General features: G+C 73.7%; 54 protein-coding genes, 2 tRNA genes, 1 pseudogene and 1 riboswitch (2 of these 58 only partly in view). Of the genes and pseudogenes, 27 read left to right on the top strand and 30 right to left on the bottom strand.

The features are described from left to right. From dnaJ to dnaK, 3 genes are all read right to left on the bottom strand, one after another. On the bottom strand, window positions 1-70 hold the beginning of the coding sequence (gene dnaJ, locus OO57_RS01555) for a molecular chaperone DnaJ (protein ID WP_033250367.1). The gene continues 1079 nt to the left of window position 1, outside the view; only the first 70 of its 1149 coding nucleotides appear in the window; it begins with the start codon at window positions 68-70; the stop codon falls past the left edge of the window. Between the two features lie 153 nt (window positions 71-223). Continuing rightward, the gene (gene grpE, locus OO57_RS01550; RefSeq protein WP_030457529.1) at window positions 224-814 is read right to left on the bottom strand and encodes a nucleotide exchange factor GrpE; all 591 of its coding nucleotides are present in this window, start codon (window positions 812-814) and stop codon (window positions 224-226) included. Further along, entirely contained in the window at window positions 811-2658 is a 1848-nt protein-coding gene (gene dnaK / locus OO57_RS01545) for a molecular chaperone DnaK (RefSeq protein ID WP_033250366.1), read from the bottom strand. Before dnaK ends, grpE begins: the two co-directional genes overlap by 4 nt. Window positions 2659-2972: 314 nt before the next feature. Here dnaK and OO57_RS01540 point away from each other — a divergent pair, with 314 nt between their 5' ends. The 6 genes and pseudogenes from OO57_RS01540 to OO57_RS01520 all read left to right on the top strand — a co-directional run bounded on the left by OO57_RS01540 (window position 2973) and on the right by OO57_RS01520 (window position 9809). Next, window positions 2973-5186, top strand: a complete 2214-nt coding sequence (locus OO57_RS01540; RefSeq protein WP_033250365.1) for a (Fe-S)-binding protein — start codon at window positions 2973-2975, stop codon at window positions 5184-5186. A 151-nt stretch (window positions 5187-5337) separates the two neighbouring features. Next, a complete protein-coding gene (locus OO57_RS44525; protein ID WP_199811187.1) occupies window positions 5338-5823 on the top strand; it encodes a hypothetical protein in 486 nt (161 codons plus the stop codon). Further along, window positions 5763-6386, top strand: coding sequence for a LamG domain-containing protein (locus tag OO57_RS01535; RefSeq protein WP_033250364.1), 624 nt, complete (start codon window positions 5763-5765; stop codon window positions 6384-6386). The genes OO57_RS44525 and OO57_RS01535 overlap by 61 nt, the downstream gene beginning before the upstream one ends. A gap of 201 nt (window positions 6387-6587) precedes the next feature. Then, window positions 6588-7661: pseudogene (locus OO57_RS01530) on the top strand (sugar phosphate nucleotidyltransferase); the annotation flags it as partial. Between the two features lie 183 nt (window positions 7662-7844). Beyond that, window positions 7845-8846, top strand: coding sequence for a Yip1 family protein (locus OO57_RS01525; protein WP_051776344.1), 1002 nt, complete (start codon window positions 7845-7847; stop codon window positions 8844-8846). A 69-nt stretch (window positions 8847-8915) separates the two neighbouring features. Beyond that, a complete protein-coding gene (locus OO57_RS01520) occupies window positions 8916-9809 on the top strand; it encodes a hypothetical protein (protein ID WP_033250363.1) in 894 nt (297 codons plus the stop codon). Window positions 9810-9923: 114 nt separating this feature from the next. Here OO57_RS01520 and dcd read toward each other — a convergent pair whose 3' ends face one another. Continuing rightward, a complete protein-coding gene (gene dcd, locus OO57_RS01515) occupies window positions 9924-10499 on the bottom strand; it encodes a dCTP deaminase (protein WP_033250362.1) in 576 nt (191 codons plus the stop codon). A gap of 71 nt (window positions 10500-10570) precedes the next feature. Further along, window positions 10571-10792, bottom strand: coding sequence for a hypothetical protein (locus OO57_RS01510; protein ID WP_033250361.1), 222 nt, complete (start codon window positions 10790-10792; stop codon window positions 10571-10573). A gap of 157 nt (window positions 10793-10949) precedes the next feature. Here OO57_RS01510 and OO57_RS01505 point away from each other — a divergent pair. After that, window positions 10950-11023, top strand: a tRNA-Gly gene (locus tag OO57_RS01505). Here OO57_RS01505 and OO57_RS40300 read toward each other — a convergent pair. Next, window positions 11012-11533: an AfsR/SARP family transcriptional regulator gene (locus OO57_RS40300; RefSeq protein ID WP_063737471.1), complete on the bottom strand. Its 522-nt coding sequence runs from the start codon at window positions 11531-11533 to the stop codon at window positions 11012-11014. The two genes, OO57_RS01505 and OO57_RS40300, sit on opposite strands and share 12 nt — an antisense overlap. A 194-nt stretch (window positions 11534-11727) precedes the next feature. Between OO57_RS40300 and OO57_RS01495 the strand changes: the two genes are divergently transcribed. Beyond that, window positions 11728-13005 (top strand): flavin-containing monooxygenase, encoded by a 1278-nt coding sequence (locus OO57_RS01495; RefSeq protein ID WP_324606759.1) that lies wholly within the window; start codon window positions 11728-11730, stop codon window positions 13003-13005. 156 nt (window positions 13006-13161) lie between these two features. Here the strand turns inward: OO57_RS01495 and OO57_RS01490 are convergent, their stop codons facing one another. The 8 genes from OO57_RS01490 to OO57_RS43460 form a co-directional block, all read right to left on the bottom strand. Further along, on the bottom strand, window positions 13162-14418 hold the full coding sequence (locus OO57_RS01490) for a tryptophan dimethylallyltransferase family protein (protein ID WP_234337180.1): 1257 nt from the start codon (window positions 14416-14418) through the stop codon (window positions 13162-13164). 93 nt (window positions 14419-14511) lie between these two features. Then, on the bottom strand, window positions 14512-15837 hold the full coding sequence (locus OO57_RS01485) for a cytochrome P450 (protein ID WP_033250359.1): 1326 nt from the start codon (window positions 15835-15837) through the stop codon (window positions 14512-14514). A gap of 15 nt (window positions 15838-15852) precedes the next feature. After that, window positions 15853-16458, bottom strand: coding sequence for a GTP-binding protein (locus OO57_RS01480; RefSeq protein ID WP_033250358.1), 606 nt, complete (start codon window positions 16456-16458; stop codon window positions 15853-15855). Then, the gene (locus OO57_RS01475; protein WP_033250357.1) at window positions 16433-16813 is read right to left on the bottom strand and encodes a DUF742 domain-containing protein; all 381 of its coding nucleotides are present in this window, start codon (window positions 16811-16813) and stop codon (window positions 16433-16435) included. Before OO57_RS01475 ends, OO57_RS01480 begins: the two co-directional genes overlap by 26 nt. After that, window positions 16810-17211: a roadblock/LC7 domain-containing protein gene (locus tag OO57_RS01470; RefSeq protein WP_033250356.1), complete on the bottom strand. Its 402-nt coding sequence runs from the start codon at window positions 17209-17211 to the stop codon at window positions 16810-16812. The genes OO57_RS01475 and OO57_RS01470 overlap by 4 nt, the downstream gene beginning before the upstream one ends. Continuing rightward, a complete protein-coding gene (locus OO57_RS01465) occupies window positions 17208-18470 on the bottom strand; it encodes an ATP-binding protein (protein ID WP_033250355.1) in 1263 nt (420 codons plus the stop codon). Before OO57_RS01465 ends, OO57_RS01470 begins: the two co-directional genes overlap by 4 nt. A 511-nt stretch (window positions 18471-18981) precedes the next feature. Further along, window positions 18982-20682 carry a proline--tRNA ligase gene (locus tag OO57_RS01460; RefSeq protein WP_033250354.1) on the bottom strand — a complete coding sequence of 567 codons (1701 nt, stop codon included), beginning with the start codon at window positions 20680-20682 and terminating at the stop codon, window positions 18982-18984. Window positions 20683-20820: 138 nt separating this feature from the next. Beyond that, window positions 20821-21453, bottom strand: coding sequence for an LppU/SCO3897 family protein (locus OO57_RS43460; protein WP_033250353.1), 633 nt, complete (start codon window positions 21451-21453; stop codon window positions 20821-20823). A gap of 344 nt (window positions 21454-21797) precedes the next feature. Here OO57_RS43460 and OO57_RS01450 point away from each other — a divergent pair, with 344 nt between their 5' ends. Genes OO57_RS01450 through OO57_RS01440 form a run of 3 tightly spaced genes read left to right on the top strand, consistent with a single transcriptional unit; the run spans window position 21798 to window position 25031 of the window. After that, window positions 21798-22901: a sugar ABC transporter substrate-binding protein gene (locus OO57_RS01450; RefSeq protein WP_033250352.1), complete on the top strand. Its 1104-nt coding sequence runs from the start codon at window positions 21798-21800 to the stop codon at window positions 22899-22901. 31 nt (window positions 22902-22932) lie between these two features. Then, window positions 22933-23715, top strand: coding sequence for an ATP-binding cassette domain-containing protein (locus tag OO57_RS01445; RefSeq protein ID WP_418909863.1), 783 nt, complete (start codon window positions 22933-22935; stop codon window positions 23713-23715). Then, a complete protein-coding gene (locus OO57_RS01440) occupies window positions 23712-25031 on the top strand; it encodes a sugar ABC transporter permease (RefSeq protein ID WP_051776342.1) in 1320 nt (439 codons plus the stop codon). The genes OO57_RS01445 and OO57_RS01440 overlap by 4 nt, the downstream gene beginning before the upstream one ends. A gap of 50 nt (window positions 25032-25081) precedes the next feature. On the opposite strand, the gene OO57_RS01435 is transcribed toward OO57_RS01440, so the two are convergent. After that, window positions 25082-25309: a hypothetical protein gene (locus OO57_RS01435; protein WP_033250350.1), complete on the bottom strand. Its 228-nt coding sequence runs from the start codon at window positions 25307-25309 to the stop codon at window positions 25082-25084. Window positions 25310-25474: 165 nt separating this feature from the next. Between OO57_RS01435 and OO57_RS01430 the strand changes: the two genes are divergently transcribed. Then, window positions 25475-26659, top strand: a complete 1185-nt coding sequence (locus tag OO57_RS01430) for an ROK family transcriptional regulator (protein ID WP_033250349.1) — start codon at window positions 25475-25477, stop codon at window positions 26657-26659. Between the two features lie 120 nt (window positions 26660-26779). Here the strand turns inward: OO57_RS01430 and OO57_RS01425 are convergent, their stop codons facing one another. The 3 genes from OO57_RS01425 to OO57_RS01415 all read right to left on the bottom strand — a co-directional run bounded on the left by OO57_RS01425 (window position 26780) and on the right by OO57_RS01415 (window position 29302). After that, the gene (locus tag OO57_RS01425) at window positions 26780-28021 is read right to left on the bottom strand and encodes an RNA polymerase sigma factor (RefSeq protein ID WP_033250348.1); all 1242 of its coding nucleotides are present in this window, start codon (window positions 28019-28021) and stop codon (window positions 26780-26782) included. Next, window positions 28018-28371 (bottom strand): YciI family protein, encoded by a 354-nt coding sequence (locus tag OO57_RS01420; protein ID WP_033250452.1) that lies wholly within the window; start codon window positions 28369-28371, stop codon window positions 28018-28020. Before OO57_RS01420 ends, OO57_RS01425 begins: the two co-directional genes overlap by 4 nt. Window positions 28372-28501: 130 nt before the next feature. Further along, window positions 28502-29302: a GNAT family N-acetyltransferase gene (locus OO57_RS01415; RefSeq protein WP_033250347.1), complete on the bottom strand. Its 801-nt coding sequence runs from the start codon at window positions 29300-29302 to the stop codon at window positions 28502-28504. Window positions 29303-29379: 77 nt separating this feature from the next. Here OO57_RS01415 and OO57_RS01410 point away from each other — a divergent pair, with 77 nt between their 5' ends. The 6 genes from OO57_RS01410 (at window position 29380) to OO57_RS01385 (ending at window position 33135) form a co-directional block, all read left to right on the top strand. Beyond that, window positions 29380-29796: a MerR family transcriptional regulator gene (locus tag OO57_RS01410; protein ID WP_033250346.1), complete on the top strand. Its 417-nt coding sequence runs from the start codon at window positions 29380-29382 to the stop codon at window positions 29794-29796. 52 nt (window positions 29797-29848) lie between these two features. After that, window positions 29849-30172: a thioredoxin gene (gene trxA / locus OO57_RS01405; RefSeq protein ID WP_033250345.1), complete on the top strand. Its 324-nt coding sequence runs from the start codon at window positions 29849-29851 to the stop codon at window positions 30170-30172. 115 nt (window positions 30173-30287) lie between these two features. Then, window positions 30288-31337 carry a membrane protein gene (locus OO57_RS01400; RefSeq protein WP_033250344.1) on the top strand — a complete coding sequence of 350 codons (1050 nt, stop codon included), beginning with the start codon at window positions 30288-30290 and terminating at the stop codon, window positions 31335-31337. A gap of 54 nt (window positions 31338-31391) precedes the next feature. Further along, window positions 31392-31814 (top strand): MarR family winged helix-turn-helix transcriptional regulator, encoded by a 423-nt coding sequence (locus OO57_RS01395; protein WP_033250343.1) that lies wholly within the window; start codon window positions 31392-31394, stop codon window positions 31812-31814. 43 nt (window positions 31815-31857) lie between these two features. Next, window positions 31858-32274, top strand: a complete 417-nt coding sequence (locus OO57_RS01390) for a PPOX class F420-dependent oxidoreductase (RefSeq protein WP_051776380.1) — start codon at window positions 31858-31860, stop codon at window positions 32272-32274. A gap of 81 nt (window positions 32275-32355) precedes the next feature. Next, on the top strand, window positions 32356-33135 hold the full coding sequence (locus tag OO57_RS01385; RefSeq protein WP_033250341.1) for a MerR family transcriptional regulator: 780 nt from the start codon (window positions 32356-32358) through the stop codon (window positions 33133-33135). A 7-nt stretch (window positions 33136-33142) separates the two neighbouring features. Here OO57_RS01385 and OO57_RS01380 read toward each other — a convergent pair whose 3' ends face one another. The 3 genes from OO57_RS01380 to OO57_RS46630 all read right to left on the bottom strand — a co-directional run bounded on the left by OO57_RS01380 (window position 33143) and on the right by OO57_RS46630 (window position 37498). Continuing rightward, window positions 33143-34159: a helix-turn-helix domain-containing protein gene (locus OO57_RS01380; RefSeq protein ID WP_033250340.1), complete on the bottom strand. Its 1017-nt coding sequence runs from the start codon at window positions 34157-34159 to the stop codon at window positions 33143-33145. A gap of 293 nt (window positions 34160-34452) precedes the next feature. After that, window positions 34453-35946 carry an aminopeptidase P family protein gene (locus OO57_RS01375; RefSeq protein ID WP_033250339.1) on the bottom strand — a complete coding sequence of 498 codons (1494 nt, stop codon included), beginning with the start codon at window positions 35944-35946 and terminating at the stop codon, window positions 34453-34455. 139 nt (window positions 35947-36085) lie between these two features. Next, the gene (locus OO57_RS46630; protein ID WP_033250338.1) at window positions 36086-37498 is read right to left on the bottom strand and encodes a PP2C family protein-serine/threonine phosphatase; all 1413 of its coding nucleotides are present in this window, start codon (window positions 37496-37498) and stop codon (window positions 36086-36088) included. Between the two features lie 433 nt (window positions 37499-37931). Between OO57_RS46630 and OO57_RS01365 the strand changes: the two genes are divergently transcribed. Beyond that, the gene (locus OO57_RS01365; RefSeq protein ID WP_051776340.1) at window positions 37932-38594 is read left to right on the top strand and encodes a bifunctional DNA primase/polymerase; all 663 of its coding nucleotides are present in this window, start codon (window positions 37932-37934) and stop codon (window positions 38592-38594) included. Window positions 38595-38808: 214 nt separating this feature from the next. Here OO57_RS01365 and OO57_RS01360 read toward each other — a convergent pair whose 3' ends face one another. The 4 genes from OO57_RS01360 to OO57_RS01345 form a co-directional block, all read right to left on the bottom strand. After that, window positions 38809-39786, bottom strand: coding sequence for a DUF5926 family protein (locus OO57_RS01360; protein ID WP_033250337.1), 978 nt, complete (start codon window positions 39784-39786; stop codon window positions 38809-38811). Between the two features lie 76 nt (window positions 39787-39862). After that, the gene (locus OO57_RS01355; protein WP_234337179.1) at window positions 39863-40309 is read right to left on the bottom strand and encodes an ATP-binding protein; all 447 of its coding nucleotides are present in this window, start codon (window positions 40307-40309) and stop codon (window positions 39863-39865) included. 413 nt (window positions 40310-40722) lie between these two features. Continuing rightward, a complete protein-coding gene (locus OO57_RS01350; RefSeq protein ID WP_418909865.1) occupies window positions 40723-41472 on the bottom strand; it encodes a glycerophosphodiester phosphodiesterase in 750 nt (249 codons plus the stop codon). A 146-nt stretch (window positions 41473-41618) separates the two neighbouring features. Continuing rightward, the gene (locus tag OO57_RS01345; protein WP_051776338.1) at window positions 41619-42989 is read right to left on the bottom strand and encodes a purine-cytosine permease family protein; all 1371 of its coding nucleotides are present in this window, start codon (window positions 42987-42989) and stop codon (window positions 41619-41621) included. Beyond that, window positions 42980-43131: riboswitch (TPP riboswitch) on the bottom strand. It overlaps the preceding gene by 10 nt. 243 nt (window positions 43132-43374) lie before the next feature. On the opposite strand from OO57_RS01345, the gene OO57_RS01340 reads away from it, so the two are divergent. Both OO57_RS01340 and OO57_RS01335 read left to right on the top strand, forming a co-directional pair. Then, entirely contained in the window at window positions 43375-45093 is a 1719-nt protein-coding gene (locus tag OO57_RS01340) for a S1C family serine protease (protein WP_033250335.1), read from the top strand. Window positions 45094-45175: 82 nt separating this feature from the next. Continuing rightward, window positions 45176-45261 (top strand) — tRNA-Ser (locus OO57_RS01335). Between the two features lie 86 nt (window positions 45262-45347). Here OO57_RS01335 and OO57_RS01330 read toward each other — a convergent pair. The 3 genes from OO57_RS01330 to OO57_RS01320 form a co-directional block, all read right to left on the bottom strand. Continuing rightward, window positions 45348-45935 carry an NUDIX hydrolase gene (locus tag OO57_RS01330; protein WP_051776336.1) on the bottom strand — a complete coding sequence of 196 codons (588 nt, stop codon included), beginning with the start codon at window positions 45933-45935 and terminating at the stop codon, window positions 45348-45350. A gap of 5 nt (window positions 45936-45940) precedes the next feature. Further along, window positions 45941-47434 (bottom strand): hypothetical protein, encoded by a 1494-nt coding sequence (locus tag OO57_RS01325; RefSeq protein WP_033250334.1) that lies wholly within the window; start codon window positions 47432-47434, stop codon window positions 45941-45943. A 77-nt stretch (window positions 47435-47511) separates the two neighbouring features. After that, complete coding sequence (locus tag OO57_RS01320; RefSeq protein WP_033250333.1) at window positions 47512-47733, bottom strand: hypothetical protein; 222 nt, start codon at window positions 47731-47733, stop codon at window positions 47512-47514. A gap of 105 nt (window positions 47734-47838) precedes the next feature. On the opposite strand from OO57_RS01320, the gene OO57_RS01315 reads away from it, so the two are divergent. Both OO57_RS01315 and OO57_RS01310 read left to right on the top strand, forming a co-directional pair. Then, the gene (locus OO57_RS01315) at window positions 47839-49203 is read left to right on the top strand and encodes an FAD-binding oxidoreductase (protein WP_033250332.1); all 1365 of its coding nucleotides are present in this window, start codon (window positions 47839-47841) and stop codon (window positions 49201-49203) included. A gap of 491 nt (window positions 49204-49694) precedes the next feature. Further along, window positions 49695-50027 (top strand): hypothetical protein, encoded by a 333-nt coding sequence (locus OO57_RS01310; RefSeq protein ID WP_033250331.1) that lies wholly within the window; start codon window positions 49695-49697, stop codon window positions 50025-50027. 227 nt (window positions 50028-50254) lie between these two features. On the opposite strand, the gene OO57_RS01305 is transcribed toward OO57_RS01310, so the two are convergent. Further along, window positions 50255-51103 carry an EamA family transporter gene (locus tag OO57_RS01305; RefSeq protein WP_158714994.1) on the bottom strand — a complete coding sequence of 283 codons (849 nt, stop codon included), beginning with the start codon at window positions 51101-51103 and terminating at the stop codon, window positions 50255-50257. Window positions 51104-51391: 288 nt separating this feature from the next. Between OO57_RS01305 and OO57_RS01300 the strand changes: the two genes are divergently transcribed. The 3 genes from OO57_RS01300 (at window position 51392) to OO57_RS01290 (ending at window position 55033) form a co-directional block, all read left to right on the top strand. After that, a complete protein-coding gene (locus tag OO57_RS01300; protein WP_051776333.1) occupies window positions 51392-52492 on the top strand; it encodes a DUF1906 domain-containing protein in 1101 nt (366 codons plus the stop codon). 245 nt (window positions 52493-52737) lie between these two features. Continuing rightward, window positions 52738-54408 (top strand): long-chain fatty acid--CoA ligase, encoded by a 1671-nt coding sequence (locus OO57_RS01295; protein ID WP_033250330.1) that lies wholly within the window; start codon window positions 52738-52740, stop codon window positions 54406-54408. A gap of 118 nt (window positions 54409-54526) precedes the next feature. Next, window positions 54527-55033 carry a DUF4396 domain-containing protein gene (locus OO57_RS01290; RefSeq protein ID WP_033250329.1) on the top strand — a complete coding sequence of 169 codons (507 nt, stop codon included), beginning with the start codon at window positions 54527-54529 and terminating at the stop codon, window positions 55031-55033. 19 nt (window positions 55034-55052) lie between these two features. Here the strand turns inward: OO57_RS01290 and OO57_RS01285 are convergent, their stop codons facing one another. Then, window positions 55053-55748, bottom strand: coding sequence for a hypothetical protein (locus tag OO57_RS01285; RefSeq protein ID WP_033250328.1), 696 nt, complete (start codon window positions 55746-55748; stop codon window positions 55053-55055). A gap of 136 nt (window positions 55749-55884) precedes the next feature. On the opposite strand from OO57_RS01285, the gene OO57_RS01280 reads away from it, so the two are divergent. Next, window positions 55885-55925, top strand: the beginning of a protein-coding gene (locus tag OO57_RS01280) for a response regulator transcription factor (protein WP_033250327.1). The gene runs 637 nt beyond the window's last position; the window shows 41 of its 678 coding nt (coding positions 1-41); its start codon is at window positions 55885-55887; the stop codon falls past the right edge of the window.

Here is a 55925-nt window from a genome sequence, read left to right as displayed (position 1 = left end):
CAGCGGTGGCGTCCTTGGGCACGCCGAGGACCTTGTAGTAGTCCTTCTCCACGTAGTCCTTAGCGCTCATGGCCTTTGACCGCCACCTCCCGTTGCGTCTGTCGCTGCTGCGCTGCCGCGCAGCGCCTGGTTGCCGCACTGCGGTGCGGTGCCGTGATACGGCGCTGCGGAGCCGGCCGCCGTACTGGACGACGTACGACTCCGCAGCGCACGGGGACTCTACTCAGCTGTCGGACGAACCGTCAGCCTTGTCGCCGTCCGGCTCGCCGGTGGTCTGGGTGCCCGGCTGGGGCTCCGCGACCGCGACCATCGCCGGGCGGATGATCCGCTCGCCGATCCGGTACCCGGGCTGGAGGATCTGCACGCAGGTGTCCTCCGTCACGTCGGACGAGTAGCTGTGCATCAGCGCCTCGTGGATCGTCGGGTCGAAGGGCTCGCCCTCCTTGCCGAACTGCTGCAGCCCGAGCTTGGCGACGACCGTCTCCAGCGACTCGGCGACCGACTTGAAGCCGCCCGTCACCTCGCCGTGCTCGCGGGCCCGGCCGATGTCGTCCAGCACCGGGACCAGCGACTCCAGGATGTTGGAGACGGCGATCTCGCGAACGGTGGAGCGGTCGCGCTCGACCCGCTTGCGGTAGTTCTGGTACTCGGCCTGGAGCCGCTGCAGGTCGGCGGTGCGCTCTCCGGCCTCGCGCTTGGCGGCGGCCAGTTCGTCGGCACCCGCACCCGCGACGGCCTCCTCGGCTGCCTTGAGCACGGCCTCCTCGGCGGCGGAGTCGTCGCCGGGCTGCTCGCCCTGCGGCTTCTCCGTCATGCCGCACCGCCCTTGGGCTTCTCGTCGTCGACGATCTCGGCGTCGACCACGTCGTCCTCCTTGGCGCCCGCGTCGCCGGCACCGGCCGCACCGGCCGCCGCGCCCGCGCCGTCGGCCTGCGCGTACAGCGCCGCGCCGAGCTTCTGGGCGGTGGTGGAGACCTTCTCGGTGGCGGTGCGGATGGCCGCGATGTCCTCGCCCTTGAGGGCTTCCTTGAGCTCGCCGATGGCGGTCTCGACCTCGGTCTTGACGTCGGCCGGGAGCTTGTCCGCGTTGTCCGCGATGAACTTCTCGGTCGAGTAGACGAGCTGCTCGCCCTGGTTGCGGGTCTCGACGGCCTCGCGGCGCTTGGTGTCCTCCTCCGCGTAGCGCTCTGCCTCCTCGCGCATGCGGTTGACCTCGTCCTTCGGCAGCGAGGAGCCGCCGGTGACGGTCATCTTCTGCTCCTTGCCGGTGCCGAGGTCCTTCGCGGCCACGTGCATGATGCCGTTGGCGTCGATGTCGAAGGTGACCTCGATCTGCGGCAGGCCGCGGGGGGCCGGCGGCAGGCCGGTCAGCTCGAACATGCCGAGCTTCTTGTTGTACGCCGCGATCTCGCGCTCGCCCTGGTAGACCTGGATCTGCACGGAGGGCTGGTTGTCCTCGGCGGTGGTGAAGATCTCGGAGCGCTTGGTCGGGATCGTGGTGTTGCGCTCGATCAGCTTGGTCATGATGCCGCCCTTGGTCTCGATGCCGAGGGACAGCGGGGTGACGTCGAGCAGCAGGACGTCCTTGACCTCGCCCTTGAGCACGCCGGCCTGCAGGGAGGCGCCGATCGCGACGACCTCGTCCGGGTTGACGCCCTTGTTGGCGTCCTTGCCGCCGGTCAGCTCCTTGACGAGCTCGGCGACGGCCGGCATGCGGGTCGAGCCGCCGACCAGGACCACGTGGTCGATCTCGGACAGCTGGATGCCGGCGTCCTTGATCACGTTGTGGAACGGGACCTTGCAGCGGTCCAGCAGGTCGGCGGTGAGCTGCTGGAACTGGGAGCGGGTGAGCTTCTCGTCCAGGTGCAGCGGGCCCTCGGCGGAGGCCGTGATGTAGGGCAGGTTGATCGAGGTCTCCGAGGAGGAGGACAGCTCGATCTTGGCCTTCTCGGCGGCCTCGCGCAGGCGCTGGACGGCCATCTTGTCCTTGGACAGGTCGACGCCGTGGCCGGACTGGAAGACCTTCACCAGGTGGTCGACGACCCGCTGGTCCCAGTCGTCGCCGCCGAGGTGGTTGTCGCCGTTGGTGGCCTTGACCTCGACCACGCCGTCGCCGATCTCCAGCAGCGACACGTCGAAGGTGCCGCCGCCGAGGTCGAAGACCAGGATGGTCTGGTCGTCCTTGTCCAGGCCGTAGGCCAGGGCGGCCGCGGTCGGCTCGTTGACGATGCGCAGGACGTTCAGGCCCGCGATCTCGCCGGCCTCCTTGGTGGCCTGGCGCTCGGAGTCGTTGAAGTACGCCGGGACGGTGATGACGGCGTCGGTGACCGTCTCGCCCAGGTAGGACTCGGCGTCCCGCTTGAGCTTCTGCAGGACGAAGGCGGAGATCTGCTGCGGCGTGAAGTCCTTGCCGTCGATGCCGATCTTCCAGTCGGTGCCCATGTGGCGCTTGACCGAGCGGATGGTGCGGTCGACGTTGGTGACCGCCTGCCGCTTGGCGACCTCGCCGACGAGCACCTCGCCGTTCTTGGCGAAGGCGACGACGGACGGCGTGGTCCGAGCGCCCTCGGCGTTGGTGATGACCGTGGGCTCACCGCCCTCAAGAACGCTGACGACGGAGTTCGTCGTGCCGAGGTCGATGCCGACCGCGCGTGCCATCGTGAATACCTCCGAGGAGAAGTTGAGCAGTACGGACTCAAGGATGCACGACTACCCCGACGACGTCAACAGCTTTGAGTCGGTGTCGCTCAACTTTACTGAGCGCTTATGTCGCGGGGGCTCCGGTGGCTGCTCCGGGCGGGTGAGTCTGTGCTTAGTGACTGCCGCCATACCTTGAACACCTTCTGACCGGGTGTTAACGCGCGGTAATCTCCGGACGCGTCGACCCTGCAAGTTACCGACCAGTACACTCTGGGGAAGACCGGGAGGACTGGGAAAGACCCGGGACCATAGCCGCTGGAGACGGAGAGCCGATGCAGCTAGCAGCGATCGTCATCTCGCTGGTCACCTTCGTGATCGGCACCGCGCTCGCCACCCGTGCGGCGCTGTACATCTACAGGGTGGTGCGCACCGGCTCCGCCGACGCCACCCGCTTCGGGCAGCCCGCGCAGCGGGTCGCCACCGTGGTCAAGGAGTTCCTCGGCCACACCCGGATGAACCGCTGGGGCGTCGTCGGCGTCGCCCACTGGTTCGTCGCCGTCGGCTTCTTCTCCCTGGTGCTCACCCTGGTGAACGCCTTCGGCCAGCTCTTCGACGCCGAGTTCGTCCTCCCGGTCATCGGCCACTGGCTGCCCTGGAACGTCTTCGTCGAGCTGATCGGCACCCTCACCACCCTGGGCATCCTCGTCCTGATGGCGATCCGCCTGCTCAGCCTGCCCTCCCGGGCCGGCCGCAAGTCCCGGTTCGCCGGCTCGATCGCCTGGCAGGCCTTCTACGTCGAGTACACGATCCTCGGCATCGGCCTGTGCATCATGATGCTCCGCGGCCTGGAGGGCGCCCTGGAGGGCGTCGACTCCTACGACCCGGCCTACCTGGTCTCGTACCCGATCGCCGCCGCCTTCCACGGCACCGCGCACGGCACCCTGGTCAACCTGGTCTACCTGTTCGCGATGCTGAAGATCTGCATCTCCTTCGCCTGGGCGGTCACCATCGGCCTCAACCCCTCGATGGGCGTCGCCTGGCACCGCTTCCTGGCCTTCTTCAACATCTACTTCAAGCGCGAGGACGACGGCGCCACCGCGCTCGGCGCCCTGCGCCCGATGACCTCGGGCGGCGCCCCGATCGACTTCGAGGACCCGGCGGACGACGCCGTGTTCGGCGTCTCCCAGGTCGAGCACTTCTCCTGGAAGGGCATCCTCGACTTCTCCACCTGCACCGAGTGCGGCCGCTGCCAGTCGCAGTGCCCCGCCTGGAACACCGGCAAGCCGCTGTCGCCCAAGCTGCTGATCATGAGCCTGCGCGAGCACGCCTTCGCCAAGGCCCCCTACCTGCTGGCCGGCGGCGGCAAGGACATGGAGGGCGAGGAGCGGGCCACCGCCGAGCAGCTCGCCGACGTCCCCGCCGCCGCCCTGGCCGAGGCCGAGCGCCCGCTGATCGGCACCGCCGAGGAGAACGGCGTCATCGACCCCGACGTGCTGTGGTCCTGCACCACCTGCGGCGCCTGCGTCGAGCAGTGCCCCGTCGACATCGAGCACATCGACCACATCGTCGACATGCGCCGCTACCAGGTCATGATCGAGAGCAGCTTCCCGACCGAGGCCGGGACGATGCTCAAGAACCTGGAGAACAAGGGCAACCCGTGGGGCCTGGCCACCAAGGCCCGCCTCGACTGGGTCAAGGAGCTCAAGAAGGAGACCGGCATCGAGGTGCCGGTGATCGGCGAGGACATCGACCCCGCCGAGGTCGAGTACCTCTACTGGGTCGGCTGCGCCGGCGCCCTGGAGGACCGGGCCAAGAAGACCACCAAGGCCTTCGCCGAACTCCTGCACACCGCGGGCGTCAGGTTCGCCATCCTCGGCAAGGAGGAGACCTGCACCGGTGACTCCCCGCGCCGCCTGGGCAACGAGTTCCTGTTCCAGATGCTCGGCGCGCAGAACGTCGAGACCCTGAACGCCGCGCTGGAGGACGCTCCCACCAAGCGGATCGTCGCCACCTGCCCGCACTGCTTCAACACCATCGCCAACGAGTACCCGCAGCTCGGCGGCCACTTCGAGGTCATCCACCACACCCAGCTGCTCCAGCACCTCATCGACGAGGGCAAGCTGCTGCCGGTCAACCCGGTCGAGGGCCTGATCACCTACCACGACCCCTGCTACCTCGGCCGCCACAACAAGGTCTACACCCCGCCGCGCGAGATCATCGGCAAGGTGCCCGGCCTGCGCAACGAGGAGATGCACCGCCACAAGGAGCGCGGCTTCTGCTGCGGCGCCGGCGGCGCCCGGATGTGGATGGAGGAGCGGATCGGCAAGCGGATCAACACCGAGCGGGTCGACGAGGCGCTCTCCCTCAACCCCGACATCGTCTCCACCGCCTGCCCGTTCTGCCTCGTCATGCTCTCCGACTCGGTCAACGGCAAGAAGAACGAGGGCGCGGCCAAGGAGCACCTCAAGGTCGTCGACGTCGCCCAGCTGCTGCTGGAGTCGGTCAAGGCCGCCCCGACCGCCGAGGCGGAGCCGGTCGACGCCTGACACCCGCAGGAGCACCACCCCGCACCACCCGCACCACCCGCACCACCCGTACCGACCGGACCCCGGGCGCCCGCAGCGGCCCCGGGGTCCGGCCGTGCCGGGGCGGACAGGGCCGTACCCGGCCCGCGGACGATGTCCTAGCATCGGCCGCATGACTGCTGACGGGGGAAGACCGGGGCCCGGCGGGCCCGCCCACCTGCCGCCGGTGAGCAGCGCCACGCCCGACTGGGCCGCGCTCGCCGAGGCCCGCGAACGCGAGGAGCGCCGCCGCCGGGCGCTGCGGGCCGGCGGCGGCGCGCTCGCCGTCGCCGTGGTCGCCGGACTGGTCGCCGGAGCCCTGCTGCTCACCCGCCCGTCCACCACCCCCCTGGCCGCGCCCACCGGCACCGCCCAGCCCGACGCCCCCGCCCCCGCCACGTCCGCCCCCGACACGCCTGGCACCACCGCGCCCGCCACCGCGCCCCCGGCCCCTCCGGCAGCCCCTCCACCGGCCCCGCCGCGTCCAGGAGCGGCAAGCCCACCGCCGGAGCGAGCGGCGGCGAGCAGCCCGCCGGGACGCCCGCCGCGCTGCCCGGCATGGTGCTGGGCGGCGGCGCCACCATCGGCCGTGCCGAGGGCCGCACCGGCCCCGCCATGACGCTCTACGGCAACGCCGTCGGCTGGGCCGACAGCCAGGCCCCGGTGGTCGACACCACCCGCTCCTTCACCGTCTCCGCGATGGTCCGCAACAACGCCCCCACCGGCGGCCGGGCCGTCGTCACCCAGGGCGGCGACAGCTACTACTCCTTCTACCTCGGCCGCGACTACTGGGGCACCCACAACCAGTGGGTCTTCAAGGTGCAGACCGCCGCCGGGGCCCAGGACAGCACCACCTACCAGGCCTTCAGCACCGCCCCCGCCACCACCGGCCGGTGGACGCTGCTCACCGGCGTCTACGACGCGTCCGCGAAGAAGATCCTGCTGTACGTCGACGGGCGGCTCCAGCAGTCCACCCCGGTCACCGGCATCTGGCAGACCACCGGCGGCCTGCAGCTCGGCCGGGTCCGCTACCAGTCCCAGTGGACGGACTTCTGGGACGGCGCGATCTCCGACGTCCAGGTCTGGGACCGGGCCCTGCCCGCCTCCGCCGTGGGCCGCCTGCAGGGCTCCGGGGGCACCACCGCGGGCACCGCGCCCGACCGCTCCTGGCTGCTGCCGTAGACCGGACGTGCCGATCCGCACACCGGACCGACCAGGGTGGTGGCACCCGGACGCTGTTCGGGCAAATAGAGTATGCGGCGGAGCCGGGGAAAGGTCCGGCTCCGTCGAAGGCCATGTCATGCTGCCTCGACCAGTTCCACCGAGCGTGCGCACCGGCCCCGTCGTGCCGGGCCGCCGGAATACGACCACGGGAGACAGCACATGACCCAGGCGATCATGCTGGTCGGCGGGAAGGGCACCCGACTCCGCCCGTTGACCACCCACACGCCGAAGCCCATGCTGCCGGTCGCCGGCGTCCCCTTCATCGCCCACCAGTTGGCCCGCGCCGCCGCGGCCGGCGTCACCCGCGTGGTGCTCGCCACCTCCTACCTCGCCGACGTCTTCGTCGACCACTTCCAGGACGGCAGCCCGTACGGCATCGAACTGGTCTACCTGACCGAGGAGGAGCCGCTCGGCACCGGCGGCGCGATCCGCAACGCCGCCTCCGGCCTGACCTGCGGCCCCGACGAGCCGGTCCTGGTCTTCAACGGCGACATCCTCTCCGGCCTCGACATCGCCGCCCTGCGCGACGGGCACAGCGCCTCCGGCGCCGACGTGACCCTCCACCTCACCCGGGTGGCCGATCCGCGCGCCTTCGGACTCGTCCCGACCGACCCGGACGGCCGGGTGCTCGCCTTCCTGGAGAAGCCCGAGACGCCCGAGCAGATCGTCACCGACCAGATCAACGCGGGCTGCTACGTCTTCACCCGTTCGGTGATCGACCGCATCCCGGCCGGCCGCGAGGTCTCGGTCGAGCGCGAGACCTTCCCCGAGCTGCTGGCCACCGGCGCGCTGCTGCGCGGCGTCGTCGACACCTCGTACTGGCTCGACCTGGGCACCCCCGGCGCGTTCGTCCGCGGCTCCGCCGACCTGGTGCTCGGCAAGGTCGACTCCCCGGCCGTCCCCGGCCCCACCGGCGAGGCCCTGCTGCTGCCCGGCTCGACCGTCGACCGGGCCGCCGTGCTGAGCTCCGGCACCGTGGTCTCCGAGGGCGCCGAGATCGCCGCCGGAGCCATCGTCGAGGGCAGCGTCGTCCTGCCCGGCGCCCGGATCAAGGCCGGCGCGTACGTCCGGGACTCCATCGTCGGCGCCTACGCCGAGATCGGTGAGCGCTGCTCGCTGGACGGCGTGGTGATCGGCGACGGCGCCGTCCTGGAGGCCGAGAACGAGCTCCCGGCCGGCCTGCGGATCGCCTGCGGCACCCGGCTCCCGGTCGGCGCCGTCCGCCTCTCCGCGGGCCCCGGCGGCTGCGAGGCCGGGCTGAGCAACGCCGCCGCGGTGCACGCGCCCGGCGCCCGCGTCAGCGGCTGACACCCACCCCGGGCGGGGCCGGACCGCAGCGTCACAGGACGGCTGCAATCCGGCCCCGCCGCCATGATCACCCGACGGGGGGTCAGCCGTTGCGGGTACCGTCGAGACGTGGCTGGCAATCGACACGACGACGGACCGGGCGCCGACCCCCGGCACGGCTGGTCGGCACCCCGGACGGGCGCCCCCCAGAACGGCGACCCGCACCAGGGCGCGCCCACCGGCGCCCCCGAGTACTTCACCGCCCCGCACCCCGCCCACCCCGGCCCGTCCGCCCCCGGCCCCGGTGACCGGCTCGGCCACACCAGGGCCTTCGCGCTCGGCGAGCAGCCGTACGGCGACCAGCCCTACGAGCCGCACCCGTACGGCGGCCAGGACGGCTACGGCGGCCAGGACGGCTACGGCGGGCACCCGGGCCACGACGACGGCTACGGCTACGGCTACGACGGCCACGAGGGCGGCTACCGGGGCGGCTACGAGGGCCACGAGGGCGGGTACGAGCAGGCGCCGCCGGTGGACAACGTCGCCGTCTACCGGGCCGGCGGCCAGGCCGCGCCGCACACCGGCGGGCCCCGGCTGCCCTGGCGGGAACTGCTGGTCGGGATCTACCGCAGCCCGAGCGCCACCTTCGACCGGATGCGCGACCACCAGGTGTGGCTGCCCGCGCTGTGCGTGTCGCTGCTGTACGGCGTGCTCGCGGTGTTCGCCATCGACTCCACCTACGACCAGGTGGTGAACTCCACCTTCGCCGTCGCGCTCTGGGCGATCGGCGGCGCCGCGCTCGGCTTCACCCTGGCCGGCGGGGTGCTCTCCGCGGTCACCTACGCCCTGGCCCGGCAGTCCGGCGGCGACGGCCCCTGGCAGTCCACGGTCGGCCTGGCCGCCCTGATCAGCTGGACCACCGACGCCCCGCGGCTGCTGCTCGCGCTCTTCCTCCCGGTCGGCAACCCCGTCGTGCAGGCGGTCGGCTGGGCGACCTGGGTCGGCTGCGCCGTGCTGCTGACCACCATGGTGCGCCGGATCCACGACCTGCCCTGGGGCAAGGCGGCCGGCGCGGCCGCGGTGCAACTGCTGGCGCTGCTGGTGCTGATCAAGCTGCCCACCCTGGGCTGAGGCTCCCCCGGACGGGGGTTTGTAGGGTGAGGTGGTTCCGCCCACCCTCACCCCGTCCGGAGCCCGCGCATGAGCCTGCCCACCACCCACGTCAGCTTCCCGGCCGGGGAGGTGACCGGCGAGTCGCCGGTCCTCGCCGTGCACGCCCTGCCGGACGGCCGCACCGCGGTGGTCACCGCGGCCACCCCGTTCCACCCCGTCGACCACACCTGGCCCGACCAGCCCGCCGACCACGGCACCCTCACCCTCGACGGCACCGCCCACCCCGTCCTCGACTGCCTCACCGGCGCGCACGGCCCCGACGGCGAGTTCGCGGTCGGCGCCGACATCCCGGTCCGGCGCGGCGACGAGGACTGGGCCTGGCTGGTCCTGCACGTGCTGCCCGCCGGAGCGCTCGGCCCCGAGGCCGTCGGACGCACCGCGCGGCTCGCCGTCGACGCCGACCGCCGCGCCGCCCTCTCCGCCAGCCACACCGGCTGCCACCTGCTCGCCCTCGCCCTCAACAGCGCGCTCGCCCCGCGCTGGCGCAAGGACCCCGGCCGCGCCGACGCCCTCGGCCACCCCGACTTCGACGGCCTCGCCATGGACAGCTCGGTGATGGACACCGCCGCCAGCACCGACACCTACCGGATCGGCAAGTCCCTGAAGAAGAAGGGCTTCACCGCCGAGGCCACCGACATCCTCCCGGCCCTCGCCGACGCCCTGCCCGCCCTCGCCGCCGAGGTCAACGCCCACCTCGCCGCCTGGGTCGCCGCCGACGCCCCCGTCCGGATCGACGCCCCCGGCCCCGAACTCACCGCCCGCCGCCGCTGGCACACCGACCTCCCCGAGGGCCCGGCCGCCATCGCCTGCGGCGGCACCCACCTGCACCACCTCGGCGAACTCGCCGCCCTGCGCACCGAACTCACCCTCTCCCCGGACGGCACCGAACTCACCGCCGTCACCACCCCCGTCCGCGCCTGACCCGTCCGTGCGTCCGTCCGTGCGTCCGTGCGTGCGGCCGTCCGGCCGTCCGTACGCACGGCGAGGGCCGACCCCGTCCATCGGGATCGGCCCTCGTGCCGGGCGTCGGTGCCCTCAGACCTGCGTGCGGTGGAAGTTCAGGTGCGAGCGGGACGCCGTCGGGCCGCGCTGCCCCTGGTAGCGCGAGCCGTACCGCTCCGAGCCGTACGGGTGCTCGGACGGCGAGGACAGCCGGAACAGGCACAGCTGCCCGATCTTCATCCCCGGGTACAGCTTGATCGGCAGCGTCGCCACGTTCGACAGCTCCAGCGTCACGTGGCCGCTGAAGCCCGGGTCGATGAAACCCGCCGTCGAGTGCGTCAGCAGCCCGAGCCGGCCCAGGCTCGACTTGCCCTCCAGCCGCGAGGCCACGTCGTCCGGCAGCGTGATCACCTCGTAGGTGGACGCCAGCACGAACTCGCCCGGGTGCAGGATGAACGCCTCGTCGCCCTCCGGCTCGACCAGCCGGGTCAGGTCCGGCTGTTCCTCGGAGGGGTCGATGTGCGGGTAGCGGTGGTTCTCGAAGACCCGGAAGAACCGGTCCAGTCGGACGTCGATGCTCGACGGCTGGACCATCGACGGTTCGAACGGGTCGATCACGACCCGCCCCTTGTCGATCTCGGCACGGATGTCGTTGTCGGAGAGCAGCACGCCCCGAGCGTACGTGCCGCGGGGCGGGCGCCCCAAAAGCGCCCGCCCCGTGGACCTGCTCCCGCGACCGGCTACGCCAGCGACTCCACCGCCACCAACCGCAGCCCGCGCGCCAGTTCGTCCGCCGACAGCTCCGACACGTCCGCCGGCACCGAACTCCGCAACCGCCCGCACCGCGGGCACCGCAACAACCGCCCGGGCCCCAACCGGCCCGCCTGCAGGTGCTGCATCGGGAACGCCGTCGTACTGAACACGTGCCCCTCGGCACAACGAACCACGGTGCGCTGCTCCATCGGTCCCCTTCCCACACTTCCGCCGACAGCGTCACATTAGGGGATCTACCGGACACCGCTCACCCAGGCTCGCCGCCACCCGAAACCCCGCCCTCACCACCCCGCGCGATGGGGTACAGTGGTCCTTGATCGGGCCGTCACTGACGGTTCGTCAGATGCGGGTGTAGTTTAATGGTAGAACATGAGCTTCCCAAGCTTAGAGCGCGAGTTCGATTCTCGTCACCCGCTCCACTGCAAAGCCCCAGGCCAACGGCCTGGGGCTTTCGCCTTGTTCGGGGCGGAGTGGGGCGGGCCGGGGTCAGGTGGTGAGGCGGTCGGGGACGCGGGGGAGGGGGCGGACCGGGCGAGGCCGCGCCAGTGCCGCAGGGCGCGGGTGAGGTCCCGGTGGGCGGTGTCGGGGTCGGGGGCGTGCTGCAGGTTGGTGGTGCGGGCCAGCAGGTCGTCGAACCGGCCGAGGTCGGTGCGGTGGCGGGGCAGGCCGAGCCGGTAGCCGGTGGGGGTGCGGAGGACGCCGTTCGGGGGGTCGTCGGGGGTGAGAAGCCGGCGCAGTCGGCTGACGTGGGTGTGGATCAGGCTCTGCTGGGAGTCGGGCGGGCCGGGGGGCCACAGGGTGTCGGTGATCTCCTGCCGGGTGGCGGCGGCGGGGTGGGTGAGGGCGAGCAGGCCGAGCAGGCGGCGCAGGGTGGGGCTCTCGACCGGGACGGTGTCGCGGCCCCGGCACAGCAGCAGCGGGCCGCGCACCACCCCGGGCAAGGCCGGCCGCGCGGGAAGCCGGGCGGGAGGCCGCGTGGGAGGCCGGGCGGAGGAGGGCCCGGTGGGCCCTGGGGTGGCGGGGGCGGGCTGCTTATGCTGGGGCGTCAAGATCGCCGGGGGAACGGTGAGTTAGGGCCTCACCACTGACTGCTGACTGCTTGGAGGCCGCGGTGTCTGTTTGCGTGATCGGTGCGGGTCTGTCGGGATTGGCGGCGGCGTACGCGCTGCGCGAGCACGGGTTGGACTTCGTCTGCCTGGAGAAGTCGCCCGGGGTGGGCGGGATCTGGCGGCGGCCGTCGGCGGGCGAGCCCGGCCCGGCGTACCGGGCGCTGCACCTGAACAGCGCCAAGCAGCTGACCTGCTTCGAGGCGTTCCCGATGGGGGAGGAGATGCCGCTGTACCCGAGCCACCGGGACATGGCGGCGTACCTGCGGGAGTTCGCCGAGTGGGCGGGCCTGCTGCCGCACATCGAGTTCCGCACCGAGGTGGTGTCGGTGCGTCAGGACGACTACGGGATATGGACGGTGGTGAGCCGGGACGCCCGCGGCGTGGAGACCGTCCGGACCTTCGACCAGGTGGTGGTGGCGGCGGGCCACCACGACGTGGCGCTGCTGCCGAACCCGCTGCCGCCGGGCGCGGAGTCGTTCACCGGGCGGGTCCTGCACTCGATGGACTACGTGGACGGTGCGGAGTTCGCCGGTCAGCGGGTGGTCGTGGTGGGACTGGGGGCGTCGGCGGTGGACATCGCGGCGGACGTGTCGCGGCACACCGCGCGCACGGTGCTCTCGGTGCGCAACGGCCAGCACGTGGTGCCCAAGCAGCTGTTCGGCATGTCGGTGGACGTGATCGCGGTGGCGCCGTGGTTCAGCTCCAAGTCGCTGACGGAGCAGCAGGAGTTCATCGAGGAGGCGCTGCGGGTGGCGCGCGGCCCGCTGGCCGAGTACGGCCTGCCGGAGCCGCCGAACCGGATCTTCCAGTCGCCGGTGACGGTCTCGGACGAGATCCTGCCGCGGATCCGGCAGGGTGCGGTCCGGCCGCGGCCGGGCATCGAGTCGCTGTCCGGGTCGACGGTCCGCTTCACGGACGGGAGCACGGAGGAGGCGGACGCGATCGTGTTCTGCACCGGGTTCGGCTGGCAGATGCCGTTCCTGGAGGCGGACCACCCGGCGAACGGGCGGGGGCCGGTGCGGCTGTACCGGCGGATGGTGGACCCGGACCGGCCGGGGCTGTTCTTCCTGGGCCTGATCCGCCCGGTCGGGTCGATCACCCGGCTGGTGGAGGCGCAGGCGCGGTGGGTGGTGCGGCTGGTCACGGGCGAGTCGAAGCTGCCGGAGCCCGCGGCGATGGCCGAGGAGGTCGACGGCTTCCTGGCGGGCATCGAGCGCCGGTACGGGCTGTCCGCCGGGGCGTCGGTGCACGTCGACGTGACGCCCTACCTGCGCCAGCTGTCGGAGGCGTAGGGCCGGGTACCGGGGCCGCAGCGGAGGGTCCGCGGGGCGCCCGTGTGACAGGGGGTCACGGGTGTCCTGCGGCTGCTGCGGCCGACGGCGACGCGGTCGGAGCGTAGGGGGCGGAGCGCCGGGCCGGAGTGCGCGAGCGGAGTGTGGGGCCGCTGCTCAGTGGGCGGGGCGCGGGCCGGTCGGCCGTCGGTTGGGCGGGCGGACGCGGTAGGCCTCGGAGGAGAGGTACGCGGTCAGCCGGGTGTCGTGGCCCTGCTGGTGGACCATGGCCAGGTAGGCGATCAGGCCGACGCCGTCCTCCAGCCGCCGCGGGGTGAGGGCGCCGAGCGCGTCGCGGAGCACGTCGGGGGCGATCCCGTAGCGGGGCAGCAGCTTCTCGGCGCGGCCGAGCACCTCGCGGTCGTCGTGGGCGTAGTCGCGGACCGGGACGTGCAGGGTGAAGCCGGTGGGGCGGTCCGCCTCCGGGTCGGTGAAGGAGTGGCAGGCGAGCACGGGGCGGCGGTCGAAGACGCCGTCGTGTCCGGCGGGCAGTCCGGCCGCGGTGTACAGGAAGGCCTCGGTCTCGGCGGGCGACGGCCCGTCGGCCATCCGGTTGAGCGTGCCGACGGTGGAGGCGCGCAGCCGGTGGTGGGCGGTGTACAGCTTCAGCCGGGGGGTGGCCCAGTCGCCGAGGTCGAGGGCGAGGAACAGCAGCCGGTCGGCGGGCGGGAGGCTCTCGTACGCCCGGTGGTGGCCGAGGCGGCGCAGGGCCTCGCGCACGGTGTCCCCGGCCCGGTCGGGGCCGGTGGCGGCGGGGTTGAGGTAGGCCTTCAGCCGGGGGGTGCCGCCGGGGGTGAGTTCCAGGGCGGCCCAGAGCGAGAAGCTGCCCTGCGGGTCGTCGGGGAGGAAGAGGTCCTGGAGCAGGTCGAGCTTCTCGGTGGAGATGTCCCAGCGCCGGGCGAGCGCGCGCAGGGCGCGCAGGCCGAGCCGGCTGCTCTCGGCGGGGGTCCCGAAGCCGCTGGCCGGTTCGAGCAGGACCCGCAGGGAGGGGGCGGTCCCGGGGGAGAAGGAGAGCGAGAACTCGACGGGGGTGTGGTCGTCGGCGAGGAAGGTCGGGACGGCGGGCGGCAGGTCGAGCGACCGGTGCACCACGGGTCCGAGCGCGTCGGTCAGGGCACGGGCGTATCCGGCGGACTCGCCCGCGTCCAGACCCACCAGCTCGCACAGCGCCAGCAGTTGACGGGCCGTGTGGCCGCCGACCGTGCGTCCGGCGGGTCTGGGTGGCAACAGCGGCGTCCCCCGGCCGAGGGGCCGGGGGACGCCGGTGCGGTAGGGGAGGCCGCCGGGAGCGGGTGGCCCGGGGAGGAGCGGGCTCAGGGTCTCGGCGGCGTCTCTGGATATGTGGTCCACGACACCCTCCTGTTCTCCGGTCATCGGCGCCATGGCATATGGCGCAAGCATTTGCGCTGATTACCCGGGTTTCGGAGGTTTCATGCAGAAATCGTGGACGCATAAATGTTGCTTAGATCACCGGGCCAACCAGTTGAGGAACTGGCTCCAGCGGCCTACCTTTTCGGCCTGTTGGGCGGCCGGAGCCGACTTGGCGGCCTCGGCGGCGGCGCGCGCCTGCTTGGCGGAGTCGTCCGGGGTGAACCGGGCGGGCAGCGAGACCAGGGCGCGGTTGAACGGGCCGGGCCGCCAGCTCAACGTCTCCTCGGGGACGGCCAGTTCGATGTCCGGCAGCTGGTTGAACAGGTTCTCCAGCGCGGTCATGGCGATCTGCCGGGCCGGGTCCTTGGACGGGCAGGCGTGCGGTCCGGCGCCCCAGGCCAGGTGGGCGCGGCTGCTGGCGCGCCGCTCGGCGGCCAGGATCGGGCTGCTGTTGGCGGCGGCGTAGCTGACCAGCATCAGGTCGCCCGCGTGCACCTTCTCCCCGGCGAACTCCCCGTCGGCGGCGGGGTAGTGCGGGCCGAGGTTGGTGATCGGCGGGTTCTCCCACAGGGTGTCGTCGATCGCCTCGTCGATCAGGCCGCCCTGGTGCGCGTAGGTGTCGTGGGTGAGCAGCCGGTGCAGGGTGTTGCCGAGCAGGTTGCCGAGGGGTTCGACGCCGGCGCCCAGCAGCAGCGCGAGCTGGTGGGTCATCTCCTCGTCGCTGAGGTTGGCGTGGTGCTGCAGCAGCCAGGAGGTGACGTCCTCGCCCGGACGGCTGCGCTTGAGCGCGATCAGCTCGCCGATCGCGCTGAACATCACCTGGGCGGCCTTCTCGGCGTTGACGCCGTCGAACATGCCGGAGATGCCGAACATCACCCGGTCGCCGATGTCGGCGGGGCAGCCGAAGAGTTCGTTGAAGACGAACAGCGGCAGCTGCTTGGCGTAGGAGCTCAGCAGGTCGGCGGAGCCGCGGTAGCCGAACTGGTCGATGAGGAAGTCGGAGACCTGCCGGGTGCTGCGGGCGAGCCGGCGCTGGTCGACGCGGGCCATGCAGTCGGTGATGGCCTGGCGCAGCCGCAGGTGCTCGGCGCCGTCCGAGAACAGGGCGTTGGGGCGGTGCAGCAGCAGCTGCAGCACCGGGCTGTCCAGCGGGACGGCGCCCTCGTTGAAGGCCCGCCAGCGGCGGGAGTCCCGGCGGTAGGACGTGGGGTCCTGCAGCAGCTGCAGGGCGGCCGAGTACTCGGTCACCAGGGTGGCGTCGACTCCGGGGGCGAGCTCGACCGGGGCGGTGGCGCCGTAGTGCCGCAGGTAGTCGTAGTACGACTGCGGGTTGGCGGCGAACTCCGGCCCGTACAGCGGCACTCGGCCGCCGTGGGCCGGGCACCCGGGCGGGGGCACCGGGGCGGGGGAGTGAGTGTCCATGGCTGCGTGTTGCTCCTAGCTGGCGCGGTCCAGCAAATAGCGGACGAGAGTGGTGAGTGCGGCGGCCGACGACTTCTCGTTGCGCGCGTCGCAGGTGACGACCGGGGTTTCGTCGAGCAGGTCGAGGGCCTCCCGCAGCGCCCGCTCGGCGCGTTCCGGGTTGCCGTCGAAGTGGTTGACGGCGATGGCGTAGTCCAGCCCGTACTGCTCGATCAGGTCGATGACGGGGAAGGAGTCGGCGAGCCGTTCGGGGTCGACCAGGATCAGTGCGCCGAGGGCGCCGCGGGCCATGTCCTCCCACATCTGGACGAAGCGGGTCTGGCCGGGCGTGCCGAACAGGTAGAGCACCACGCGTTCGCTGAGGGTGAGCCGGCCGAAGTCGAGGGCGACCGTGGTGGTGGTCTTGCCCCGGACGCCCTTGAGGTCGTCGACGGCCTCGGCGGCCTGCGTCATGGTCTCTTCGGTCGACAGCGGTTCGATCTCGGAGATCGAGCCGATGAAGGTGGTCTTGCCGACGGCGAAGTGGCCGACGACGAGGATCTTCACGGCGGTCTGGGCGGCGCCGCCCGAGACGTAGTCGTCGGTGGTCAGCCGGTCATCCGAACTTGCGGTGAAGCCCATTGAGCACCTCCTCCAGAAGGTCCTTGTCGGCGTTCCGGGCCCTCGGGACCGGCGGACGGGTCATCAGGTGGCCGCCCTCGGTGAGCGCGGCCAGGACGATGCGGACCACGCCCAGCGGGAGCCGGGTGTGGCCGGCCACCTCGGCGACCGACAGGTAGCCGGCCGAGCAGATGTCCAGCAGGCGCTGCTCCTCCGGGGTGAGCCGGGCGGGGCGGCGGCCGTCCTGCGGGGCGGCGGTGACCAGGGTGATCAGGGACAGCTGCTGCTCGTCGGGCAGCTCCCGCCCCTTGGTGATGACGTAGGCGCGGACTAAGTCCGCCGGCTCGAACTCGAGGTCCTCGCCGCCCGCCCTCACCGGCGGACCCCGATGTCCTCGCGGGGCGGCGCGGCGAGGAACTTGCCGAGCTGGCCCACGAGTTGCTGCATCCGGAAGGTGATGTCCTGCATGTCGACGTCCGGCAGCGCGGACACGCCCAGATAGGCGCCGTCACCGGCGGAGATCAGGAAAACCCAGCCGCCGTCGAACTCGACCAGGGTCTGCTGCCAGCGCTGCGTCGGGTTGTCGCAGAAGAAGCCGAGCGAGCGGGAGAGCGACTGCACGCCGCTCATCGCGGCGGCCACCCGGTCCGCGTTGTCCTTGTCGATGTCCCTGGTGCGGGCCATCAGCAGGCCGTCGGCGGAGATGAGGACCGCGTGCAGGGCACCCGGGATCTCCAGCGCGCTGTCGAGCATCCAAGACAGATCGTCGTTCACGAGAACTCATGCCCTTCACTGCTTGCACCGCGGGTGCTGGTCGTCTGGTTCGCGTCGTCCCGCTGGGTGGCGCGACCGGACCTGGTGCCGCGCTGGAAAGCCCCCAGCATCGCCGCGGTCTGCTCCCCGGAGCGGGAGGCGGTGGCGGCGGGCGCTGCGGGCGCGCCGTAGGGGGCGGATTCGGTGGGCGGGACGATCGCCATCGGCCGCTTGCGGCGGCGGATCGGCAGGCCGTCCTCGGTGGAGCCGTACGACTCGGCCGCCGGGGGAGGGACCGCGGCGGAGGGGAGCGCGGCCGGCTGCGCTGCCGGCCGGGCCAGGGGGGCGGGCGCCGGGGCCGGAACCTGGGCGGCCACCGGGGCGGGCGCGGCGGCGGGCGGCTGGGTGCGCCGTTCCGGCATGCCGGTCAGCAGTTCGTGCGGCAGCAGCAGCACGGAGCGGACGCCGCCGTACGGGGAGGCGGAGTCCACCGAGACCTCGAAGCCGAAGCGCTCGGAGAGCACGCCGATCACGGCGAGGCCGAACTGCGGCGGGTTGCCGAGGCCGCCGACGCCGTTGACCCGCTCGGTCGTCAGGAGCCGTTCGGCGCGGGCCCGTTCCTCGTCGTTCATGCCGACGCCGGCGTCGTCCACCACGATCACCACGCCCTTGGGCACGGTGCGGATGTTGATCTCGACGACGGTGTCGGGGCTGGAGTACGAGGTCGCGTTGTCGAGCAGCTCGGCCAGCGCCAGGGCGACCGGCTCCACCGCGCGGCTGGAGATGCCGAAGTCCACCTGGGAGAGGATCTCCACCCGGCGGTAGTGGCGGATGCGGCCCTGGGCGGAGCGCACCACGTCGTACACCGAGGCGACGTCGCGGTGGCGGCCGAGCCAGCCGCCGCACAGGACGGCGATGGACTGGGCGCGGCGGCCGAACTGGGAGTTGGTGTGGTCGACCTCCAGCAGGTCCTGGAGGATCACCGACTCGCCGTACTTGTCCTGCAGCCGGGAGAGGATCAACTGCTGTTCCGCAGCCAGGCCCTGGAGCGTCCGCATGGCGGACTTCAATACCGTTTTGGTTGCTTCGTCCGCTTGTTCCTGGGCGGAGGCGACCGACTGCGTATAGTGGTGTTCCAGGTCGGTGTAGTGCTCCCGGAGCCCGCTGATCTCCTGGCGGAGTGCCGCGGACGCCTTCCGCTGGCGGACCACGACGAGGACCGCGGCGGCCAGGACGAGGAAGAGAACCCAGAGCAACGGGTTCGCTGTGTATTTCGTCATAAGACTCTCTTCAGGCGACTGGCGGCCGACTGCTGAATCCCCGGCATCGCAGGGTGAACCCGCCGCTCCCCCAAGCGGGATGATCGTATCATCGGGCGAACAGGTGAACGATCGTCCACGTGGATGTGAAGATCCGTCTGCTCCGGGGTGGACAAGGGTAGTTGGAAGCCCAGGTCAATGCCCTGATCGGACGTCAGCCGCACCCCTCGCGGACCGGCCCGGCCGGCCGCACCGCCTCCGACCGGGCCGTTTACCACAGGATGCGGTTCCGGCGGCGGGGCGACACGCCAGTTCTCATGTTTTTCCGACGAAGCGTCAAGAACCGCACCGGCTGCCTGCTAAAGGGGGCCGGACGGGAAGAACGTCACGCCGCGCAACCCGCCGTTGAGGCACGGACACCCGGCGCACCCCCCGCGCTCCCGCCGGGCACCGCTTCTCCACGGAATCCGGCGCCTGTGTGCACCGCGCGCACAGGCCCCGGCCGCGGCCCCGGCCTCGACCCCGGCCCGGCTCAGCCGGCCGTCAGGGCGAGCACCTCCCGCACCACCGCGTCCAGCGCCACCTCGCGGACGGCGCCGTCCGCCCGGGCGGTCAGCTCCACCGTGCCCGCGGCCAGCGAGCGCGCGCCGACCGTCAGCCGCCGGGGCACGCCGATCAGTTCGGCGTCGGCGAACTTCACGCCCGGCCGTTCCGCCCGGTCGTCCAGCAGCACCCGCACCCCGGCCGCGCCCAGCTCCGCGTACAGCCGCTCGGCCGCCTCCGCGACCGCGCCGCCCCGGTCGGGCAGCACCGTCAGCACCAGGTCGAACGGGGCGACCTCGGCGGGCCAGCGGATGCCCCGCTCGTCGTGGTGGGCCTCCACCAGGGCGGCCAGCACCCGCTCCACGCCGATGCCGTAACTGCCCATCAGCGGCACCACCCGCTCGCCGCCGGGCCCGGAGACCGCCACGTCCAGCGCCTCGGTGTAGCGGCGGCCGAGCTGGAAGACGTGCCCGACCTCGATGGTGCGCAGCACCTCCAGGGCCGACCCGCACTCCGTGCAGGCCTCGCCCGCCGCGACCTCCCGCAGGTCGGCCCAGCGGTCGACCGCGACGTCCCGCCCGATCGACACGCCGCGCAGGTGGAAGCCGTCCCGGTTGGCGCCGCAGGTCAGGCCGGTGCGGCCGCGCAGCGCCTCGTCGGCGACCACGGGCAGGCCGTGGGCGCCGAGCGGGCCGAGGCTGCCGGGCGAGGCGCCGAGCGCCGCCGCGACCTCCTCCGCGGTGGCGGGCCGGACGGCCGCGGCGCCCAGCGCGTCCAGCAGCTTCTGCTCGACCAGGGCGTGGTCGCCGCGCAGCAGCACCAGCACGGCCCGCCCGTCGACCACCTGCACCAGGGTCTTCAGCTGCCGCTCGGGCGCGACGCCGTGCTGCCGGGCCAGCTCCTCGATGGTGCGGGCCGCGGGCGTCGCGAACTCCTCGGGCGCCCCGGCGCCGGGCGGGTCCGCGACGGCGGGCAGCGCGGACAGCGCCTTCTCGGCGTTCGCCGCGTACCCGCAGCCGGGGCAGCGCACCACCACGTCCTCGCCCGCCGCGGAGGGGCTCATGAACTCCACCGAGGCGCTGCCGCCCATCGCCCCGCTGGACGCCCGCACCCCGAACGCGGGCAGCCCGAGCCGCTCGAAGATCCGCAGGTACGCCAGCCGGTGCGCCTCGAAGGAGCGCTCCAGCCCGGCCTCGTCCAGGTCGAAGCTGTACGAGTCCTTCATGGTGAACTCGCGCACCCGCAGCAGCCCCGAGCGGGGCCGCGCCTCGTCCCGGAACTTGGTCTGGAACTGGTACCAGACCTGCGGCAGCTGCCGGTACGAGCGCAGCTCCCCGGCGAGGTGCGCGAACACCTCCTCGTGGGTCATCCCGAGGGCCTGCTCGGCGCCCCGGCGGTCGGTCAGGCGGAACATCTCCTCGCCCATCGACTCCCAGCGCCCGGTGCGCCGCCACAGCTCCGCCGGGTGCAGCGCGGGCAGCAGGAACTCCTGCGCCCCGATCCGCTCCATCTCCTCCCGCACCACCGCGAGGATCCGGGCCCGGACCCGGACCGCCAGCGGCAGCAGCGAGTAGTGGCCCGCCGCCAACTGCCGCACGTAACCGGCGCGGACCAGCAGGCGGTGGCTCGCGGCGTCGGCGTCGGCCGGGGCCTCCCGCAGGGTGGGTACGTACAGCTGCGACCAGCGCATGGGGGGACACCGTCCTCTCGGCCCGCGGAAAGGAGTTCGGAGTCTAACCTTCGGGCGGAATCCACCGCTCCGAATAAATCCGCGTCCTCGCAGGCCGGAGGCGGTGCGCGGGCCCGGCGCCGGGCGCCGGGCCCGGCCTCAGGGGGTCTTCGGGACGAAGCAGACCGTGAAGCTGCTGTGCTTGCTCGTCCTCGTGTACCAGCCGGGGTGCTCCGGCATCTCGCTGCAGGCCGACGAGTTGCCGCCCTTCACCACCTTGACCACCGTGTACGCGGCCTTGGCGTCGGTGCACGGCACCACCGTCAGGGTGGGCCGGACCGAGGTGCCGCCGGACTTGTACATGCAGTCGCCGACCTTGGCGGTCTCCACGCCGTCGTCCGGCCCGAACAGCCAGATCGCACCGATGAAGATCGCGCCCAGCACGGCCGTGACCACCGACAGGATCTGCTTGGGCCGCCAGCGCCTCCCGGCACGCGCTCCGGACCCGCCCGGCGGGGGGTACTGGCCGGGGGGCGGGTACGGGCCCTGCGGGGGCGGGGCGTACGGGCCCTGCGGCGGCGGGTAGTGGCCCTGCGGCGGGTACGGGCCCTGCGGGGGCGGGGCGTACTGGCCGGGCGGCGGGGGGTACTGGCCCTGGGGCGGCGGGTACTGCCCGGGCTGGGCGTACGGGCCGGGCTGGGCGTACGGGCCGGGCGGCGGCGGGTAGCCGCCGGCCTGCGGCGGGGGGTACTGGCCCGGCGGGGGGTACTGGCCGGGCTGGGGGGTGCTCACAAAGTGTTCCTTCACGGCGCGAAAGGCGTACGGCCGACGCAGCCTAGCCAGGCGGCCGGGAAGGAATGCGGCAACAACGGGGAAATTATTGCCCGCCCTTTACCTTCGAATCGGCTGCAATCCGGCATTTGCCCACGAATTGCCGCGCTTTGTGGAGCGGCCCGGAGTGGTTATTGCCGCCCGGGGCCGGTGCCAACCGCCCCGCCCGCGAAGGTTCCTGACGCCCGCCGCCGTCCGGGCACCGCACGGCGTGGCGCCACCCGCTCGGAGCAACACCGATCGTGGCGGACGCCGAGCGTTCTCACACTCGGTGACGGGGGCGCCATCCAGAGGAAGAGGGCATCATGCACACCGGTCTCCGTCGGATCGCCGTCGCCGCCGCCGCGGCCACGCTCGCCGTGGGCCTGGCCGCCTGCGGCAGCGCCAAGCAGTCCACCGGCTCCTCGGGCGCCTCGGGCAGCGCGAACCAGGCGGTGAAGATCGGCCTGCTGCTGCCGGAGTCCAAGACCACCCGCTACGAGCAGTTCGACCGCCCGCTGATCGAGGCGAAGATCAAGTCGCTGGTCCCGGACGCGCAGATCGACTACTACAACGCCAACCAGGACGCGACGCAGCAGCAGACCCAGGTGGACACCGCGCTGACCAAGGGCGACCAGGTGCTGATCCTGGACGCGGTCGACTCCAAGGCGATCCAGTCCTCGGTGCAGAAGGCGCACGACGCGGGCGTCAAGGTGATCGCCTACGACCGGCTCGCCCAGGGCCCGGTGGACGCGTACGTCTCCTTCGACAACCACAAGGTCGGCGAGCTCCAGGGCACGGCGCTGGTCGAGGCGGTCGGCGACAAGGCGGGCAGCGGCCAGATCATCATGATCAACGGCTCGCCGACCGACCCGAACGCGGCCGACTTCAAGGCCGGCGCGCACAGCGCGATCGACGGCAAGCTGAAGATCGGCAAGGAGTACGACACCCCGCAGTGGGACCCGAACACCGCCAACCAGGAGGCCGCCGCCGCGATCACCGCGATCGGCGCCCCGAACGTGGTGGGCGTCTACTCCGCCAACGACGGCATGGCGGCGGGCATCGCCACCGCCCTCAAGGCGGCCAACCTGAGCGTCCCGCTGACCGGACAGGACGCCCAGCTCGACGCCGTGCAGCGGATCCTGGCGGGGACGCAGACGATGTCGATCTACAAGCCGTACAAGCCGGAGGCGGACGCGGCGGGCGAGATGGCGGTGCAGTTCGCCCAGGGCAAGAGCCTGGGCGCCTCGCTGAAGCCGACCACCTCGACCAACGGCAGCGGCGCCCAGGTCGACTCGCTGCTGATCGCCCCGACCGTGCTCACCAAGGACAACATCCAGTCCACCGTGATCGCCGACGGCCTCTACACCGCCCAGCAGATCTGCACCCCCGACTACGCCGCCGCCTGCCAGGCCGCCGGCATCCAGTGACCGCCTTCGACCGGGAGAGGAGGTGGTCGCGGTGACGGGCGAGACCGTGCTGGCACTGCGGGGGATCTCGAAGCGGTTCGGTGCCGTCCAGGCGCTCACCGGCATCGAGCTGGAGGTCCGGGCCGGCGAGGTGGTCGCGCTGGTCGGCGACAACGGCGCCGGGAAGTCGACCCTGGTGAAGACCATCGCCGGGGTCAACCAGCCGGACGAGGGCGTGATCGAGTGGGAGGGCCGGCCGGTGGCCATCCACCGGCCGCAGGACGCCCAGCACCTGGGCATCGCCACCGTCTACCAGGACCTCGCGCTCTGCGACAACCTGGACGTGGTCGGCAACCTGTTCCTCGGCCGGGAGCTCAAGCAGTTCGGGCTGGTCCTGGACGAGGTCGGGATGGAGAAGCGCTCCCGGCAGCTGCTGGACAGCCTCTCCATCCGGATCCCCAGCGTGCGGATCCCGATCGCCTCGCTCTCCGGCGGCCAGCGCCAGGTGGTGGCGATCGCCCGGGCGCTGATCGGCTCGCCCAAGGTGGTCATCCTGGACGAGCCGACCGCCGCGCTCGGCGTCGAGCAGACCGCGCAGGTCCTCGACCTGGTCGAGCGGCTGCGCGACCAGCGCCTCGGGGTGATCCTGATCAGCCACAACATGGCCGACGTGATGGCGGTCGCCGACACCGTCGCGGTGCTGCGGCTGGGACGCAACAACGGGGTCTTCGACAAGGGCTCCACCAACCAGGAGCAGATCATCTCGGCCATCACCGGCGCCACGGACAACGCCGTGACCCGCCGGCAGGCCCGCGGCGAGGGAGACGGACGATGAGCGGGGACAACCCGGAGCCCGGGCACCGGCCGCTGCCCGAGGACTCCATGCCGACCGGCGGCGTCAACGCGCCCGTCCCGGTCGCCGCGGAGGCCACCCCGGCCGTCGACCCGCGGCTGATCGTCCGGCAGGAGGGCCTCAAGGGCTACCTGATCGAGTTCAAGCGGCGCCTGACCAGCGGCGAGCTCGGCTCGGCCCCCGTGGTGGTCGCGCTGGTGGTCATCTGGGCCGTGTTCGGCTCGCTGAACAGCAGCTTCCTGTCGGCGCAGAACCTGTCCAACCTGTCCCAGCAGATCGTCGGCACCGGCATGATCGCGCTGGGCGTGGTGTTCGTGCTGCTGCTCGGCGAGATCGACCTGTCGGTCGGCTCGGTCAGCGGCCTGTGCGCGGCGATCTTCGCGGTCATGAACGTCACCCACGGCGTCAACCAGTGGGTGGCGCTGCTGTCCGCGATCGTCGGCGGCGCGCTGGTCGGCCTGGTGCAGGGCCTGTTCTTCGCCAAGGTCGGCGTCCCGGCGTTCGTCGTCACGCTGGCCGGCAACCTCGGCTGGAACGGCCTGATGCTGCAGATCCTCGGCGCCAGCGGCACCGTCAACCTGTCCGGCAAGGACATCGTCTCCCGGCTGTACTCCACCATCTACGGGCAGCAGATCGCCGCCTACGGGCTGGCGGCGGCCGGGGTGGTGCTGTTCCTCGGCTCCTCGCTGCTGGACACCCGGCGGCGCAGGGCGGCCGGGGTCCCGTACCGGACGCTCACCGACGTCCTGGTGCGCACCGCGGCGCTCGCCGTGGTCGGGTTCCTGGTGGCGTACACGCTCAACCAGTACAAGGGGCTGCCGCTGGCGCTGCTGGTGTTCGTGGTCTTCGTGGTGGTGCTGGAGTTCGTGCTGCGCCGCACCCCCTACGGGCGGAAGGTGTTCGCGCTGGGCGGGAACATCGAGGGCGCCCGGCGGGCCGGCATCAACGTGGACTGGGTGCGGATCACGGTGTTCATGATCTGCTCGACGATGGCGGCGATCGGCGGCCTGTTCCTGGCCGCGCAGATCCAGTCGGCCTCGCAGACCTCCGGCGGCGGCAACCTGCTGATGAACGCGATCGCGGCGGCCGTCATCGGCGGCACCAGCCTGTTCGGCGGGCGCGGGTCGACCTGGTCGGCGCTGCTGGGTGCGCTGGTGATCGGGTCGATCCAGTCCGGGATGAACATCGAGGGGCTGAGCAACGCCATCCAGTTCATGATCACCGGCGCGGTGCTGCTGGCCGCCGTGGTGATCGACTCGCTGGCGCGGCGGACCCAGAAGTCGGCCGGACGGGCGTAGCGCCCCGCAGGAACGGCGGATCCCCCGTCGGCCCGGCGGCCGGCGGGGGATCAGTGCGTGCGGAGCAGTCCCAGGTGGACCACGGTGACCTGGGCCAGGTCCAGGTCGGCGTCGCGGCGGTGGCGGCGGGCCTCGGCGGACTCGGCCCGCTCGATCGCCTCGCGGCGGGCGTCCTCCTCGGCGGCGGCGTCCACGATGAACAGGTGGCGGCCGGAACGCACCTCGTTGGCGTGCGGTATCTCCACGCACCAGCGATGACGGCTCTGGGTGGCGTTCATCGGCCTTCCTCTCCCGGCGCGACGCTGCGGACCGGCGCATGAGGTGCTACTGCTGCTGACCTAGACCATAGGTATAGGCCAATTCGTCCGTCAAGAGGACGAGCAGAATGTCAAATAATCCGTTCAAAGGTGAAAATGAGGGGCGAGTCCGCTACCGTTCCGTGCATGACAGCGCCCGCCACCCCGGCACCCTCGGCCCGCCGCCTGCGCACCCGGGCCACCCTGCTCGCCGTCCTCGGCGAACACGGCACGCTCAGCCGCGCCGAGATCAGCCGGCTCACCGGGCTCTCCCGCTCCGCCGTCAGCAGCGCCGTCACCGACCTGCTCGACGAAGGCCTCGCCAGCGAGACCACCGCACCCACCACCACCGCGGGCCGCGGCCGCCGCGCCGCCGCCGTCACCCTGCGCCGCGCGCACGCGCTGGTCCTCGCCTTCGACTTCGGCCACACCCACGTCACCGCCGCCGTCGCCGACACCACCGGCACCGTCCTCGGCGAGGCCACCGCCCACCTCGACGTCGACAACCACCCGCGCGAAGTCCTCGAAGCCGCCGAGAGCCTCGCCCGGCAGGCCCTCGACGCCGCCGGACACCGCCTCGACGAGATCACCGCCATCGCCGCGGGCATCCCCGGCGCCCTCGACACCCGCACCAACGTGGTCCGCGCCCCCTCCACCCTCTCCCAGTGGATCGGCATGGACCCCGCCGCCGAACTCGGCCGGCTCTTCGACCGCCCCGTCACCGTCGGCAACGACGCCGAGATGGGCGCCCGCGGCGAACGCGCCCACGGCACCGGCCGCACCGTCAACGACCTCGTCTACGTCAAGGCCTCCACCGGCATCGGCGCCGGACTCCTGCTCGACGGACGCATCTACCGCGGAGCCAGCGGCATCTCCGGCGAGATCGGCCACATCCAGCTTCCCGACACCGGCACCTGGTGCCGCTGCGGCAACCGCGGCTGCCTGGAGTCCGTCGCCTCCATCGTCGAGGTCCGCCGCCGCCTGGTCCACGTCCTCGCCCCCGGCGCCCGCCCCGGCGAAGCGGTCGACCTCCCCCCGCTCGACCACCTCGCCGACGTCCCCGCCGCCGCCCGCGTCATCGGCGAAGCCGGCCGCACCATCGGCCGCGTCCTCGCCGACCTGGTCAACTGCCTCAACCCCGCCGCCATCATCATCGGCGGCGAACTCGGCCAGGCCGGCGCCCCCCTCGTCCACGGCATCCGCGAATCCGTCGACCGCTACGCCCAACCCGCCGTCGCCGAAGCCGTCGACATCCGCACCACCCGCCTCGGCCTGCGCTCCGAGCTCTACGGCGCGATCGACGCGGCGATCTCGGTGGCCACCAACCGCTGAGCCCCGCTGCCACCCGCTGCGCGGGGCTGCCACCCGCTGCGCGGGGCTGCCACCCGCTGCGCGGGGCCGGGGCGGTGTTGCGTTCGTGCCCTGGTGGGTCGGGCTGCCGGCTTGAGGGTCTCAGGGGAGTTGGCGGGCCCGTTCCGTGAGGTAGCGGCGTTCCGGGAGGGTGGGGGCCAGGGTGGCGGCGCGGTGGAGGGCGGTGGTGGCGGCGGGGGTGTCGCCGGTGCGTAGCAGGAGTTCGGCGCGGACGGCGTGGTAGCGGTGGTTGCGGGACAACTCGCTCTGGAGGGCGTCGAGTTCCTTGAGGGCGGGGGCGGGGCCGTGCACCTCGGCGAGGGCCACGGCGCGGTTGAGGGCGGGCACCGGGCCGGGGGCCACCCGTAGCAGGAGGTCGTAGAGGGCGAGGATCTGCGGCCAGTCGGTGGCCGCGACGTCGGGGGCCTCGTCGTGCAGGGCCGCGATGGCGGCCTGGAGCTGGTAGGGGCCGACCCGGCCGGCCGGGAGGGCGCGTTCGACCAGGGCGACGCCCTCGGCGATGGCCGCCGTGTCCCAGCGGCTGCGGTCCTGTTCGGGCAGCGGGACGAGGGCGCCGTCGGGGCCGGTGCGGGCGGGGCGGCGGGCGTCGGTGAGGAGCATCAGGGCGAGCAGCCCCATCACTTCGGCGTCCCGGGGGAGGAGCCGGTGCAGCAGCCGGGTCAGCCGGATCGCCTCGTCGGAGAGCCGGGGGGCCGTCAGGTCCTCGCCGCCGGTGGCGGTGTAGCCCTCGTTGAAGACCAGGTAGAGGACCTGCAGGACTTCGCGCAGCCGCCCGTCGGCCTCGGCGGGGTCGGGGAGGGCGAACGGCAGGCCGGAGGTGCGGATGGTCTGCTTGGCCCGGCTGATCCGCTGCGCCATGGTGGCTTCCGGCACCAGGAACGCCGCCGCGATCTGGGCGGTGCTGAGGCCGCCGACGGCGCGCAGGGTCAGGGCGATCCGGCTCGGGGCGGTCAGGGCGGGGTGGCAGCAGAGGAAGAGCAGGGCGAGCGAGTCGTCCCGGTCGGTGTCCGGGTCGGCGTCGGCGGGGCGGCCGAGCAGTTCGGACTGCGGGGTGGCGAGGAAGAGACGCTCCTCGCGCTCGCGCCGGGCCCGGTCGGCGCGGACCAGGTCGACCAGGCGGCGGGAGGCCACCGTCACCAGCCAGCCGCGCGGGTTGGCGGGCCGCCCGTCCCGGGGCCACTGCTCGGCGGCGGCGAGCAGCGCTTCCTGGACGGCGTCCTCGCAGGCGTCGAACGCCCCGGTGTGGCGGCGCAGCAGCGCCGCCAGGACCTGCGGCGCGAGTTCGCGCAGCAGGTCCTGGTCGGCGGGGGCGCGGAGGCTCACTTGGCCTCGTGCAGGATCGGCCACAGCTCGACCGGTTCGCGGTCGGCCCAGGGCATGTCGGCGGCGATCTCCAGGGCGCGCTCCTCGCTGTCGACGTCGAGCAGGTAGAAGCTGGCCATGTACTCCTTGGTCTCCAGGTAGGGGCCGTCGCTGACCACCGGCAGCCCGTCCTTGCGCCCCACCATCCGGCAGGCCGCGGCGTCGCCGAGCCCGTACGCCCCGATCAGCTCGCCGCTCTCCCGGTAGCGCTTGTTGAACGCGTCCTGCTGGGCGATCGCCTCGGTCCAGCCCTCGGCCGGCAGCGAGTCCCACTTCTCCTGGTTGCCGTAGGTCATCAGCAGGTACTTCACGGGGACCACGTCCTCTGTTCGTCTCGTCGTGCGGTGCGTGCTTGCGTCCAGTGGTCGGAGCGGGGGAGGCGGTCTCTACACGCGGCCCGGATTTTTTCGGAGGAATTTTCCGGCGGTGCGTCCCCGCAGGTCAGGAGGCGGGCGGGGTCCAGACGTACGGGGTGGTGGTGGTCACGGCGTGCATGCCGAGGCGGCGGAGGATGGGGGTGCTGTCGGGGGAGGCGTCGACCTGGAGGTGGCGGATGCCGTGGTCGAGGGCCCAGCGGGCGCGGTGGGCGACCAGGGCGCGGTAGATGCCGCGGCCGCGCCAGGCGGCGAGGGTGGAGCCGCCCCAGAGGCCGCCGAAGCCGGTGCCGGGGGTGCTGGTGAGCCAGGCGGCGGAGACCACCTCGGGGCGGGGGGCGTCGGTCTCGGCGACCAGGACGAGGAAGGTCCCGGTGCCGTTCGCGCGGGCGGTGAGGTCGTCGGCGAGCCAGGACCAGTCCTCGCCCCAGACCTCGCTCTGCAGCGCGGCGATCCGCCGCATATCCGCGGCGGCGGTGACCGGGCGGACGGTGACGCCCTCGGGGACGGGGGCGTGGTCGGCGAGTTCGGCGGCGAGGCCGACCAGGACGGTCTCGGGTTCCTCGCCGACGAAGCCGGCGGCGGTGAGCCGCTCGGGCAGGTCGGCGGGGAGGTCGTGGCCGCGGGTCTTCCACTCGACGGCCTCGCCGCGGGCGGCGAAGAACTCGCGCTGGCGGACGATGAGTTCGTCGAGCTCCTCGCCGCGCAGGCCGAGGTCGGGGCGGGGGGAGGTGACGAAGCCCCGGAAGCCGCCGTACTTGCGCAGCAGCGGGCCGTCGCTCTCGTGGGTCTCGCCCTCGCCACGGGCGCCGAGGCCGCGCATGTGCTCGTCGTAGGCCGCGAGCAGGGCCGTGGTCGGTTCGGTCACCGGGAGAGCGTAACGACCGGCGCAAGGGGATTTCCGGGGCTGGCGTTGACGTCGGGGTGAAGGTCTAGCGTCGTGGCATGCGGATCGGCGAACTGGCACGGCGGGCGGGCACCACCACCCGGGCGCTGCGTTACTACGAGTCTCGGGGGCTGCTGCCCGCGCGGCGCGGCGGCAACGGGTACCGGGCGTACGACGAGGAGGACCTGCGGCTGCTGCGGCAGATCCGGGTGCTGCAGGACTTCGGGTTCGAGCTGGAGGAGACCCGGCCGTTCGTGGAGTGCCTGCAGGCGGGGCACCCGGCGGGCGACTCGTGCCCGGCCTCGCTGGAGGTGTACCGGGCGAAGCTGGCCGAACTGGACGCGATGGTGGCCCGGTTGAGCGAGGTCCGGGAGGTGCTGGCGGGGCAGTTGGCGCAGGCCGAGGCGGCGCGCGACGCGCTGGCCGGGGCCGGGCCGGGCGAGCCGCGCTGCGAGCTGGTCCGCACCGGGGAGTGACCGCGGGAGTGACCGCGGGAACGACAGGGACGACGAGCGTCAGGAGGACGCGATGGGTGGCGTGCGCAGTGTGACGGACCGGGACTTCGCGAGCGAGGTGCTGGCGGCCGAGGGGCCGGTGCTGGTGGAGTTCACCGCCGAGTGGTGCCCGCCGTGCCGGCAGTTGGCGCCGGTGCTGGCGGAGCTGGCCCGGGAGCAGGAGGGGAAGCTGGCGGTGGTGGCGCTGGACGTGGACGCGAACCCGGAGACCCGGATCGCGTACGGGGTGCTGTCGATGCCGACGCTGATGGTGTTCAGGGGCGGCGAGCCGGTGCGGTCGATGGTGGGGGCGCGGGCGAAGAGCCGCCTGCTGCGGGAGCTCGACGACCTGCTGTAGCGGGCGAGCAGCGGGTGAGGTGGGTCACGGGGCGGGGCCGGGAGTGGATACGAAGCATCCGCGCGTTGTAAAGTGCAACTAAATATTAGTTGTACTTGCCAACCATGGAGATGTGATGTCCTCGCTCCCGGCCGCGTCCCGCTCCGCCCTGCGGCACGTCCTCACCCACCTGGTCACCCCGCTGCTGATGTGCCTCGGCATGGGGATCGCCTACCTCTCCGCCTTCCACGCCCCCGCCCCGCACCAGCTGCCGGTCGCCGTGGTCGGCCAGGGCCCGCAGGCCCAGGTGCTGGCGCAGACCCTCAAGGACGGGGCCGGGGACGGGCTGGACGTCACCACCGCGGCCGACACCGACGCGGCCCGCGCCCGGCTGCTCGACCGCGAGCTGGTCGCCGCCTACCTGCCGGACGCCGACGCGCCCACCCTGATGGTGGCCACCGCGAACTCGGACACCTCGGCGACCGTCGCCGAGAAGGTGTTCACCAAGGTCGCCGCCCAGCAGGGCAAGCCGCTGGCCGTCCAGGACCTGACCCCGCTGCCGGCCGGCGACCCGACCGGGCAGGGCCTGTTCTTCCTGCTGGTGGCGCTGAGCATCGGTTCCTACGGTTCGGTCGCGGTGCTCGGCGCGGCCGGTGCGGTGCTGACCGTGCGGGCGCGGGCCCTGCTCGGCCTCGGCGTGGCGCTGGTGGTCAGCCTGATCGGCGCGGCGCTGGCCGGGCCGGTGTTCCACCTGGTCGACCACGGCCTGCTCGGCGTCTGGGCGATGGGCTGGCTGTACTCGGCGGGCATCGTCGCGATCGGCACCGCCCTGCACACCTTCCTCGGCCGGTGGAACACGCTCACCATGATGGCGCTGTTCGTGATGCTCAACTTCACCAGCTCCGGCGGCATCTTCCGGCCCGAGCTGCAGAACGGCTTCTACGGCGCCCTGCACTCCTTCTGGAACGGCGCGGGCTTCCTGGAGGGCGTCCGCGACCACCTCTACTTCGGCGGCCGGGCCGGGCTCGGCGGCCACGTCGCCACCCTGTCCGGCTGGCTCGCGGCGGGCGCGGTGCTGCTCCTGCTGGCCGCCCGCGCCGAGCGGGAGCGGGCCCTCGCCCCGGCTCCCGTCCAGCCCGTCCGGCAGGCCGAGGAGGAGGAGATGGAGGAGGCGGTCGGCGTCTGAGCGCGGCTACCCCTACCGTGGTCCGCAACACCGCACGACGAAGGAGCCACCGCCATGCCCGACCGCGACGCCGCGCTGGAGACCATCCAGCGGGAGCTGACCGCGTTCGCCCGCCGGGCCCGCCACAAGGCAGCCCAGCTGCACCCCGAGCTCTCGCTGGTCACGTACAGCATGCTCGACCTGGTCAAGGAGCGCGGTTCCTGCCGGGGGGCCGACCTGGCGGCGCACTTCATGCTCGACAAGTCCACCGTCAGCCGCCAGGTCGGCGCGCTGGAGCGGCTCGGGCTGCTGGGCCGCAAGGCCGACCCGGACGACCAGCGCGGGCAGCTGCTGCACCTGACGGACGCCGGGGAGCAGCTCCTCGCGGACGCGTACGAGCAGCGGCGGCGGGCCTTCACCGACCGCTTCACCTCCTGGGGCGACGAGGACCTGGACCGGTTCGCCGCCTACCTGGTCCGCTACGGCGAGTCCGAGTAGGCGGCGCGCGGCAGCAACCGGGAGGATGGCGGCCATGCCCACGATGACCGAGCCCGAGTGGCGGGCCTTCCTCTCCCACGGCACCCGGACCGGGAAGCTCGCCACCACCCGCGCCGACGGCCGCCCGCACCTGGCGCCGGTCTGGTTCCTGCTCGACGGCGACGACCTGGTGTTCAACACCGGCCGGGACACCGTCAAGGGCCGCACCCTGCGCCGCGACGGCCGGGCCGCGCTGTGCGTGGACGACGACCGGCCGCCGTTCGCGTTCGTCCTGGTCGAGGGCGTGGCCGCGGTCAGCGAGGAGCTGGACGAGGTCCGGCACTGGGCGGGCCGGATCGCCGCCCGCTACATGGGCGAGGAGCGCGCCGGGGAGTACGCCGCCCGCAACGGCGTCCCGGGCGAGCTGCTGGTGCGGCTGCGGATCGGCAAGGTGCTCGCGCAGAGCGGCGTCGCCGACTGAGGCCCGCCCCGGATCCCGCTTGACCCTCACGTCGCGTCAGGCCCCAGGCTGGTCGTCACAGCGGCGGGAAGGAGGAACGCGGTGGACGAGGGCTACACGGTCGGACGGCTGGCGGCGCTCGCCAAGGTCACGGTGCGCACCCTGCACCACTACGACCGGATCGGACTGCTGTCGCCGAGCGGCCGCACCCCGGCCGGCTACCGGCGCTACAGCGGGGCCGAGCTGGACCGGCTGCAGCGGATCCTGTTCTACCGCGAACTCGGCTTCCCGCTGGAGGAGGTCGCGGCGATCCTGGACGACCGGACGGTCGGCCCGAGCGAGCACCTGCGCCGTCAGCGCGAGCTGATCGGCGACCGGATCCGCAAGCTCCAGGAACTCGCCGCGGCGGTCGAACGAGCGATGGAGGCGAGGACCTTGGGGATCCAGTTGACCCCGGAGGAGAAGTTCGAGGTGTTCGGCGAGGACTACCGGGAGGAGTGGGAGGACGAGGCCGGGCAGCGCTGGGGCGAGACCCCCGCCTGGGAGCAGTCCCGGCAGCGGACCGCCCGCTACACCAAGGCGGACTGGGAGCGGATCAAGGCCGAGGCCGACGGCGTCAACGACGCCCTGGTCGCGGCGTTCACCGCCGGCGCCGCCCCGGACAGCGAGCAGGCGACGGCCGTCGCCGAGCAGCACCGGCGGCACATCGGGCTGAACTTCTACGACTGCGGCCCGCAGATGCACCGCTGCCTCGGCGACATGTACCTCGCCGACCCGCGGTTCACCGAGACGTACGAGAAGCTCGCCCCGGGCCTGGCGCAGTGGCTGCGGGACGCGATCCACGCCAACGCCGACCGGCTGGAGCGGGAGGGGCGGGGCTGACGGCGGCTCAGGCGGCCCGGCCGAAGGTGCGCCGGTAGGCGGTCGGGGAGGTGCGCATGGTGCGGCCGAAGTGGTGGCGGAAGGTCGCCGCGGACTCGAATCCCACCGCCGCGGCGATCTCCTCCACGCTGCCCTCCGGCGACTCCAGCAGCGGCAGGCTGGCCGCGATGCGCTGGATCGCCACCCAGCGCATCGGGCTGACCCCGTTGCGGGCGGTGAAGTGCCGCAGGTACGAGCGGTCGGACATGCCGGCCGCCCGGGCCAGCAGCGGCACGGTCAGCGGCCGGGCCAGCTGCTCCAGCGCCCAGCGCATCGAGCGGGCCACCCCGTCCTCCGGCTCCTCCACCGGCCGCACCGCGGCCTGGATGAACTGGGCCTGCCCGCCGTCCCGGTGCGGCGGCACGACGAAGCGGCGGGCGACGGTGTTGGCGACCCTGGCGCCGTGGTCCTGCCGGACCAGGTGCAGGCACAGGTCGATGCCCGCGGCGCTGCCCGCGCTGGTCAGCACCTGCCCGTTGTCGACGTACAGCACGTCCGGGTCGACCCGGACGTCCGGGTAGCGGCGGCGCAGTTCCGCCGCGTACCGCCAGTGGGTGGTGGCGGGCAGGCCATCGAGCAGCCCGGCGGCGGCCAGCGCGAAGGCGCCGGAGCAGATCGAGACCACCCGGGCGCCGCGGGCGTGCGCGGTGCGCAGGGCGGCGGTGACGGCGGGCGGGACGTCGCCGTACGGGTCGGGCACCCCGACCACCACGACGGTGTCGGCGGCGGCGAGCTCCTCCAGGCCGTGCCGGGGCGTCAGGGAGAACCCGCCGACCGCCTCCAGCGGGTGGCCGGGGTGCTCGGCGCACACCCGGACGTCGTACCAGGGGGCGGCGAGCAGCCCGGCGAGTTCGGGCCGGGCGAGGGCGAACACCTCGACCACCACGCCGAGTTCGAACGGGGCCATGCCCGCGAAGGCGTACACCGCGACGGTGTGCACCGGCGCCGGGCGCCTTCCGATGGTGACGGGAACGGGCTCGGCCATCTGGTGCTCCTGGTGCGGCCGTCGGCGGTCTCGCGCCGAGTCTAGCGGCCGCGGCGGCCGGAAAACCCTTGGAACCCGGGGGCAACCTCCCGGGAGGATGGGGAGTCAATGACTCGGGGGGTTCGGCGCGGCCACTCCCCGTACTCCTCACACCACCACGTCCGGAGAGCGTCCCATGCCCATGTCGACACGTGTCCGTTATGAGAAGAATATCCTGGTCTGCTCGGCCCGTTCGGGCTGGGGCCGGCGCCACTGAGCGCGACCGGCCCCAGCCCGGACGGGCCGGTGCCGGGTCAGGAGGCCAGCGAGGCCATCCAGGACTCGACCTCGTCGGCCTGCCGCGGCAGGCCCGCGGAGAGGTTCTCGTTGCCGTCGGCGGTGACCAGGATGTCGTCCTCGATCCGGACGCCCACGCCGCGGTACTCCTCGGGGACGGTCAGGTCGTCGGCCTGGAAGTACAGGCCGGGCTCGACGGTCAGCACCACGCCCGGCTCCAGCAGCGCGTCCACGTACTCCTCGCGGCGGGCGTGCGCGCAGTCGTGCACGTCGAGGCCGAGCATGTGGCCGGTGCCGTGCAGCGTCCAGCGGCGCTGCAGGCCGAGCTCCAGGACCTTCTCCAGGTCGTACACCGAGGCGTCGATCAGGCCCCACTCCAGCAGGCGGGCGGCGAGCACCCGCTGCGCGGCGTCGTGGAAGTCGCGGAACCGCCCGCCCGGCCGGACCGCGGCGATGCCGGCCTCCTGGGCGTCGTACACCGCGTCGTAGACCTTGCGCTGCAGCGGGGTGAAGCGGCCGTTGACCGGCAGGGTGCGGGTCACGTCGGCGGTGTAGAGGGTGTGGGTCTCCACGCCCGCGTCCAGCAGCAGCAGTTCGCCGGGGCGGACGTCGCCGTCGTTGCGCACCCAGTGCAGGGTGGTGGCGTGCGGGCCGGCCGCGGCGATGGTGCCGTAGCCGACGTCGTTGCCCTCGACCCGGGCGCGGCGCCAGAAGGTGCCCTCGATCCAGCGCTCGGAGGTGGCCACGGCCCGGTCCAGCTCGCGCACCACGTCGGTGAAGCCGAGCACGGTGGCGTCGCAGGCGGCGCGCAGCTCGCCGATCTCCCACTCGTCCTTGACCCGGCGCAGCCCGGACAGGAACACCGTCAGCTCGTCGTCCTTCTCCGCGTCGAGCTGCTCGGCGAGGGCGGCCTCCAGCGCGGCGTCGTAGCCGCGGACGATCCGGGTCGGGACGGTGGTGGCGGCCAGCTCCTCGGCGGCCTTGCGCACGTCGCGCACCGGCAGGCCGTACAGCTGCTCGGACTCGGTCAGCGAGTGCCGGCGGCCGACCCACAGCTCGCCCTGGCCGCTCAGCCAGAACTCGCCGTTCTCCCGGTCGGAGCGCGGCAGCAGGTACAGCGCGAACGCGTGGCCGCCGTCGACCGGCTCGCCGACCAGGACGGCGTCCTCGGTCCGGTTGCCGGTCAGGTGGACGTACTCGCTGGCGGCGCGGAACGCGTACTCGGTGTCGTTGGCCCGGGTGCGCAGGTTGCCCGCGGGGACGACCAGCCGCTCGCCGGGGAACGCGGCGGACAGCTTCGCGCGGCGCGCGGCCGCGTACGGGGCCTGGACGTCCGGCTGCAGGCCGCGCAGCTCGGTGTCGGCCCAGCCGGTGCGCATGGACGCGGCGAGCTCGTCGGAGACGCCGTCGTACAGGCCGTTCTTGCGGCTCTTGACCGGCTTCTCGTCCTTCTCGCCCTCGGCGGAACCCTCGGGGTTCTCGGACACCGCCGGGCTGCGGTCCTCGGTCACTACGTCGCCTCCTCGCGCACGCTGCCGCCCGCCCGTCCCCGGGTCGCGGGGCGTGCGGGCGGATGTCGCCCCCATGGTACGTAGGGCCGTTCGAACGGAGGAAGGGCGTCCGGTATCCGGAGCTCCCGGGGGTCGCGGCCTACTCGAAGCGGACGGCCAGCAGCACCAGGTCGTCCGCGCCCGGCTCGCCGCCGCCGGCCCGCTCCAGCAGGTGCGCGCAGAGCCGGTCCGGGTCGAGCCGGACGTCCCGCGGGGCGTCGGCGGCGGCCCGGCGCAGCGCGCTCTGCCCGGCGTGCAGGTTGGCGGCGAAGCGGCGGGCCAGGCCCTCGGTGTACAGCACCAGCACGTCGCCGCGCTCCGCGGTGAGCTCCACCCCGGGGGCCTCCCAGCAGCTGAGCATGCCCAGCGGCGCGGACAGCGAGGTCTCCACGAAGTTCGCGCCGTAGCGGGTGAGCAGCACCGGCGGGCAGTTCGCCGCCCCGGCCAGCGCGATCCGGCGCTCGGCCGGGTCCACGCAGGCGTAGACGGCGGTGGCGGAGCGGGTCGGCTCGGTGGTCTTCAGCAGCAGTTCGAGGTCGCCGAGCACCGAGACCGGGTCCTCGCCCTCCAGCACCGCGTAGGCCCGCAGCGCGGCCCGCACCCGGCCCATCGCGGCGGCCGCGCCGACGCCCGCGCCGGGCCCGGCGCCCGGGCCGCCGCCGAGCACGCTGCCCACGGTCAGGCCCACGGTGTCGTCCGGCAGCGCGACCACGTCGTACCAGTCGCTGCCCGCGGCGCGCTCCAGGGCCGCGGGCACGCAGCGGACGGCGGCCTTCAGGCCGGCCCGGGCGGGCAGGTGGTCGGGCAGCAGGGAGCGGCGCAGCGCCTCGGCGGCGCGCACCGCCCGGTCCGCCTCCAGCTGGCGGGCCAGCAGCGGGGCGGCGAACTCGCAGTAGCGGCGCACCAGGTGCTCGCGGCGCTCGTCCGGGCTGCCGGGCTCGTCGTAGAACCAGGCGGCGGCGCCGAGCGGGCCGCCGGGGCCGGTGGTCAGCGGCAGCGCGTAGCAGGCACCGAGGCCGAGCTGCTCGGCGACCTCGCGGAAGCGGGGGCCGACGGCCGGGTCGGCGGCCAGGTCGGCGATCAGCAGCCGGCCCTCGGGGCCGGGGCGGCCGAGCAGCCCGGCGAACGGGCCGTGCTCGACCGGGACGGTCTCCAGCGCGCCGAGCATCGCCCGGTCCAGGCCGAGGCCGACCGGGCGGGCGGGCTGGCGGTCCGGGCCGGGCGGCAGGGTGACCACCAGGCCGCGGCGGGCGCCGAGCAGGGCCGCGCCGGAGTCCAGCAGCGCGTCGAGGGTGCCGCCCAGGCCGTCGGCCCGGGCCAGCAGCTCCAGGTGCTCCTGCAGGCTGGTGAAATCGGACAGCCATCCGGCCAAACGGTCCTGCAGGTCGGCCGCGGGCACCTCGCCGAGCTCCGGCAGCAGCACCGGGTCGACGATCGGCGCGGGCGGCAGCGCCGTGGCTGCGGGCGCCGTGGCCGCGGGCGCCGGGGACGTCAACGGGTGGACGTCGGTCATGTCGCAACTCCCCACAATCCGGAACGTGTCACGCAAGACCACCGAGACCGACCGAAACGATGTCTTTACTCACTACTCGGCAGGTTTCCCCCACTTGTACACAGGCCGATCGGGGCATGTCCAGGAGTGCGGCGGCCGAACGTGCCAGGGATCGTATGCGCGGGCCGCCGGGGCGCGACCCGGGGCGGCCCGGGCTCACTCGTACGGTGGAACCGGGGGCCGGGCGGCCGCGTCCATCCGGACGTATGGGGGATTCTCGTTCCAGCGGCGGGTAGCCGAGACGTGCACGCACCGCCCGCCACCCCGACCACGCCGACCACGCCGAAACGCGCCGGGTCACGCTGATCACGCAGTCCGCGCCGTCCGACCGGTCGGACGACCGCACCGACCGTGCCGTGCGTCCCGATGCGAACGCGGAAAGGAACGAGCCGCCATGCGCCCTCCCCGCCGAGAGCCGCTGTCCGAGCGCGTCGACCGCTGGTTGCCGGGCCGCCGGGGCCGCTCGCTGGCGCTGGCCGCCGCCCTGGCGGCCGCGGCCGGGTGCGGCTGGCCGGTGGTGCCGGGGGCGCGGGCGCTGCGCGGGGCGCCGGGGCCGTGCTCGTGCGCGGACCGCTCCTGCGCGGTGCCCGGCGGGCACCCGGACGACCCGCCGCTGGAGGCGGCCACCACCGACCCGCGGATGGTGCGCTGGTGGTGGGAGCGGCGTGCCCCGGGCGCCCCGGTGCTGGTGGCGACCGGGCGGGCGCTGGGCGCGGTGAGCCTGCCGCGCCCGGCCGGGCCGTGGCTGCTGCGGCACCTGGAGGAGATCGGCGTCCCGTGCGGTCCGGTGCTCGGCACGCCGGGCCGGTTCGTGCTGCTGACCGCGCCGTACACGCTGCCGGAGCTGGGCGGGCTGCTGGCCGAGCGGCCGTGGGTGCCGGGCGTGCTGCGCTACCACGGGCCGGGCGGGTACCTGGTGCTGCCGCCGTCCCGGACGGGGGCGGGGCCGGTGCACTGGGTGCGCCGGCCGGGGCCGGGGCGGCCCTGGCTGCCGGAGGTCGGGACGCTGCTGGGCGGGCTGATCACGGCCAGCGCGGTCGCGCTGCCGCAGCGCTGAGCCGCTTTCCGGTGATGCCCCGTCAGGCGTGCGGGGCGGCAGGCCCCGGAACGGAAAATGTCCGACCGCTGGCGACGGGGGATGCACCAGCGGTCGGACTGTTCAAACAGTAACAAAGATCCGGCTCCGCGCCAATTTGTCCACGCCGAAAGGCCCTTGGGATTTCCGGGACCCTCCGGAGGACGGCGGAAAATGTGACGCGGGTCACTCCGGCCTAGTTCAGGGTGACCTGACGGCTCACCAGGTTGGCCCGGGCCCGGCGCTCCTCCGCGGTCAGCGGCGCGGGCGCGGCCAGCACCTCGGCCAGCTTCGCGGCGAACTCCACGGCGGGCTTCTCCACCTCCGCGGCGGTCATCTCCACCGGCAGGTCCCACACCGGGACGGTCAGGCCGTGCGCCCGGAACGAGCCCACCAGCTTGGTGCCCTCGCCCAGCGAGCCGTCCCCGGCCGCCGACAGCCGGGCCAGCGCGTCCAGCAGTTGCTCCTCGGGGACGGTCATCACCCAGCGCAGGTGGTTCTTGTCCGGGGTGCCGCACCAGTACGCGGAGTCCACCCCGGCCAGCTTCTCGGTCGGGATCGCGGAGGCGTTGGCCCGCTCCAGCGAGGCCGCCACCTCGCCGGTCGCCGCCTCGGCGTCCTCCAGCCAGAACTCGAAGCCGGTGTGCACCTCGGGCTCGAACGCGGCCGCGGTGTCCAGCAGTTCCTGCAGGCGGCGGCCGCCCGGGTTGGTCCGGCGGGCCGGCACCGGGGTGCCCGGCTCGGTGCCCAGCGCCAGCTCCAGCGCGTCCGCCAGGTCACGGCTCAGGTCGCCCGAGGAGGACTGCGTCTGCAGGCCCAGCAGGATCGACCCGTCCGGGCGGCGCAGGGCCGGCCAGGCCAGCGGCAGGACCGTCGCCAGCGTCACCGACGGGACGTCACCGACGGCCTCCTCGGCCACCCCGGCGGCCAGCGCCAGCGGCACCGTGGCGGCCGGGACCAGCTCGCGCAGGGCCACCCAGTCGGCCTCGCCCGGCAGGCCCTCGAACGGGCGGTGCACCAACTCCTGCACCGCGTGCGCCGCCTGGCGGCCGTGGCACGCCTTGTAGCGGCGGCCCGAACCGCACGGGCACGCCTCGCGCGCCCCGACGACCGGGACCTCGCCCTCGACGGCGGTGGACTGGCTGGGCTGCTTCTTCGCGGCCTTCTTGGCCATGGTGCGGCTCTCCCGGGGACGTCGGACGTTGCACCGGGCAGCCTACTTCGCCCGGACGGCCCCGCCCGGGCCCCGCTCAGGCGCTGCGCCGCCGCCCGCCGCCCGCGACCTGCCCGGACGCCGGGAGCTCCGCCCACACCGTCACCTGACCGGGTGCGTGCCGCACGCCCCAGTCCCGGGCGAGCTTGCCGACGATGCTCAGGCCCCGGCCGCCGTGCGCCGTCACCGACGGGCTGGCCGGGACCGGCCGGGTCGCCGCCCCGCCGTCCGTCACCTCCAGGGTCAGCAGGCCGTCCCCGCGCATCTGCCAACTCACCAGCACCGTACCGCTCTCCACCTCCTGGCCGAGCGCGCCGCCGTCGTGCTCCAGCGGTCTCGCGTGCCGGCAGGAATTGCTGAGCAGTTCGGAGAGGATCAACACCGCGTCGTCAATCACCGCTTCCGGTATCGACCGGTCGCCGAGGTCGCTGCGCAGCCGGCGCCGCGCGGTCGAAACACTGGCCGGCCCGTGCGGAACCGCCATGGCCGATGAGGTCGACCCGGCCTGAACTGGCACAGCTCGCGCCACCATCAACGCCACCCCCGGACCTCCTTCAGCTTCTGCCGAGGGATGGATGCCCGCCGGTAATGCGTCGGAAACGGGCGTTCGACGATCCGATGGCGGCATTAACGACATCCGCACGGACCGCGGGCAAAAGGTGAGGGGTGTCTCACGTTCAGCGGCGGTGATCGGCGGGAAACGCCGCCCGGAAATACCCCGTTCGGTATTCCTGTCACGCGATTGGGCGCCGGGTGCCACCCGCGGGGGCCGCCCGAGGGCCCCCGGCCCCGGCCCTGGCTCCGGCTCCAGCCCCGGCCCTGGCTCCGGCTCCAGCCCCGGCCCTGGCTCCGGCTCCAGCCCCGGCCCTGGCTCCGGCTCCAGCCCCGGCCCCGGCCTCAGCGGCCGAGCTGGGCCAGCACCTCGGCCGGACGGTTGGTGATCAGCGCCGCCACGCCGAGCTCCAGGCAGAGCTCGACGTCCTCCGGCCGGTCCACCGTCCACACGTGCACCGGGTGCCCGGCCCGGCGCAGCGCCGTCACCAGGCCCGGGTCGCGCCGCACCAGCTCGATGCCCGGCCCGGCGACCGCCGCACCCCCCGGCAGCGCCCTGGTCCGGCCCAGCACCGGCAGCCGCCGCTCCCACAGGTACACCCGGGGCACCGCCGGGGCGGCCCGCCGGACGCGGTGCAGGGCCAGCTCGGAGAAGCTCATCACCCGCACCGCCGAATCCTCCGGCGAGGCCGGCAGCAGCCCGAACCGGTCCAGCACCCGCAGCAGTTCGGCCTCCACCCGGCCCGCGTACCGCACCGGGTGCTTGGTCTCGATCGCCAGCTCCACCCGCCGCCCGGCGTCCGCGACCAGCTCCAGCAGCCGCTCCAGGGTGAGCACCGAGCTGCGCCGCGGCTCCCCCGGGTGCTTCCACGAGCCGAAGTCCAGCGCGGAGAGCTGGGCCAGCGTCATCGCCGACACCGTGCCCCGCCCGTCCGAGGTCCGCTCCACCGTGCGGTCGTGCACGCACACCAACTGCCCGTCGGCGGTGACCCGGACGTCGCACTCCAGCCCGTCCGCGCCCTCCTCCAGCGCCCGCCGGTACGCCTCCTCGGTGTGCTCCGGCAGCGCCGCCGAGGAACCCCGGTGGGCGATCACCTTGACCGCCGAACGCTCGACGCGGCCCGTCCGGGCGGCGGCCGGACCGGCCGCGCTGTGCTGGGTGTCCACGCCGACCACCGTACGCGGCGCCCGGTGGCCGCCGTCCCCCGGCACGGCGACGGGCGGGTGAACAGCCGGTCGCCTCAGGAGCGCCCGGCCGCCCCCGGTCGCTCCAGCGCCGTCACCGCGAGGGTGGCCAGCGCCGCCACCAGGAACGAGAACAGCGAGGCCGAGGTCCACGACTGCGGGGTGAAGTGCACCGCCCGCTGGACGTCCGCCCAGAACCCGGTCCACCAGCCGCCGATCGCGGACGGGGCGAGCAGCTGGTACACCGCGAAGCCCACCGCCCACGGCAGCAGCATCACCCAGCGCGCCGGGGCGTCCTGCTCCAGGTTCCAGCCACGCCGGCCCGCGCCCAGGAAGTAGTCCGCCGCCAGCACCGCGAACAGCGGCACGAACACCGAGCCGATCAGCCCCAGGAACCCGTAGTACGAGTCGGTGAACTCCTTGATCTGCAGCGCCAGCACCGTCACCAGCACGCCGATCCCGCCGGTCAGCACCCGGCGGTCCACCCGCGGCCACAGGTTGTGGACCGACATCGCCGTCGAGTACACGTTCGCGAACGACTGGTCGGTTTCCCGCAGCACCAGCACCAGCAGGAACGCCCAGCCCGCCGCGACGCCGGTGAACGACTCGAAGATCCGGCCCTCGTCCCCGCCCGACTGCAGCAGCGCCACCACGCCCAGCACGTAGCACCACACCTGGGCCACCGAGTAGCCGGAGAACGTCGCCCAGAACGCCTTCGACGAGCTGCGCGCGTGCCGGGTGTAGTCCGCGGCCAGCGGCACGAACGACACCGACACCGCGATCACCGCGTCCGTCGCGTGCAGGAAGCCGTGCCAGTTGCCCGCGCCCGGGTCCGGGAAGCCCTGCCGGGCGAACTGCACCGTGAAGTAGACCATCGCCGCGCCCACCGCGACCGCCACGTACTTGCGCAGCACCGCGATCGCGCCCAGCGGCCAGATCGTCAGCACCGTGGTCAGCACGCCCGCCAGCAGCACGAACAGCCAGCGCCAGCCCGCGGTGCCGGACACGGTCTGCGCGCCCCAGGCCACCACCGTCAGCTCGTACACGCCCCAGCCGACGCACTGCACGATGTTCAGCACCGTCGGCACGTACGACAGCCGGGTGCCGAACAGGCCGCGCAGCACCGTCATCGCCGGGGCGCCGGTCCGGGCGCCCACCAGGGCCGCCACCGCCAGCATCGCGGTGCCGATCACAGTGCCCGCGACGATCGCCGTCACGGCGGCCGCGAAGCCCAGCTCCTGGCCGGACGCGCCGAGCACCGTCGCGGCGCTGGTGAAGCCGATCAGGCTCACCCCGAGGTTCGCCCACAGCGCGAACAGCGCCCGGAAGTCCAGGGTGCGCGGCGGGGCGGTGTCGAGGGTCAGCGGGGCCTCGGTGCGCACCTCGGCGGCGCGCTCGGACAACTGGGCAGACGGAACAGCCGTCATGGCCGATACTCCCTACGCCGGCATTACCCGGACAGGTTCCGGCGGTCAGCGCTCCCTCGGCCGGGGTGGCGTCACCGCCCTGCCCCACGGTCGAACCGGCGCACTCTCAGCCTGGCTGGTCCAAGCTCCCGCGACGTTCTTCGGTTTACAGGAGCGACAGGCTAGCCTCCGACCGGGGGAACGCCAAGACCGGGGGCGGAGCCGTCCGCATCGCGGGACCGCCGGTGGGCATGTCAGGACGGCCTAAGGCTTCTCATGATTTCTTCAGGGGGCCGCTTACGGTGTCCGAATCCGGTATAGGAAAAACTGTGCCCCGAGGTTGAGGACCGTGACCCCGGCGCCGCGGTTCGCGGCCGAAGGTTCTGTTCAGCGATGGAGGTCGTCCGTGAGCACCGAGCACGCGAGTGGTACCACCCCGCCGGAGAAGGCCACCGGGCCCACCGGCACCGAGGCGGTGACCGCCGGGTCCGGTACGCCCGCCGCCTCCGCCCCGGCCCCGGCCCCCGCCCCGGCCCCCGTGCCGTCCTACCTGGACGCGCCGCCGCCGGTGCTGCCCGCGGCCGAGCGGACCATGCAGCTCGGCAAGGTGCCCGAGGCGCCCGCCGCGGCACCGGCCCCCGCGCCCGCGCCCGCCCCCGTCCCCGCCAATCCGTACGCCCGCCCGGACGAGCCGGTCAGCCCGTACGCCCGCCCGGACGAGCCGGTCAGCCCGTACGCCCGCCCGGACGAGGCCACCACCGCGATCGCGGCCCCGGCGCCGTTCGTTCCGGCGCTGCCCGCGCCGCTCCTCCAGGACGGCCAGGCCGCGCCCGGCGACCCGAACGCCCCGCAGCAGCCGCAGCACCCGTTCGGCGCCGGCCACCCGGTCGGCGGCTGGGGCCACCCGACCGGCGGGGACGCCATCGGCGGCGCCGGCACCGGCGGCCCCGGCGAGCCGTGGGGCACCGCCCCGCAGCCCGGCGCGGGCGGACCCGGCAAGCGCAAGCGCGGCTCGCTGATCGCCCTGGTCGCGGCCGTCGCCCTGGTCGCGGGCCTGGCGGGCGGCGCGATCGGCGCCTCCGTCACCGACAACGGCAAGGGCGGCGGCAGCAGCAGCGCCAGCCACAACAGCACCACCGTCACGGTCGGCAACACCCACCAGAACCTCGACCGGGCCCCCGAGTCCGTCGCCGGGATCGCCGCGAAGGCGCTGCCGTCCACCGTCACCATCAAGGCCGAGGGCTCCAGCGAGTCCGGCACCGGCACCGGTTTCGTCTTCGACACCGAGGGCCACATCCTGACCAACAACCACGTGGTCGCCCCCGCCGCCGACGGCGGCAAGCTCACCGTCAAGTTCTCCGACGGCTCCTCCTACAGCGCCTCCGTCGTCGGCCGCGCCCAGGGCTACGACGTCGCCGTCGTCCGCCTGGACGACCCGCCCACCGACAAGCTCACCCCGCTGCCGCTCGGCGACTCCGACAAGGTCGCCATCGGCGACGCCACCATCGCCATCGGCGCCCCCTACGGCCTGGAGGGCACCGTCACCACCGGCATCGTCTCGGCCAAGGACCGCCCGGTGGCCTCCGGCGACGAGACCGGCGCGCAGGCCTCCTACATGAACGCCCTGCAGACCGACGCCTCGATCAACCCGGGCAACTCCGGCGGCCCGCTGCTCGACGCCTCCGGCTCGGTCATCGGCATCAACTCCGCGATCCAGTCCAACACCAGCGGCACCGGCCGGGCCGGCTCCATCGGCCTCGGCTTCGCCATCCCGATCAACCAGGCCAAGTGGGTCGCCCAGACCCTGATCAAGGACGGCACCCCCGTCTACGCGATCCTCGGCGTCCTGCGCAACGACAGCTACAAGGGCGACGGCGCCCAGATCTCCACCACCCCCGTCCAGGGCACCCCCGCCGTCACCCCCGGCGGCCCCGCCGACCAGGCCGGCCTCAAGCCCGGTGACGTCATCACCAAGCTCGGCGGCATCGCCATCGACAGCGGCCCCACCCTGGTCAGCGAGATCTGGACCCACAAGCCCGGCGAGAAGGTCGAGGTCGAGTACACCCGCGACGGCAAGCCCGCCAAGACCACCGTCACCCTCGGCGAACGCAAGGGCGACAACTGACCCCCACCCCTCCCGCACCCCTCCCGCCCCGGAAACGGTGTGCACCCGGGCCGCTCCGACCCGTTAGGCTGGCCTCCGCCGAGGAGGGTTGCCCGAGCGGCCTAAGGGACCAGTCTTGAAAACTGTCGTGGCTTCGCGCCACCGTGGGTTCAAATCCCACACCCTCCGCGCGAGAACGGCCCCCGACCAGCAGCGATGCGGTCGGGGGCCGTCGCCGTTCCCGGGGGCCGGGGGCCTGGGGCCTGGGGCCGGGGTTAGGGCGGGAGGAGGCCGTGGGCGCGGGCGAGGGTGAGGGTGGCGAGGGTGAGGGCGTCGTCGAGGTGGCCGGTGGTGATCCAGTGGGGGAGGTCGGGGAGGGGGAGCCAGCGGGACTCGGTGACCTCTTCGGGGGTGAGGGGGGCGCCGGGGGTGGTGGTGACGGTGGCGTGGACGACGGCGACGGGGTCGGCGAGCAGGCCGGAGTCGGGGGTCATGGTGCCGAGGAGGGTGAACTCGGCTTCGGGGACGCCGAGTTCCTCGTGGAGTTCGGCGCGGGCGGTGACCAGCGGGTCGGCGCCGTGCGAGAAGCCGCGGGGCAGGCCCCACTGGAGGCGGCCGAGGGGGTAGCGGTAGGTGCGCACCAGGCCGACGGCCCCGTCGCGGACGGGGAGGACCACCACGCCGTGGCCCTCGCCGCGGTGGTGGATCCGCAGGTAGCGGCCGTCGGTGCCGTTCGGGAAGGCGACCTCGTCGTCGTAGACGTCGACGAAGCGGTTGCGGTAGGCGAGGACCTCGCGGGTGCGCCGGATGGCGTCCCGGTCTTCGGCCCCGTTCCTGTCCGGCCCGGGGGGCGTGGCGGTCATGGCGGTCAGCCTCTCACGTCGACGACCCGCCCCAGTGCGCACGCGGTCCCCCTGGTGCGGCGGCGTCCGGCGGCGGCCTGCTTGGTCTTGCCGTAGACCAGGCTGCCGACCGCGCCGACGGCGGTCGCCGAGTAGCTGAGCAGGCCGGGCAGGTGCCACGCCTCGGTGGCGAGGGCGGGGCCCACGGCGCCCGCGGCGGTCAGGGCCATCTCGACCAGGGAGCCGCCGCGGGTGGAGACCGCGACCCCGCTGCCGACGAGGGTGGCGACGTGGGCCAGGTGGGCGTCGAGCGCGGCCCGGGCGGCCCGCTGGTCCTCGGCGGCGCGCAGCGCGTCGACGCCCCGCCAGAACGGGGACCTGGCGCGGGGTTCGGCCCGGGCCCGCAGCAGGGCGGCGACCGCGTCGGTGGCGTTGGCGCGCAGGGCGGCGAGCCGGGCGCGGGCCTGGTCGTCGGTGAGTGCGGCGGCGGCGTCGAGTTCGATCCTGAACAGCGGGGGCGTCCCCTCCGCGGCGGGTGCCGGGGGCAGCCAGGCGGTGGGGTGGGTCCGGGAGCGGTACTGGGCGAGGGCGAGTTCCTGGGCGACGGCGCGGCCGGTCAGCCGGTGCTCGTCCAGGGCGAGGTCGGTGGAGAGGGTGGCGTCGGCGACGCCGATGGAGTCGACCACGATGACGTTGTAGAGGGTGTCGACGAACTCGACGAGCAGGGCGAGCGTCTCGGGGTCGCCGATGATCTGCGCGGGGCTGCGCCCGTCGGGGTCGCCGGGCCAGGGGAGCGGCAGGCGCAGCCGGCTGCGGTTGTCGAAGGACTCCGGGCGGTCGGTGCCGAGCAGGCGGATCGCGGCGGCCAGAGCGGCGTGGACGTCCCGCTGCTGCTCCGGCAGGTTCGCGGCGGAGCGGCCCATCGGCGAGGACGGGTCGGCCGCGCCGACCACCAGTTCGCCCAGCCGGTACGTGCGGGCGGGGGGCCTGGCGTCGACGGGCGGCCAGTCGAACTCGTCGGCGATCAGCCGCAGCCCGGCGGCCCGCTCGTCGTCCAGCCACGGGGCCCGGCGCAGCCGTTCGAAGTCGGCGGCGTGTTCGTGCAGTTCGCCGGGGTCGAGGTCGTGCGCGGCGGGGTCGTTGAGCTCGGGCAGCAGGCGGCTGAGGAACGGCTGCGCGGGGTCGGCGGTCCGGGCCCGGGCGAGCATCTGGTCGACGGCCTCCCGGTAGGACCGGGCGCCGTGCAGGTGGACCCGGAACGGGTGGTGGTCGGCGGCGGCGCCGGTCCTGGCCCGCAGGACGTCGGTGGCGACGCGCAGGAACGCGTACGAGTCGAAGGCGTACGACTGCGGGACGACGACGGTGCGGCCGAGCGCCAGTGTCATCAGCACCTCGGTGAAGACCTGCAGGTGCGCCTCCTCGGCGTACTCGCCGTCCGGCTCCCCGGGCCGGGGCCGCAGGATGCGGGTGGAGTCGAGCGACTCCAGGTACTGGTACTGGGTGGTGCCGGTGTGCGCCATGCGCGTCCCCCCTGGGTGCTGGCCTTCGGGACGGGACGCTACCCGGGGCCCCAGGGGGTGACCAGCCCCCGGCGGGCTCAGAACAGGGTGGGCGGGACGTCCGGGGCGGGGAGGCCGGGGAGGGCGTCCTGCCACAGGGTGGCCTCGGCGAGGGGGAGTTGGCGCATGCTGGCGGTGCAGAGGGTGAGGGAGCGGCGGTCGCGCTTGTGGTCGTGGACGACGCCGTAGCCGGTGCGGCGGGTGGGCATGAGGGCGACCGGGCGGTCGCAGTCGGGGCACTGGATCCGGGGTGCGCGCATGGGACCAGGGTGCCGGAGCGGACCGACACCGCGGGAGGGGGCGGCGGGCGGTTGTCCGGACGGGCGAGGGGGAGGAGAGTGCGGACGAGTCGAGTGGAGGTTGCCGTGAGTGGGTTGGTCGAACGGCTGCGGGCGGGTCTGCCGGACGGGGCGGTCGCGGTCGATCCGGACGTGACGGCCGCGTACGCGCGGGACATGGCCGGGTTCTGCGCGGCGGGGGACCCGGCGGTGCTGGTCTTCCCGGAGACGGTCGAGCAGGTGCAGTTCGTGCTGCGGACGGCGACCGAACTGCGGGTGCCGGTGGTGCCGCAGGGCGCCCGGACGGGCCTGTCGGGCGGGGCGAACGCGGTGGACGGCTGCGTCCTGCTGTCGCTGACCCGGATGGACCGGATCCTGCGCATCGACCCGGTCGACCGGATCGCCGTGGTGCAGCCGGGCGTGGTCAACGCCGAACTGTCCCGCGCCGCCGAGGCCCTGGGCCTGGCCTACCCGCCGGACCCGTCGAGCTGGGAGTCCTGCACCATCGGCGGCAACATCGGCACCGGCGCGGGCGGCCTGTGCTGCGTGAAGTACGGCGTGACCAGCGAGTACGTGCTCGGACTGGACGTGGTGCTGGCCGACGGGCAGCTGCTGCGGACGGGGCGGCGCACCGCGAAGGGCGTCGCCGGGTACGACCTGACCCGGCTGCTGGTCGGCTCGGAGGGCACGCTGGGCGTGGTGGTCGAGGCGGTGCTCGCGCTGCGGCCCGCGCCGGGGCCGCAGCTGGTGCTGGCCGCGGAGTTCGACTCCGTGGACGCCGCGGGGGAGGCGGTGTGCGAGGTGGTGGCGGCCGGGCACACGCCCTCGCTGATGGAGCTGATGGACGCCACCACCGTCCGGGCGGTGAACGAGATGGCCCGGATGGGGCTGCCGGAGTCGACCAGGGCGCTGCTGCTGGTGGCCTTCGACGGCCCGGACCGGCGGGAGCGGCTGGCCGCGGTCGGGGAGCTGTGCGCCGCGGCCGGGGCGACCGCCGTGGTGCCGGCCGAGGACCGGGCGGAGTCCGAGCTGCTGCTGCAGGCCCGGCGCCTGTCGCTGCCCGCATTGGAGCGGCTGGGCACCACGATGATCGACGACGTGGCGGTGCCGCGCAGCGCGCTGGCCGCGATGCTGAACGGCGTCGCGGAGATCGCCGACCGGCACCGGCTGACCATCGGCGTGGTCTCGCACGCGGGGGACGGCAACACCCACCCGGTGGTGATCTTCGACGCCCGGGACGAGGACGAGACGGCCCGGGCCCGGCGCTCCTTCGACGAGATCATGGCGCTCGGCCTGGAGCTGGGCGGGACGGTGACCGGTGAGCACGGCATCGGCCTGCTGAAGCGCGAGTGGCTGGCCCGGGAGCTCGGCCCGGTCGGGCTGGAGCTGCAGCGCCGGATCAAGGCGGCGTTCGACCCGCTGGGCATCCTCAACCCCGGGAAGGTGCTGTAACCCCGGGAAGGTGCGGTGAGCCCGGGGAGGCGCGGTGCACCGGGGGAGGCGCGGTGCACCGGGGATATCTGCCGACCATCATATTCAGTCATCCGGATGGTATGAGGATTTCGCGGAATGGCGAAATATCGACTTCGTGAGGCCATCGCACCCGAACGGGGCGTGAACTGACCGTTCGTGCGCCCAGGGGCTCGCACGACTCGCCGGAAACCCCGTCCGCGCGCCCGCCCGGACGGGGCTCCCGCTGCCGCCGTCCGGGCGAAACGGCAGCTGGTGGGCGGTGTGTCTGTCGACGAACCGATCGGCCCGGGATTATGCGCCACTGCCACCGCGTCACGCTAACGGGGGAAAAGGCTCGGCGGTGCTGGTGCTTTGTCGATTTGTTGCGGAAGTCTGTCCCTCGGCGTCGCAGCCCCCGGAGGATCGTCTGGCCACGGACTCCGGAACACCTTTCACCTGGCAGTACCGGCAAGAACCACGGAGGAAAACGCATGGCGCGCTTCCGCACCACACGCCTGGCCGCGCTGGTCGCGTCCGTCCCACTCGCGGCGGGTCTGCTGCTGGCCGGGGCGGGTGCCGCGGCGGCCGACAACGGTGCGGCTGCCGACCACGGCTCGAACAGCGGCGTGGTCTCGAACTTCGGCAGCGGCAACATCTTCGGATCGGTCGACGGCAACTACAGCTCCACCCAGCAGACGGCGACCGGCGCCGGTGCGTCGAACCAGAACAACACGCTCGGGGTGAAGGACAACTCGGGCTTCGTCTACGCCGACCAGTCCGACAAGAACTTCAACTTCGTCTTCGCGCCGGTCTACTCGTACTGACCCTCCGACGGGACGTGCGGACGGACCGGCGGGGGCGCCGGACCGGACGGAGCACGGACCGCCGGGGCACCCGGGAGTGGAAAGGGTCACCGCCTCGGGGCACACGACGAACGACGACGATCACCACCCCTCGGGGGCGCGGTGCCGCAACGGCGGCCGCCGCGCCCCCGAGGCGTTCACGGGCGGCGAGGCGGCGAGGTGGCGAGGCGGCCGGGCCGCGGGCCGCCTCAGCGGCGTGCGGTGAGCGTCGCCCCCACGCTGGCGGCGACCACGCAGCAGATGCCCAGCACCTGCGGCAGCCCCAGCACCTGGCCGAGCACCAGCAGTCCGACCAGGGCGCTGACCGCCGGGTCGAGGCTGACGACCACGCTGAACACCCGCTGCGACATCCGGCGCAGTGCGGTCATCTCCAGCGCGTACGGCAGCACCGGGAAGAGCAGGGCGACGCCCGCGACGGCGAGCAGCAGCAGGGCGGGGGAGCCGGATCCGGCCAGGCCGTGCACCGCCTCGGCGGCACCGAACGGGGCGAGCACCACGGTGCCGATGGTGAACGAGACCGCCAGGCCCTCGAAGCCCTTGAAGGCCGCGCCGACCTTGTCGGTGAACAGGATGTACCCGGCGTAGCAGGCCGCCGCGCCGAACGCGCAGGCCAGGCCGACGGGGTCGAGGCCGCCCCCGCCCCCGTCGCCGCCCAGCAGGGTGAGCAGGGCGACGCCCGCCGCGGCCAGCGCCGCCCACAGCACGTGCCCGGCGCGGCGGGCGAAGACCAGGGCGACGGCCAGCGGGCCGAGGAACTCGATGGTGGCGGCGGTGCCCATCGGCAGCCGGTCGACGGCGCCCGCGAACAGCAGGGTCATTCCGGCGGAGGCGACGCCGAGCAGCCCGGCCATCGCCAGGTCGCGCGGGCTGCGGCCGCGCAGCCGGGGGCGGGTGACGGCGAGCAGCACCACGGCGGCGAAGGAGATCCGCAGGAAGGTCGCCCCCGCCACGCCCAGCACCCCGAACAGCGGCTTGGACGCGGCCACGCCGAGTTGCACGGCCAGCATCGACACCAGGCACAGCACCGGCGCCGGCACGCTCCCCAGGCGCCAGCGCTGCTGCCGCTGCCGCTGCCGCCGCCCACCGTGCGGCCGTGTCCGGACCGCGCCGGAATCAACCTTGGAAATGGAGGCGATGCCCGGGAGTTCGCTTGTGCTTTCTGCGGTGAGGGAGGCTCCTGACATGTGATCGAGTTTGGCGTAAGGAGTGGAAATGGTCAAAGACGGTTACCGGCGGCCTGTGTCGCAGCGCCACCCGGGTGACCCGACGCCCCCGGCGGCGTGTCCTGCCGGACGGTCCGGCGCCGCGTCAGTAGTCCTGGAGGGATGCGCTACCTCGGCCCGGCGGCCCTGACGGCCGCGTCACTCGTCCTGCTGCTCGCCACCGACCAGGAGGCCGTCGGAATGCTGGCGGCCGGCCCGTCGGCCGCCCCCGCCCGGGCCGGAGCCCGACCCGCGTCCGCCACCGAACCACGGCAGGAACAGCAGCCGCGGCAGGAACAGCAGCAGCTCGCCCCCGAGCTCGCCGCCCAACGGCTGCCCGCCGTGGCGCACCAGGCCGCCCCGCTGACGGCCGCCGCGACCGCCGTGAACGCCGCGACCGCCGCCACGAACGCCGCGACCGCCACCGGGTCGGCCGCCGAGCCGCCGCCCGTCCGGCTGAGCCGCACGGTGCTGCCCGACCCGCTGCGCTCGCGTCGGGCCCCGCTGCCCGCCGAGGTGTTCACCGGCGCCGGGTTCGACGCCTGCACCGCGCCCCCGCTGGAGACCATGCGCGCCTGGTGGGGCACCTCCCCGTACGGCGCGGTCGGGATCTACACCAGCGGTCGGCAGCGGGCCTGCCCGCAGCCCCGGCTGACCGCGGCCTGGGTGCGCGAGGTCCGGGCGATGGGCTGGCAGCTGGTCCCGACCCACGTCGGGCGGCAGGCGCCCTGCATGGCGGCGAGCGGCAAGACGCAGCGGATCGACCCGGCGAAGGCGGTGCAGCAGGGCAAGGAGGAGGCGGCCGAGGCGGTGCGCGCGGTGAAGGACCTCGGGCTGCGCACCGGCACCCCCGTCTACCTGGACATCGAGGCGTACCCGCGCGGCGACTCGGCGTGCAGCCAGGCGGTGACGGACTTCACCGTCGGCTGGACGCAGGCCCTGCACCGGGCGGGCTTCCGCTCCGGCTTCTACTCCTCCACCGACGCGGGCATCGCCGACCTGGCCGCCGCCGCCCGGGCCGGGAGCGCGCCGCTGCCGGACGCGGTCTGGTACGCCCGCTGGGACGACCGGGCCACCACCACCGACGGCGCGGGCCGCCTCGGCGACGACCTGTGGGCCGACCACGCCCGGATCCACCAGTACCGCGGCAACGTCCAGGAGACGTACGGCGGCGCCGCGCTGACCGTGGACCGCGACCAGTTGGACGGTCCGGTCGCCCGCTGAGCGGGTAGGGGACCGGGAGGGAGGGCGCGGGAGCGCGCCCGGCCCGCCGCTCGGACGGGGTGCGCGCCCGGCCCGCCGCACCGCCACGCCCCGGACCCGGGCGGACACGCGCCGCGACCTGCGGGGAAGGGCTCGGTCTCATCTCGGTTGCGACTGCTGACAGCGGGGGCGCACCGGGGAAACAATCGGGGGAATCGCTTGCTACCTACGGGTAGCAACGTGCCGGCCGGTCAAGGAGGACCCGCGTGTACAGCACGATGCAGGACGTTCCGCTCACCGTCGCCCGAATTCTGCAGCACGGGTCCACCATCCACGGCCGGTCGACCGTCACCACCTGGACCGAGGACGGCCCCGTGGTGCGCACCTTCGCCGAGGTCGGGGCCCGCGCCGCCCAGCTCGCGCACGCCCTGCGCGAGGAGTTCGGGGTAGCCGGGGGCGAGCCGGTCGGCACCCTGATGTGGAACAACACCGAGCACCAGGAGGCGTACCTGGCGATACCGTCGATGGGCGCCGTCCTGCACACCCTGAACCTGCGGCTGCCCGCCCACCAGCTGGTCTACATCGTCGAGCACGCCGCGGACCGGGTGGTGATCGTCAACGGCTCGGTGCTGCCGCTGCTGGCCGCGGTGCTGCCGCAGCTGGCCGGGACGGTCGAGCACGTCGTGGTGGCCGGGGCGTACGACCCGGCGCTGCTGGCCGGGTTCGGCGGGACGGTGCACGACTACGAGGAACTGCTCGCGGGGCGGCCGACCGACTACCCGTGGCAGACCGACATCGACGAGAAGCAGGCCGCCGCGCTCTGCTACACCTCCGGCACCACCGGCGACCCCAAGGGCGTGGTCTACAGCCACCGCTCGATCTACCTGCACTCGATGCAGATCATCGCCGCCTCCAGCTTCGGCCTGACCGCCCGCGACACCGTGCTGCCGGTCGTCCCGATGTTCCACGTCAACGCCTGGGGCATCCCGCACGCGGCGTTCATGACCGGCGCGAGCCTGCTGATGCCGGACCGCTTCCTGCAGCCCGCGCCGCTCGCCGCGATGATCGACCGGGTCAAGCCGACCTTCGGCGCCGCCGTCCCGACCATCTGGACCGGCCTGCTGGACGAGCTGGACGCGGGCGACTACGACACCTCCACCCTGGAGACCGTCGTCATCGGCGGCTCGGCCTGTCCGCCCGCCCTGATGAAGGCCTTCGAGGAGCGGCACGGCATCCGGGTCATCCACGCCTGGGGCATGACCGAGACCTCCCCGCTCGGCACCGTCGCCCACCCGCCGGCCGGCGTCACCGGCGAGGAGGAGTGGGCGTACCGGGTCACCCAGGGCGTCTTCCCGTCCTCGGTGCAGGCCCGGCTGATCGGCCCCGGCGGCGAGGCGGTGCCGCACGACGGCGTCGCCGAGGGCGAGCTGGAGGTGCGCGGGCCGTGGATCGCCGGGGCGTACTTCGGCGGCGCGGGCAACGAGGCCGAGGCGCCCGAGGACAAGTTCAGCCCCGACGGCTGGCTGCGCACCGGCGACGTCGGCACCATCACCGCCGACGGCTACCTGACCCTGACCGACCGGGCCAAGGACGTGATCAAGTCCGGCGGCGAGTGGATCAGCTCGGTCGCGCTGGAGAACCACCTGATGGCCCACCCCGAGGTCGCCGAGGCCGCCGTGGTGGCCGTCCCGGACGAGAAGTGGGGCGAGCGCCCGCTGGCCACCGTGGTGCTGCGCCCCGGCGCCACCGCCGGGCTCCCCGAGCTGCGGGCCTTCCTGGCCGAGCGGGTCGCCTCCTGGCAGCTGCCGGAGCGCTGGTCGCTGATCGAGTCGGTGCCGAAGACCTCGGTCGGCAAGTTCGACAAGAAGGTGATCCGCGCGGACTACGCAGCCGACCGCCTCGACGTGACGGTGCTCGGCAAGGCGGACAAGGGCTGACGGCGGGCTCCTGACGGCCCTGGGCAGGAGGACCCCGGAAGCCGGTTCGGAATACCCCTGGGGGGTATAACGTTCATGGCGACCGGGGAACCCACCCGACCGGACGAGGAGGGCCGTCATGGAGCACAGCGCGCACGCCGGACACGAGCACCACGCGGGCCACGCGGGCCACCCGCACGTCCACCCCGGCGCCAGTTGGCGCACCGCCGCCCAGGCGACGCTGCACTGCCTCACCGGCTGCGCCATCGGCGAGGTGCTCGGGCAGGTGATCGGCGTCGGCCTCGGCCTGCACAACGGCGCGACCGTAGCGCTGTCGGTCGCGCTCGCCTTCGTGTTCGGCTACGCGCTGACCATGCGCGGCGTGCTGCGGGCCGGGCTGCCCTTCCGGGACGCGCTGAGGGTCGCGCTGGCCGCCGACACCGTGTCGATCCTCGTCATGGAGCTGATCGACAACGGCGTCATGGTGGCCGTCCCCGGGGCGATGGACGCGGGCCTCGGCCAGCCGCTGTTCTGGGCCTCGCTGGCCGGTTCGCTGGCGCTCGCCTTCGTGGTCACCGTCCCGGTCAACCGCTGGCTGATCGGCCGCGGCCGGGGCCACGCGGTGGTCCACGCCCACCACCACTGACCCCGGCCCGCGGTACGGCTCAGCGCCCGCCCGCGACGGTGTTGCCGGTGACCGACCCGTCGGTGCCGTCCACCGTCACCAGGTGCCGGACGCCGTCCGCGCCGAGCACCTCCACCGCCCAGGAACTGCCGCCGCCCTCGCGGCCGACCACCTCCAGCGCGGCCACCTTGCCGTCCGGGACGGCCGCGGCGGCCTTGGCCAGCGCCTGGTCGGCGGGGACGGCCGGCAGCGCGGCGGGGGCGAGCCGCCCGTCCGCGCGGCCGTCGGCCCCGGGGCGGAACGGGCCCTCCGGCAGCTCGCCGTCGCCGCCGACGACGGCCCGGACGGAGCCGTCCTCGCCGCGGACCACCAGCGTCCCGGGCGCACCCGGCAGCCCGGGGAGGCCCGGGACTTCGACGCCCGGCACCTTCACGGCGTGGGCCCGGTCGAACACGGGCCTCCCGCGATCGTGGTGCCGCTCCAGCGCGGCCCCCGCCTCGACGGCCACCACGCCCAGCACGACCACCGCGGCGGCGCCCAGCACCCACCGCACCTCGCGCCGCCGCGGCAGCCGCAACGAACGCCGCCGCGCGGCCCCGGCGGGCTCGGTGGGCTCGGGCAGCGGGGACTTGGTCAACTCGGTCGGCCCGGAAGCGGCTTCGGACGCGGGCCCGGGCTTGGGTCCGGGCTCGGGCTCGGGCTCGGACGCGAACTCCGGCGACTGCGGTTCGGACATGTGGGTGCGACCCCCTCGTGGGACTGCGGCCGGGGACCGATCCCGTCCGGCCGGGCGCCCAGCATGCCGCCACCCGCCTGAAGCCCACCTGAAGCCGCCCTGTCCGTCCCGGCGGGCGCCTGCGACGCTGTCCCCCATGCGCGTACTGGTGGTGGAGGACGAACGGCGGCTCGCCGC

The organism is Kitasatospora phosalacinea, from assembly GCF_000717185.1.
Lineage (GTDB): Bacteria > Actinomycetota > Actinomycetes > Streptomycetales > Streptomycetaceae > Kitasatospora > Kitasatospora phosalacinea_A.
This window is presented reverse-complemented; position numbering and strand designations above follow the sequence as displayed.

Excerpts from the sequence above, each read along its gene's own strand:
- OO57_RS01345 (WP_051776338.1), bottom strand. The coding sequence starts at position 42,989 with ATGACGGCTGTTCCGTCTGCCCAGTTGTCCGAGCGCGCCGCCGAGGTG.
- OO57_RS01400 (WP_033250344.1), top strand. The coding sequence starts at position 30,288 with ATGTCCTCGCTCCCGGCCGCGTCCCGCTCCGCCCTGCGGCACGTCCTC.
- OO57_RS01520 (WP_033250363.1), top strand. The coding sequence starts at position 8,916 with ATGAGCCTGCCCACCACCCACGTCAGCTTCCCGGCCGGGGAGGTGACC.
- OO57_RS01300 (WP_051776333.1), top strand. The coding sequence starts at position 51,392 with ATGCGCTACCTCGGCCCGGCGGCCCTGACGGCCGCGTCACTCGTCCTG.
- OO57_RS01290 (WP_033250329.1), top strand. The coding sequence starts at position 54,527 with ATGGAGCACAGCGCGCACGCCGGACACGAGCACCACGCGGGCCACGCG.
- OO57_RS01485 (WP_033250359.1), bottom strand. The coding sequence starts at position 15,837 with ATGGACACTCACTCCCCCGCCCCGGTGCCCCCGCCCGGGTGCCCGGCC.
- dnaK (WP_033250366.1), bottom strand. The coding sequence starts at position 2,658 with ATGGCACGCGCGGTCGGCATCGACCTCGGCACGACGAACTCCGTCGTC.
- OO57_RS01430 (WP_033250349.1), top strand. The coding sequence starts at position 25,475 with ATGACAGCGCCCGCCACCCCGGCACCCTCGGCCCGCCGCCTGCGCACC.
- OO57_RS01410 (WP_033250346.1), top strand. The coding sequence starts at position 29,380 with ATGCGGATCGGCGAACTGGCACGGCGGGCGGGCACCACCACCCGGGCG.
- OO57_RS01355 (WP_234337179.1), bottom strand. The coding sequence starts at position 40,309 with ATGGCGGTTCCGCACGGGCCGGCCAGTGTTTCGACCGCGCGGCGCCGG.
- OO57_RS01440 (WP_051776342.1), top strand. The coding sequence starts at position 23,712 with ATGAGCGGGGACAACCCGGAGCCCGGGCACCGGCCGCTGCCCGAGGAC.
- OO57_RS01285 (WP_033250328.1), bottom strand. The coding sequence starts at position 55,748 with ATGTCCGAACCGCAGTCGCCGGAGTTCGCGTCCGAGCCCGAGCCCGAG.
- OO57_RS01460 (WP_033250354.1), bottom strand. The coding sequence starts at position 20,682 with ATGCGCTGGTCGCAGCTGTACGTACCCACCCTGCGGGAGGCCCCGGCC.
- OO57_RS01320 (WP_033250333.1), bottom strand. The coding sequence starts at position 47,733 with ATGCGCGCACCCCGGATCCAGTGCCCCGACTGCGACCGCCCGGTCGCC.
- trxA (WP_033250345.1), top strand. The coding sequence starts at position 29,849 with ATGGGTGGCGTGCGCAGTGTGACGGACCGGGACTTCGCGAGCGAGGTG.
- OO57_RS01310 (WP_033250331.1), top strand. The coding sequence starts at position 49,695 with ATGGCGCGCTTCCGCACCACACGCCTGGCCGCGCTGGTCGCGTCCGTC.
- OO57_RS01465 (WP_033250355.1), bottom strand. The coding sequence starts at position 18,470 with ATGACGAAATACACAGCGAACCCGTTGCTCTGGGTTCTCTTCCTCGTC.
- OO57_RS01540 (WP_033250365.1), top strand. The coding sequence starts at position 2,973 with ATGCAGCTAGCAGCGATCGTCATCTCGCTGGTCACCTTCGTGATCGGC.
- OO57_RS01535 (WP_033250364.1), top strand. The coding sequence starts at position 5,763 with ATGGTGCTGGGCGGCGGCGCCACCATCGGCCGTGCCGAGGGCCGCACC.
- OO57_RS01450 (WP_033250352.1), top strand. The coding sequence starts at position 21,798 with ATGCACACCGGTCTCCGTCGGATCGCCGTCGCCGCCGCCGCGGCCACG.
- OO57_RS01510 (WP_033250361.1), bottom strand. The coding sequence starts at position 10,792 with ATGGAGCAGCGCACCGTGGTTCGTTGTGCCGAGGGGCACGTGTTCAGT.
- OO57_RS01325 (WP_033250334.1), bottom strand. The coding sequence starts at position 47,434 with ATGGCGCACACCGGCACCACCCAGTACCAGTACCTGGAGTCGCTCGAC.
- OO57_RS01360 (WP_033250337.1), bottom strand. The coding sequence starts at position 39,786 with ATGGCCAAGAAGGCCGCGAAGAAGCAGCCCAGCCAGTCCACCGCCGTC.
- grpE (WP_030457529.1), bottom strand. The coding sequence starts at position 814 with ATGACGGAGAAGCCGCAGGGCGAGCAGCCCGGCGACGACTCCGCCGCC.
- OO57_RS01395 (WP_033250343.1), top strand. The coding sequence starts at position 31,392 with ATGCCCGACCGCGACGCCGCGCTGGAGACCATCCAGCGGGAGCTGACC.
- OO57_RS01490 (WP_234337180.1), bottom strand. The coding sequence starts at position 14,418 with ATGACCGGAGAACAGGAGGGTGTCGTGGACCACATATCCAGAGACGCC.
- OO57_RS01380 (WP_033250340.1), bottom strand. The coding sequence starts at position 34,159 with ATGGCCGAGCCCGTTCCCGTCACCATCGGAAGGCGCCCGGCGCCGGTG.
- OO57_RS01330 (WP_051776336.1), bottom strand. The coding sequence starts at position 45,935 with ATGACCGCCACGCCCCCCGGGCCGGACAGGAACGGGGCCGAAGACCGG.
- OO57_RS01435 (WP_033250350.1), bottom strand. The coding sequence starts at position 25,309 with ATGAACGCCACCCAGAGCCGTCATCGCTGGTGCGTGGAGATACCGCAC.
- OO57_RS44525 (WP_199811187.1), top strand. The coding sequence starts at position 5,338 with ATGACTGCTGACGGGGGAAGACCGGGGCCCGGCGGGCCCGCCCACCTG.
- OO57_RS01365 (WP_051776340.1), top strand. The coding sequence starts at position 37,932 with ATGCGCCCTCCCCGCCGAGAGCCGCTGTCCGAGCGCGTCGACCGCTGG.
- OO57_RS46630 (WP_033250338.1), bottom strand. The coding sequence starts at position 37,498 with ATGACCGACGTCCACCCGTTGACGTCCCCGGCGCCCGCGGCCACGGCG.
- OO57_RS01390 (WP_051776380.1), top strand. The coding sequence starts at position 31,858 with ATGACCGAGCCCGAGTGGCGGGCCTTCCTCTCCCACGGCACCCGGACC.
- OO57_RS01480 (WP_033250358.1), bottom strand. The coding sequence starts at position 16,458 with ATGGGCTTCACCGCAAGTTCGGATGACCGGCTGACCACCGACGACTAC.